The organism is Paraburkholderia sp. GAS206C, from assembly GCF_050435645.1.
In the GTDB taxonomy this organism is placed as follows: Bacteria; Pseudomonadota; Gammaproteobacteria; order Burkholderiales; family Burkholderiaceae; genus Paraburkholderia; species Paraburkholderia phenazinium_B.
Window position 1 is genome coordinate 228951 of the sequence record NZ_JBNDKR010000012.1, and the last position, 57671, is coordinate 286621.

General features: G+C 63.9%; 49 protein-coding genes (2 of these 49 cut by a window edge). 31 read left to right on the forward strand and 18 right to left on the reverse strand.

The features are described 5' to 3' along the window. On the reverse strand, nucleotides 1–603 hold the 5' end (the start) of the coding sequence (locus P3T20_RS31070) for a methyl-accepting chemotaxis protein (protein ID WP_074268385.1). It extends 981 nt beyond the left edge of the window; only the first 603 of its 1584 coding nucleotides appear in the window; the start codon lies at nucleotides 601–603; its stop codon lies off the left edge, out of view. 207 nt (nucleotides 604–810) lie between these two features. Here P3T20_RS31070 and P3T20_RS31075 point away from each other — a divergent pair, with 207 nt between their 5' ends. Beyond that, on the forward strand, nucleotides 811–1671 hold the full coding sequence (locus P3T20_RS31075) for an MBL fold metallo-hydrolase (protein ID WP_429288803.1): 861 nt from the start codon (nucleotides 811–813) through the stop codon (nucleotides 1669–1671). Between the two features lie 43 nt (nucleotides 1672–1714). Here P3T20_RS31075 and P3T20_RS31080 read toward each other — a convergent pair whose 3' ends face one another. Further along, complete coding sequence (locus tag P3T20_RS31080) at nucleotides 1715–3454, reverse strand: cobaltochelatase CobT-related protein (RefSeq protein ID WP_429288804.1); 1740 nt, start codon at nucleotides 3452–3454, stop codon at nucleotides 1715–1717. 5 nt (nucleotides 3455–3459) lie between these two features. Continuing rightward, complete coding sequence (locus P3T20_RS31085; RefSeq protein ID WP_429288805.1) at nucleotides 3460–4719, reverse strand: AAA family ATPase; 1260 nt, start codon at nucleotides 4717–4719, stop codon at nucleotides 3460–3462. Between the two features lie 358 nt (nucleotides 4720–5077). Between P3T20_RS31085 and P3T20_RS31090 the strand changes: the two genes are divergently transcribed. The 11 genes from P3T20_RS31090 (at nucleotide 5078) to P3T20_RS31140 (ending at nucleotide 16605) form a co-directional block, all read left to right on the forward strand. After that, entirely contained in the window at nucleotides 5078–6163 is a 1086-nt protein-coding gene (locus P3T20_RS31090; RefSeq protein WP_429288839.1) for a porin, read from the forward strand. Nucleotides 6164–6308: 145 nt separating this feature from the next. Beyond that, nucleotides 6309–7430 carry an NAD(P)/FAD-dependent oxidoreductase gene (locus tag P3T20_RS31095; RefSeq protein ID WP_429288806.1) on the forward strand — a complete coding sequence of 374 codons (1122 nt, stop codon included), beginning with the start codon at nucleotides 6309–6311 and terminating at the stop codon, nucleotides 7428–7430. 361 nt (nucleotides 7431–7791) lie between these two features. Beyond that, complete coding sequence (locus P3T20_RS31100; protein ID WP_074268390.1) at nucleotides 7792–8889, forward strand: BMP family ABC transporter substrate-binding protein; 1098 nt, start codon at nucleotides 7792–7794, stop codon at nucleotides 8887–8889. A 36-nt stretch (nucleotides 8890–8925) separates the two neighbouring features. Next, complete coding sequence (locus P3T20_RS31105) at nucleotides 8926–10041, forward strand: ABC transporter permease (protein ID WP_429288807.1); 1116 nt, start codon at nucleotides 8926–8928, stop codon at nucleotides 10039–10041. Beyond that, complete coding sequence (locus P3T20_RS31110) at nucleotides 10034–10960, forward strand: ABC transporter permease (protein WP_429288808.1); 927 nt, start codon at nucleotides 10034–10036, stop codon at nucleotides 10958–10960. Before P3T20_RS31105 ends, P3T20_RS31110 begins: the two co-directional genes overlap by 8 nt. Nucleotides 10961–11033: 73 nt before the next feature. After that, nucleotides 11034–11726, forward strand: coding sequence for a biuret amidohydrolase (gene biuH, locus P3T20_RS31115; protein ID WP_074268393.1), 693 nt, complete (start codon nucleotides 11034–11036; stop codon nucleotides 11724–11726). A 6-nt stretch (nucleotides 11727–11732) separates the two neighbouring features. Continuing rightward, a complete protein-coding gene (locus P3T20_RS31120) occupies nucleotides 11733–13355 on the forward strand; it encodes an ABC transporter ATP-binding protein (RefSeq protein WP_429288809.1) in 1623 nt (540 codons plus the stop codon). A 159-nt stretch (nucleotides 13356–13514) separates the two neighbouring features. Then, the gene (locus P3T20_RS31125) at nucleotides 13515–14177 is read left to right on the forward strand and encodes a cysteine hydrolase family protein (RefSeq protein WP_429288810.1); all 663 of its coding nucleotides are present in this window, start codon (nucleotides 13515–13517) and stop codon (nucleotides 14175–14177) included. A 2-nt stretch (nucleotides 14178–14179) separates the two neighbouring features. Then, entirely contained in the window at nucleotides 14180–14578 is a 399-nt protein-coding gene (gene hpxZ / locus P3T20_RS31130) for an oxalurate catabolism protein HpxZ (protein ID WP_429288811.1), read from the forward strand. A 1-nt stretch (nucleotide 14579) separates the two neighbouring features. Next, complete coding sequence (locus P3T20_RS31135) at nucleotides 14580–15341, forward strand: GntR family transcriptional regulator (RefSeq protein WP_429288812.1); 762 nt, start codon at nucleotides 14580–14582, stop codon at nucleotides 15339–15341. A 301-nt stretch (nucleotides 15342–15642) separates the two neighbouring features. After that, nucleotides 15643–16605, forward strand: coding sequence for a carboxypeptidase-like regulatory domain-containing protein (locus P3T20_RS31140; protein ID WP_429288813.1), 963 nt, complete (start codon nucleotides 15643–15645; stop codon nucleotides 16603–16605). 63 nt (nucleotides 16606–16668) lie between these two features. On the opposite strand, the gene P3T20_RS31145 is transcribed toward P3T20_RS31140, so the two are convergent. Continuing rightward, a complete protein-coding gene (locus P3T20_RS31145; protein WP_429288814.1) occupies nucleotides 16669–16956 on the reverse strand; it encodes a DUF4148 domain-containing protein in 288 nt (95 codons plus the stop codon). 399 nt (nucleotides 16957–17355) lie between these two features. Here P3T20_RS31145 and P3T20_RS31150 point away from each other — a divergent pair, with 399 nt between their 5' ends. Continuing rightward, nucleotides 17356–17571: a hypothetical protein gene (locus tag P3T20_RS31150; protein WP_429288815.1), complete on the forward strand. Its 216-nt coding sequence runs from the start codon at nucleotides 17356–17358 to the stop codon at nucleotides 17569–17571. Between the two features lie 60 nt (nucleotides 17572–17631). Beyond that, nucleotides 17632–17928: a hypothetical protein gene (locus P3T20_RS31155; protein WP_429288816.1), complete on the forward strand. Its 297-nt coding sequence runs from the start codon at nucleotides 17632–17634 to the stop codon at nucleotides 17926–17928. 54 nt (nucleotides 17929–17982) lie between these two features. Here P3T20_RS31155 and glgA read toward each other — a convergent pair whose 3' ends face one another. Next, nucleotides 17983–19569, reverse strand: coding sequence for a glycogen synthase GlgA (gene glgA / locus P3T20_RS31160; RefSeq protein ID WP_429288817.1), 1587 nt, complete (start codon nucleotides 19567–19569; stop codon nucleotides 17983–17985). A gap of 505 nt (nucleotides 19570–20074) precedes the next feature. On the opposite strand from glgA, the gene P3T20_RS31165 reads away from it, so the two are divergent. Both P3T20_RS31165 and P3T20_RS31170 read left to right on the forward strand, forming a co-directional pair. After that, entirely contained in the window at nucleotides 20075–20368 is a 294-nt protein-coding gene (locus tag P3T20_RS31165; RefSeq protein ID WP_429288818.1) for a hypothetical protein, read from the forward strand. A gap of 57 nt (nucleotides 20369–20425) precedes the next feature. Next, the gene (locus P3T20_RS31170; RefSeq protein ID WP_429288819.1) at nucleotides 20426–21460 is read left to right on the forward strand and encodes an alpha/beta hydrolase; all 1035 of its coding nucleotides are present in this window, start codon (nucleotides 20426–20428) and stop codon (nucleotides 21458–21460) included. A 63-nt stretch (nucleotides 21461–21523) separates the two neighbouring features. Here the strand turns inward: P3T20_RS31170 and P3T20_RS31175 are convergent, their stop codons facing one another. Together P3T20_RS31175 and P3T20_RS31180 are read right to left on the reverse strand one after the other, a co-directional pair. Further along, complete coding sequence (locus tag P3T20_RS31175) at nucleotides 21524–23467, reverse strand: putative bifunctional diguanylate cyclase/phosphodiesterase (RefSeq protein ID WP_429288820.1); 1944 nt, start codon at nucleotides 23465–23467, stop codon at nucleotides 21524–21526. 195 nt (nucleotides 23468–23662) lie between these two features. After that, on the reverse strand, nucleotides 23663–25495 hold the full coding sequence (locus tag P3T20_RS31180; protein ID WP_429288821.1) for an ABC transporter ATP-binding protein: 1833 nt from the start codon (nucleotides 25493–25495) through the stop codon (nucleotides 23663–23665). Nucleotides 25496–25724: 229 nt separating this feature from the next. Here P3T20_RS31180 and P3T20_RS31185 point away from each other — a divergent pair, with 229 nt between their 5' ends. Beyond that, on the forward strand, nucleotides 25725–26690 hold the full coding sequence (locus P3T20_RS31185; RefSeq protein WP_429288822.1) for a J domain-containing protein: 966 nt from the start codon (nucleotides 25725–25727) through the stop codon (nucleotides 26688–26690). Nucleotides 26691–26730: 40 nt separating this feature from the next. Here P3T20_RS31185 and P3T20_RS31190 read toward each other — a convergent pair whose 3' ends face one another. From P3T20_RS31190 to P3T20_RS31200, 3 genes are read right to left on the reverse strand one after another with little or no spacing between them, the layout of a single operon-like run. After that, entirely contained in the window at nucleotides 26731–27873 is a 1143-nt protein-coding gene (locus tag P3T20_RS31190) for a lipocalin-like domain-containing protein (RefSeq protein WP_429288823.1), read from the reverse strand. Beyond that, complete coding sequence (locus P3T20_RS31195; RefSeq protein ID WP_074268407.1) at nucleotides 27873–30440, reverse strand: FtsX-like permease family protein; 2568 nt, start codon at nucleotides 30438–30440, stop codon at nucleotides 27873–27875. The genes P3T20_RS31190 and P3T20_RS31195 overlap by 1 nt, the downstream gene beginning before the upstream one ends. Next, nucleotides 30433–31149, reverse strand: a complete 717-nt coding sequence (locus P3T20_RS31200) for an ABC transporter ATP-binding protein (protein WP_074268408.1) — start codon at nucleotides 31147–31149, stop codon at nucleotides 30433–30435. The genes P3T20_RS31195 and P3T20_RS31200 overlap by 8 nt, the downstream gene beginning before the upstream one ends. A gap of 214 nt (nucleotides 31150–31363) precedes the next feature. Here P3T20_RS31200 and P3T20_RS31205 point away from each other — a divergent pair, with 214 nt between their 5' ends. Beyond that, nucleotides 31364–31798, forward strand: coding sequence for a PRC-barrel domain-containing protein (locus tag P3T20_RS31205; protein ID WP_074268409.1), 435 nt, complete (start codon nucleotides 31364–31366; stop codon nucleotides 31796–31798). A gap of 33 nt (nucleotides 31799–31831) precedes the next feature. Here P3T20_RS31205 and P3T20_RS31210 read toward each other — a convergent pair whose 3' ends face one another. Then, the gene (locus P3T20_RS31210; RefSeq protein WP_074268410.1) at nucleotides 31832–32596 is read right to left on the reverse strand and encodes a flagellar brake protein; all 765 of its coding nucleotides are present in this window, start codon (nucleotides 32594–32596) and stop codon (nucleotides 31832–31834) included. Nucleotides 32597–33060: 464 nt separating this feature from the next. Here P3T20_RS31210 and poxB point away from each other — a divergent pair, with 464 nt between their 5' ends. The 10 genes from poxB (at nucleotide 33061) to P3T20_RS31260 (ending at nucleotide 48211) form a co-directional block, all read left to right on the forward strand. Beyond that, nucleotides 33061–34782, forward strand: a complete 1722-nt coding sequence (gene poxB / locus P3T20_RS31215) for a ubiquinone-dependent pyruvate dehydrogenase (protein WP_074268411.1) — start codon at nucleotides 33061–33063, stop codon at nucleotides 34780–34782. Next, entirely contained in the window at nucleotides 34782–35162 is a 381-nt protein-coding gene (locus P3T20_RS31220) for a YtcA family lipoprotein (protein ID WP_083611703.1), read from the forward strand. Before poxB ends, P3T20_RS31220 begins: the two co-directional genes overlap by 1 nt. 15 nt (nucleotides 35163–35177) lie before the next feature. Further along, nucleotides 35178–36293, forward strand: a complete 1116-nt coding sequence (mdtN, locus tag P3T20_RS31225) for a multidrug transporter subunit MdtN (RefSeq protein ID WP_074268413.1) — start codon at nucleotides 35178–35180, stop codon at nucleotides 36291–36293. Then, nucleotides 36290–38440: an FUSC family protein gene (locus P3T20_RS31230; RefSeq protein ID WP_429288824.1), complete on the forward strand. Its 2151-nt coding sequence runs from the start codon at nucleotides 36290–36292 to the stop codon at nucleotides 38438–38440. Before mdtN ends, P3T20_RS31230 begins: the two co-directional genes overlap by 4 nt. A gap of 4 nt (nucleotides 38441–38444) precedes the next feature. Next, entirely contained in the window at nucleotides 38445–39995 is a 1551-nt protein-coding gene (locus P3T20_RS31235; protein WP_254369023.1) for an MdtP family multidrug efflux transporter outer membrane subunit, read from the forward strand. Next, on the forward strand, nucleotides 39996–41471 hold the full coding sequence (locus tag P3T20_RS31240) for a mechanosensitive ion channel domain-containing protein (protein ID WP_429288825.1): 1476 nt from the start codon (nucleotides 39996–39998) through the stop codon (nucleotides 41469–41471). A gap of 171 nt (nucleotides 41472–41642) precedes the next feature. Continuing rightward, nucleotides 41643–42056, forward strand: coding sequence for a MucR family transcriptional regulator (locus tag P3T20_RS31245; protein ID WP_074268415.1), 414 nt, complete (start codon nucleotides 41643–41645; stop codon nucleotides 42054–42056). A gap of 104 nt (nucleotides 42057–42160) precedes the next feature. Further along, complete coding sequence (locus P3T20_RS31250) at nucleotides 42161–43204, forward strand: helix-turn-helix domain-containing protein (RefSeq protein WP_429288826.1); 1044 nt, start codon at nucleotides 42161–42163, stop codon at nucleotides 43202–43204. Between the two features lie 208 nt (nucleotides 43205–43412). Next, nucleotides 43413–45119: a helix-turn-helix transcriptional regulator gene (locus P3T20_RS31255; RefSeq protein WP_074268416.1), complete on the forward strand. Its 1707-nt coding sequence runs from the start codon at nucleotides 43413–43415 to the stop codon at nucleotides 45117–45119. Then, on the forward strand, nucleotides 45116–48211 hold the full coding sequence (locus P3T20_RS31260; protein ID WP_074268417.1) for an ATP-binding protein: 3096 nt from the start codon (nucleotides 45116–45118) through the stop codon (nucleotides 48209–48211). The genes P3T20_RS31255 and P3T20_RS31260 overlap by 4 nt, the downstream gene beginning before the upstream one ends. Here P3T20_RS31260 and P3T20_RS31265 read toward each other — a convergent pair. Next, the gene (locus P3T20_RS31265) at nucleotides 48208–51258 is read right to left on the reverse strand and encodes an AAA family ATPase (RefSeq protein ID WP_429288827.1); all 3051 of its coding nucleotides are present in this window, start codon (nucleotides 51256–51258) and stop codon (nucleotides 48208–48210) included. The genes P3T20_RS31260 and P3T20_RS31265 overlap by 4 nt on opposite strands. Nucleotides 51259–51606: 348 nt before the next feature. Between P3T20_RS31265 and P3T20_RS31270 the strand changes: the two genes are divergently transcribed. Together P3T20_RS31270 and P3T20_RS31275 are read left to right on the forward strand one after the other, a co-directional pair. Then, nucleotides 51607–52407 (forward strand): acetoacetate decarboxylase family protein, encoded by an 801-nt coding sequence (locus tag P3T20_RS31270; RefSeq protein ID WP_074268419.1) that lies wholly within the window; start codon nucleotides 51607–51609, stop codon nucleotides 52405–52407. 33 nt (nucleotides 52408–52440) lie between these two features. Then, on the forward strand, nucleotides 52441–52815 hold the full coding sequence (locus P3T20_RS31275) for a tautomerase family protein (RefSeq protein ID WP_074268420.1): 375 nt from the start codon (nucleotides 52441–52443) through the stop codon (nucleotides 52813–52815). 35 nt (nucleotides 52816–52850) lie between these two features. Here P3T20_RS31275 and P3T20_RS31280 read toward each other — a convergent pair whose 3' ends face one another. Further along, nucleotides 52851–53159, reverse strand: coding sequence for a hypothetical protein (locus P3T20_RS31280; RefSeq protein ID WP_074268421.1), 309 nt, complete (start codon nucleotides 53157–53159; stop codon nucleotides 52851–52853). A gap of 300 nt (nucleotides 53160–53459) precedes the next feature. Between P3T20_RS31280 and flhD the strand changes: the two genes are divergently transcribed. Continuing rightward, a complete protein-coding gene (gene flhD / locus P3T20_RS31285) occupies nucleotides 53460–53783 on the forward strand; it encodes a flagellar transcriptional regulator FlhD (RefSeq protein WP_074268422.1) in 324 nt (107 codons plus the stop codon). Here the strand turns inward: flhD and P3T20_RS31290 are convergent. The 5 genes in view from P3T20_RS31290 to P3T20_RS31310 are tightly spaced (at most 42 nt apart) and all read right to left on the reverse strand, a layout consistent with a single transcriptional unit that may run on beyond the window. Beyond that, on the reverse strand, nucleotides 53774–54481 hold the full coding sequence (locus P3T20_RS31290; RefSeq protein ID WP_254369025.1) for an ABC transporter ATP-binding protein: 708 nt from the start codon (nucleotides 54479–54481) through the stop codon (nucleotides 53774–53776). The two genes, flhD and P3T20_RS31290, sit on opposite strands and share 10 nt — an antisense overlap. A gap of 10 nt (nucleotides 54482–54491) precedes the next feature. After that, nucleotides 54492–55208 carry an ATP-binding cassette domain-containing protein gene (locus P3T20_RS31295; RefSeq protein ID WP_074268423.1) on the reverse strand — a complete coding sequence of 239 codons (717 nt, stop codon included), beginning with the start codon at nucleotides 55206–55208 and terminating at the stop codon, nucleotides 54492–54494. Continuing rightward, nucleotides 55205–56368, reverse strand: a complete 1164-nt coding sequence (locus P3T20_RS31300; protein WP_074268424.1) for a branched-chain amino acid ABC transporter permease — start codon at nucleotides 56366–56368, stop codon at nucleotides 55205–55207. The genes P3T20_RS31295 and P3T20_RS31300 overlap by 4 nt, the downstream gene beginning before the upstream one ends. Further along, complete coding sequence (locus P3T20_RS31305) at nucleotides 56365–57231, reverse strand: branched-chain amino acid ABC transporter permease (RefSeq protein ID WP_074268425.1); 867 nt, start codon at nucleotides 57229–57231, stop codon at nucleotides 56365–56367. Before P3T20_RS31305 ends, P3T20_RS31300 begins: the two co-directional genes overlap by 4 nt. Nucleotides 57232–57273: 42 nt before the next feature. Next, a protein-coding gene (locus P3T20_RS31310) for an urea ABC transporter substrate-binding protein (protein ID WP_074268426.1) crosses the window boundary here: on the reverse strand, nucleotides 57274–57671 show its end. It continues 829 nt past the right edge of the window; only the last 398 of its 1227 coding nucleotides appear in the window; the start codon falls outside the window, past its right edge — the gene reads right to left on this strand; its stop codon occupies nucleotides 57274–57276.

Here is a 57671-nt window from a genome sequence, read left to right on the forward strand (position 1 = left end):
CACGGCAAGCACGAGGAACACGCCGCCCGCTGCATACAGGGAATTATGGAACGCAGCGGCGATATCGTCTGTGTAAGCGCCGGTGGCGATAATCCAGTCCCAGGGCGCATAACGTACGACGTAGCCGAGCTTGTCGACCGCCGTGGCCGGCGTGATATGCGGCCGGGGAAACACGTAGTCGACGAAGCCGCCTTGCGGGGCCTGCGCGGTCGAGGCGAAAGCGACATAGTGGTGGCGGCCGTCGGCGTCGGCGACGCCGCTCAGATCCTTGCCGTTCATCGCCGGCTTCATCGGATGCATCACCATCTGCGGCCGCGAATTGATGACGAGGAAGTAACCATCCTCGCCGTAGCGGATGTCGCGCAGCCGGGCGAGCGCCTGCTGGCGAGCCTGATCCTCGGTGAGGGTGCCGGCCTGCGCAAGTGCTGCGTACTCCTCGACAATCGACAGACCTATATGCGCGACGTTGACCAGATCGTGTTTGCGCTCGTCGATTCGCGTCTGATAGGACAGCCAGGCAGCGGAGATCGACACCAGCAGCAGGGCGGTCAGGCTGACGAGAAGCGGTAGCCAGAGTTTCTGCTTGAATCCGAGCTTGCGCATGCACACTCCGTGAGGTGCTTGTTGTCCAGGGCGGGCCGCGGCAGCCAGGTCCGCCGGCCCTGAACGGATTATCGGCATGCGCTGCCCGCAATTGTCTAGAGTCAAACCCTCGGTGGCGCTACGCGGAGCGCATAGGTGGGCCTGAGCGCCGTTGCCGGCGCGCAATAGCGAATAATATGGCTTTGAACCGCTCGCCGGAAATCGACCATGCCGCTCCTCATTGAAGCTTTTTTCGATCACGCCACCTCGACCGTGACCTATGTGGTCCATGCGGGCGACGGCTCGGCCTGCGCGGTGATTGACCCGGTGCTCGATTACGACCCGAAAGCCGGGCGCACGTCGACCGCATCGGCGGAGCGGGTGGTCGCGTTCGTACGCGAGCACAGTTTGCAGGTGGCGTGGCTGCTCGAGACGCACGCGCACGCCGATCACCTGTCGGCGGCGCCGTACCTGAAGGAAGCGCTGGGTGGCCGCATCGCGATCGGCGAAAACATCCGCACGGTGCAAGGGGTCTTCAAGGGCGTCTTCCATCTCGGTGCGGAGCTTCACGCTGACGGCAGGCAGTTCGATCATCTGTTCGCGCCGGACGAAACCTTCAGCATCGGCGCGTTGCAGGCGCGGGCGCTGCATGTGCCGGGCCATACGCCAGCGGACATGGCGTACCAGATCGGCGATGCGGTGTTCGTCGGCGACACGCTGTTCATGCCGGACGTAGGGTCGGCGCGTTGCGATTTTCCAGGCGGCGACGCGCGGATGCTGTACCGCTCCGTGCAGAAACTGCTCGCACTGCCGGCGCAAACGCGGCTCTTCATGTGCCACGATTACCCGCCCTCGACGCGCGAGCCGCAATGGCAAACCACGGTGGCCGAGCAGCGGCGCAGCAACATCCACTTGCACGACGGCGTCACTGAAGACGAGTTCGTTGCGATGCGCACGGCGCGCGACCGCACGCTCGAGATGCCGACGCTGATTCTGCCCGCCATTCAGGTGAACATCCGCGCCGGGGCGTTGCCGGAGGCGGAGGCAAATGGCGTGCGCTATCTGAAGATTCCGTTGAATACGCTTTGATTCTGCGCGTCTGAATCTGCCTTGAATCCGCCTCGAATTGTCTCTACCGCTTCAGCAACATCGCGCTCAACACGGAAAACACCGTCGACGGCAGTTCTGCCAGCCGGCTCACGACCACGTTGTGCGGATAAAACGCCTCCACCGCGTCGGCCAGCACGCCGATCCCCACCAGCTCGATACCGGTCTTCTGGATCGCCGTCACGCGTTGCCGCAGATCGCTGCGCAACACCAGCGGATCGCCGTCGCCGGTGGCGGGATAGCCGTCGGAGAACACCATCAGGATACGGCGCTCGGCGGCATGATCGGCGAGCCGCGTCGCTGCCCAGGCGAGTGCTTCGCCGTCCGGATTTTCGTGACCGCAGTCGATGCCGGTGAGGCCGCTCAGATCCGCCGTGCCAAAGCGTTTATAGATCTGTAGATCGAGCCGTTCGATGAGCCGGTTGTAGCGGTGCAAATCTGCGCCGGCGGCCTTTTGCCGGGCGTAGAGCAGTTTCATCTGCGGAGATTCGATCGAACTGTAGCCGAGCACTTCGCAATCGAAGCCCAACTGGGTCAGCGCATCGCCTAGCGCGGCGGCGCACAACTGGGCCAGTTCGATCTTGCGGCCCGCCATCGAACCGCTGCGATCGATCAGCAGCGTGACGGCCACGTCGCGTCCTTTGGTGGCGCGTTTCACCTTGAACGGGGTTCGATAGCCGGGCGACGTGGCGAGCTTCGCCAGCGACGGCCGGTCGATCTCGCCGCGCTCCTGCTCGCGCCGCCAGCGCGTGCGCTCGTCGGCGCTGAGTGCGCGCTCGAGCTTTTCCTTGAGTTGCGCGGTTTCGGCTCGCGCCCGCGTGCGCAGTTCGCGCCAGGCGGCGAGGTCGCCGCGGCCCGTCTGGTCGTTGACCACGTCGAATTCGGTGGCAAGCGGGATCGACATCACCATCCGGGCAGACGCGCGCAGGGGTTGTACCGTGCTGTCCGCACGCGCGGCGGACGGTTGCGCATCGGCGAGCGCGTGCCCCATGCCGGCGCCGTTCAAGGCCTCGGCGCCACCGCCCGGATCCAGCGGCGCGGCTGCTGCGTTCTCTTCGCTGGCGCGCGTGCCGTCGCTTTCGAACGGCTCGAAGGAGGAGCGCAGCGGATCGGTATCGATGTCCTCCGCGGTGCTGCCCGTGAACATCATGTTATTGACGTCGCCCGCGGATAGCGCCCGGACCCGCGCCAGAATCTCCCGCGCGGCGGCGATGCTGTCGGCGGTCGACCGGCTGCGGCTCGCCCGCTCGAGCAGATCCTGCGCGGCCACCATCGCAGCGGAAAGCGACTGGCTGTTTTCCGCGCCGCTGGTGGTCTCGTCCCACAGCCTGCGCTCGACGCGCCAGATAAAGCGCTCGCGCCAGCGCAGACGATTCCAGCCTTGCTGCGTGCGGCCCGCAGCATGTGCACGCAGCTTGCCGATAAACCAGCGCGCACCGGGATACTCGTCGAGCAACTGGCCGCACACGCGCCGGTCTTCGATCACCTGTGCGAGGTTCGCCTCGACACCGCGAGGCAGCGCTTCGAGTTGCGCGAGGTCCGAATGTTTTGCGCGCGCCACTAGCAGGTCGAGATAGCCGACCAGGACATCGGTCGAGAGGGCGCCGCCCACCTCGTAATCGGGAATGACGATCCGTCCGCGCTCGACCCGCGGTCCATCCGGACTGAACACGACGCTCACGCCATACTGCCCCGTGAGGACGCGCGCAATCTTGCTGAGCGCGGACTCGAACTCGAATCCTTTGGCGTCGCGCGCCGCGTGCATCGCGCTCACTCCGCCGGAGCGATGTGATGACGAATGATGCCGCGGATCAGCGTGGCGTCTTCCGGGCTCACCTTGGCGTAGATGGCAGGGCCGGCCGCGCGCTCGGGGTCGCCGGTGCGCAGCATCAGTTCGGCCCAGTCGAGGAGCCGCCGGGTCGAGAAGGCGCTCGCGAGGTCTTCGCGTGCAAACGCCGCACGGCAATCGGCTGCGATCGCCGCGAGCGTGGCGGCGACAGTAGGCGTCATATGCGGGGCGAGCGTGCGCACCAGCACGTCGGTTTCTTCGGCCGGCGAGAGATAGTCGAGCAGATAGACGCGCCACCGGTCGAGAAACGCCTCATTCATGAGATTCGCGCCCTGATACAGATGGCGGAACTGGCTCATGGCGCCGACCGCATTGGCCGTGCCGAACAGGCGAAACGCCGGATGAGGCGCCACGACCTCGTTGCCTTTTTCCTTCAGCGTGAGGCGGCCATGCGGTTCGAGCACGGCGGTCAGCGCGGCGAGAATCGACGGCTCGGCAAAGTCGATCTCGTCGACGATCAGCCAGAGTCCTTCGCGCATGGCGGTGGGCAGGACGCCGTCGACCCAGAGCGTCTCGCCGCCCTTGACGGTCCAGAAGCCGACGAAATCGCCCACCGTCGTCTGGCCGTTCATGTTCGAGCGCACCACGCCATGACCGGCACGCGCCGCCACCTGTTCGATCAGACTGGTCTTGCCCGCACCGGTGTGGCCGATCAGCATGACGCGTTTGTTTTCGACGATATCTTCGACGATGTCGTTAAAGCGCTCGGAGAACAGATAGGCAGGGTTGACACGCGGCACGAGCGCGCCGCCGGCGCCGCAGGGCACGTCGACTTCGCCGATGCGAACCGTAGCGGCACGGGCCTCACCGGAGTTTGAGTTGGAGCCGAGGCCGAGGCCAGCGCCAGGGGCGGCGGCACCCGCGCGCCGCTGCGCCGCCGCTCGCTGCAGCTCCGGCATAAACGCTGCCCGATGCAGTGCATCCGCCTCTGGCACCGCACCTCGCGCCTCGAAGACGAAACCTTCCCGATGCCACTTCTTCAGCTTGGCGCGCAGGTTTTCGGCGTCGACCACCAGATCGATATCGACGGCGCCATTGCCTTGCGCGTGCTGCACGCCGTGTTCGAGGCGATAGGTTTGCGGCCGGTCCGCTACGGTGACGCGCCACCACTCGTCGCCGGTGTCGGTGGCGCGCAGGTAGAGGCCAAGGTGTTCAGCTTCAGTCAATTCAGGAGCGTTCATCGGAGCGTGTCGATCGGGTTCAGCCATGCCGGCCAGGAGCAAACGTCTATCTTATCCCGGACCTGCGAGCGGGCGCAGGCCGGTTCCATCTGCGAATGGCGATTCGCCTCGCGTCCGGTCGCCGCTTCAGGCTGTTTCAGATCGACCGTCACCGGCCCATTCAATTAAGTAATTCGCACAATCGGGCCTCGGTCGAATGCCCCGACGCTGTTTTGCGCAGCCGGCTTTTTTCACCTAGAGTCAACTTATCCAGCGTCGCGAAGGCCCGCTCGCATAGGGTCTGGAGATGGCCCGTTTTGGGCGAAACCAATAAATAGATGGTGTTCGGCAGAATAAAATGAAACTACGCGAACCATTGATGGCCACCTTGCTGGTGGCAAGCCCTTTTGCGCAAGCGCAATCGAGTGTCGTGCTCTATGGGCGGCTCGACGCGGGTTTGCAATATATCAATCATGTGCCGACCGGCAACGGCAGCACCGCGAATAGCTGGAGCGCCGAAGGCGGCGACTGGGGCACCAGCATGCTGGGGTTCAAAGGCACGGAAGATCTGGGTGGCGGGTTGCACGCCATCTTCACCCTGGAAACGGGTTTGCAGGTACAGAACGGCACCACGAGCGGCGGTTTGCTGTTTTCGCGGCGTGCATTCGCGGGCCTGAAGAGCGACGAGTGGGGCACGCTGCAGGCCGGCCGCAACCTGTTCATCGATAGCGACGGGGTGTGGGAATTCGACCCAATGGTGCAGCAGGCGTTTTCATCGGCCTCGCTGGTGCGCGGCCGCAACTGGCAGCAGACCAGCAACAACGTCGAATATCACAGCCCCGTGTTTGGCGGTTTCGACGTACAAGGCCAGTACGCCCTCGGTAATCAGCCGGGCGCCTTCAACAACGGTGCGGTTGGCCAGTTCGGCCGCTCCGACGGCATCATGCTGACATATCACTCGACGTTGTTCGACGTGCGCGGCATCTACGACGAGCTACGCGACAGCAACGGCCAGTTCGCCAATATCTTCACCAGTTCGCGCGAGTTTTTCGCGGGCGCGAACGTGCACTTCGACTCGGTCAAAATCCAGGGCGCCTATACGCATTACTCCGCACCGGATACGCCAGCCGGTCTCGCGGACAGTGCGAATTACTACTGGCTGGGCGCGACCTACACGTTCAATCCAACGTGGGCTGTGACGGCGGCGGGCTTCTACGTGATTGTCGGCGATGGCGGCGGCGATGCACTGCACGATCCATCCGGTCACGCCTCGATGTATACGCTCAGCACAACGTACAACTTTACCAAGCGGACTTTCCTTTACGGCACGATCGCTTACGTGGACAACAGCAGGCAAGCCGACTTCTCGCTGCTCGCCAATCCTCGTGAAGGCACGGGCAGCACAAGCCCGCTGCAAGGCGAGTCGCAGACGGGGGCGTACGTCGGGATCATGCATCAATTCTAAAGGCGATCACGGCGACGACGGTACTGTCCACACAGTTCGTGGTGGCATCGTTGCCGGGATGCGGCCGAGTCTGTATGGTGGGTGAGCCATGCGCGCCTGGTTGTGACCAGAGACGACCCCGCGTGCTCAACCCCAAGGACGCCGAATGACTGCAGAAGTAACCCCGCCGACAGATCCATCACAGGCAGCGCCTACCCCGCAACAAGCTGGCGGCCTCGACGCGTCGCAAGGGACATGTGATGTACCGCTACGCACCGACGTACTGATCGTCGGCGCCGGACCCGTTGGACTCTTTGCCGCGTTCGAAGCAGGGGTAATCGGCCTGTCGTGCCACATTGTCGACGCACTCGACCGCGTCGGCGGCCAATGTACGGAGCTGTATCCCGACAAGCCGATCTACGATATCCCGGCCATACCGTCGTGCACCGCGCGCGAACTGGTCGAACGTTTGCTGGAGCAGTGCAGACCGTTCGACGTACCGATTCATCTGGGTCAACGGGTCGACACCGTCGAGCAACGCGACGACGGCCGCTGGACCGTCAAGACCGGCCAGGGGCTCGTGTTCGATGCCGCCGCCATTCTGCTTGCAGCAGGCAACGGCGCGTTTGCACCGCAGCGGCTGGCATTGGACGAGGCCGTGCCGCTCGAAGGGCGTCACGTACATTACAGCGTGCCGAGGCTCGCGGATTTCGCCGGCAAGAACGTGGTTGTGGCGGGCGGCGGCGACTCGGCGCTCGATTGGGCGCTCGCACTGCGTTCGGTGGCGCGCAAGCTGACGTTGGTGCATCGGCGCAATGGTTTCAGTGCTGTGGATTCGAGCGTCGAGCAGATGCGGCGTGCAGTCGACGCCGGGGAAATGACGTTCATGGTCGGCGCCGTTGGTGGCTTGAGCGCGCCCGACGGCAAGCTCGAATCGATTGAGATTCGCCAGATTGGCGGCTCCACCCAGATCGAAGCGGATCATCTTGTGGTGCTTTATGGACTGGTGGCGAATCTTGGCCCCATCGCCGACTGGGGGCTAAGCCTTCATGCCGGCCGGATCGACGTCGATACGTCGAATTACGAAAGCTCGCGGCCTGGTATCTTCGCGGTAGGCGACGTCGCCAACTATCCGAACAAGCAAAAGCTGATTCTGTCCGGCTTCCATGAGGCATCGCTGGCCTTGCGCAAGGCTTACACCTACGCCTACCCGGAACAGAAACGGGTGCATGTGCATTCGAGTTACGACGCCAAACTCGCGGCTCGCGTTGCGGCGAGCACAGAGTAGGGTGGTTTAGGCCGACCCCGCAGTCCGTCCCTTCCGCTTCCCCCGTCGAGTAAATCGCGCACGATCCTGCGCGGTTCACGATCGCCCCGTTGTGGGGAATGACGCACAAACATAGGCCGTCCTCCGGCCGTCCCGGACTGTCCCGGTTCCCCAGCGAAGCTCCTCGCGGCGCCCCGCAGACCCTTGCTGCGTAAGCCTCTGCGCCATGCCATAGGCTACGCACCCGTCAATTGGCATAACTCCTGCTCTATGAGTTCAAACTTGTATCCAAGATTGAACTCATGAACCTCACGCGCTTCGACGCACCGTTTTCTACCGCTATCGCTGCAATCAACCTCAACCACACGAGACCGGATCCGCTATGAGCAATCGTCGCCACTTTCTAAAGAATGCCAGCCTGCTGACGCTCGGCGCGGTGCTGCCGTTCGAATCCGTTTTTGCCGCCAGCAAACTGACCGTTGGCGTGATCTATGTCGGCGCGCGCGGAGACTACGGCTACAACCAGGCGCAAGCCGCCGCTGCCAACGTGATCAAGGCGTTGCCCAACGTCAAGGTGGTCGAAGAAGAGAACGTGCCGGAGACCATCGCCGTGCAGAAGTCGATGGAAGCCATGATCGAACAGGACGGCGCGACGCTTGTCTTCGCCACCTCGTTTGGCTACTTCGATCCGCACGTGCTGAAGATGGCCGCCAAATATCCGAACGTGCGCTTCGCGCATTGCGGCGGTTTGTGGAAGCAGGGCAACCCGTCGAATATCACCAGCTACTTTGGCTATATCGACGAATGCCAGTACCTGAACGGCGTTGTTGCCGGCCATATGAGCAAGAGCAAGAAGCTCGGTTTCGTGGCGGCCAAGCCGATTCCGCAGGTGCTGCGCAATATCAATGCGTTCACGCTCGGCGCACAGTCGGTTGATCCTTCGATCACCACACATGTGATTTTCACAGGCGACTGGTCGATGCCGGTCAAGGAAGCCGAATCGGCCAACAGCCTCGTCGATCAGGGCTGCGATGTGCTGACCTGTCACGTCGACGGTCCGAAGGTCGTGATCGAAACCGCCGAAAAGCGGGGCGTCATGAGCTGCGGCTATCACGCGAGCCAGGCGGCGCTCGCGCCGAAGGGCTACCTGACCGGTGCCGAGTGGGACTGGGCTACGCCGTACAAGGAACTGGTGGCAGGCGCGCAAACCGGCAAGCCGCAACCGAACGTCTTGCGCGGCGGCCTCAAGGAAGGCTTCGTGAAGATGTCGGCATATGGTCCGAAAGTCACGCCCGACGCACGCCAGAACGCTGACGGCGTGAAATCGAAAATGATGTCCGGCGAGTTCGTGATCTTCAAAGGCCCGATCAAGGACAACAAGGGCGGCGTGGTAGTCGCCGACGGCACGAGCCATATCCAGACCGACTACACCTTGGAAAGCATGAACTATCTGGTCTCGGGTGTCGTGGGCCAGATCTGATTCTTTCGCAATCCGAACGTCTTTCAAGGAGCGGCTATGCGCCCTAATGCGAGTTCTGCCCGGCTGATGCTTGGGGTGCTGCCTGCGTTGCCGACCCTGTGCGCGCTGGTGGGCACGCTTTTGCTGTTCTGGCTGTTTCTGCTGGTGCAGGGCGCGCCGGCGCTAGATGCGATCGGGCTGATTTTCCAGGGCGCATTCGGTTCGTCGTTCGCATGGCAAAGCACCTTGCTGCGCGCGTCGCCGCTGATGTTGACCGCGCTGTGCGTCGCTTTGCCGGCACAGGTCGGGTTGATCGTGATCGGCGGCGAGGGAGCGCTTGCGCTCGGCGGTCTCGCCGCCGCGGTGGTGCCGCAGTGTTTGCCTGCCGGTACACCGTGGCTCATCGCGACGCCTTTGATGGCCGTGGCAGGAATGCTCGCGGGCGGCATCTGGATCGGAGCGGTCGGGGCGTTGCGGCAATGGCGCGGCGTCAACGAGACAATCAGCAGCCTGTTGATGTCGTACATCGCGATTGCGCTATTCAAGCACCTCGTCGAAGGACCGTTGCGCGATCCCGCGAGTCTGAATAAGCCCTCGACGCTGCCCGTGCCCGACCCAATGACGATCGGCTCGCTGCCGGGACTTGAAGTGCACTGGGGTTTGCTGTGGGGCGTGGTGGCTTGTATTGCCGCGTGGGTGTTCGTCAAGCACAGCACCAAGGGCTTTGCGATGCGCGTGGTGGGCGGCAGCAACCGCGCGGCCCGTCTGGTCGGTTTGCCGGTCGGCATGCTGGCGCTGGCGGCCTGTTCGATGGGTGGCGCCGCAGCGGGTCTTGCCGGCATGTTCGAAGTGGCCGCCGTGCAGGGCAGCGCGAACGCATCGCTGTTGGCGGGTTACGGCTACAGCGGCATTCTCGTCGCTTTCGCCGCGCGTCAGAACCCGCTGGCCATCGTGTTGTGCGCGGTGCTGATCGGTGGGATCGAAGCGAGCGGCAGTCTGCTGCAACGTCGCCTCGATCTGCCCGATGCGACCACGCTCGTTCTGCAGGGGTTACTGTTTGCCAACCTGCTGGCATGGGAAGCGTTAGGCGGCCGTATCGTCGCATGGCGCGTGAAACTGCAGGCGCTCGCGGTGACCGAAGTGCCGGTGCAACTGGAGAAGACTCATGCCTGATATGCACTCGCCTGTGGTGATTCTGCTGCTCTCGTTGCTGGCCGGTGCGATTCGCGTGAGCACGCCGTATCTGTTCGTGAGTCTCGGCGAATGCCTCACGGAGAAGGGCGGCCGGGTGAATCTCGGCCTCGAAGGCATTCTCGTCTCCGGCGCGATGAGCGGCTACGCCGCTTCCTATTTGACCGGCTCGCCTTGGCTCGGTGTGTTGGCCGCAGGCGTCGTAGGGCTGCTATTCGGATGTCTGCACGGTCTCGTGTGCTCGTTGCCGCGCGTCTCCGATATCGCCTTCGGCATTGCTCTGATGCTGCTCGGTACCGGCCTCGCGTTCTATCTCGGCAAGCCCTTTATCCAGCCGCAGGCGCCGATGCTGCCGTCGATCGATCTCGGCAGTTGGGCCGTCTCGCCGCAACTGCATAACGCACTGCATATCAACCCGCTGTTCGTGATCGGCATCGTGCTGGCGTTTCTGCTGCAGTGGGGTCTGCGCAGCACGCGCTGGGGCATGACGCTGCGCCTCGTCGGCGATCACGCCGAGACGGCACGCGCGATGGGTTATCCGCTCACGCGCATCCGGATTGCAGCCACCGCAATCGGCGGCTTTTTCGCGGGCGTCGGCGGGGCTTACCTCTCGCTCGTCTATCCAGGCAGCTGGAACGAGGGGCTTTCGAGCGGGCAGGGGTTGATGGCCGTCGCACTGGTGATCTTCGCGCGCTGGCAGCCGTTGCGATGCCTCGTCGCAGCGCTCCTGTTCGGTGCGGCGGGTGCGCTCGGGCCCGCGTTGCAGGGCATTGGCGTGACCAGCGGCTACTACCTCTATAACGCCGCACCGTATGTACTGACGCTCGTGATCATGATCATCAATTGCCGTCCCGATCGAACACTGGCCGGCGCACCTGGCGAACTGAGCCTGACGCGCTGATGTTCTGACGCATGCACGCATGCACGCGTTCACGCATAGCGCCTGTCGATGCCAACCTGAAGAGACCACCACCATGACCCGATTCATCGATGCGAAGCCTTACCCCTGGCCCTACGACGGCGACCTGCGTCCCGAGAATACGGCGCTGGTGATCATCGACATGCAGACGGATTTCTGCGGCCACGGCGGCTACGTCGACAAGATGGGGTACGACCTCTCGCTCACGCGTGCCCCGATCGAGCCGATCAGCAGGGTGCTCGCACTGATGCGCGAGCAGGGCTTCACGATCATTCACACGCGTGAAGGTCACCGCCCGGACCTGTCCGATCTGCCGGCCAACAAGCGTTGGCGCAGCCGCCGCGCGGGCACGGACGGCGTGGGTATCGGCGACGACGGTCCGTGCGGCCGCATTCTGGTGCGCGGCGAACCGGGCTGGGAAATCATCGACGAACTCGCGCCGTATCCCGGCGAGATCATCATCGACAAGCCCGGCAAGGGCTCGTTCTGCGCGACCGATCTCGAACTGATCCTGCGTACGCGCGGCATTGCCAATCTGGTGCTGACCGGCATCACCACCGATGTCTGCGTCCACACGACGATGCGCGAAGCGAACGATCGCGGCTTCGAATGTACGGTGCTGGCAGACTGCTGCGGCGCGACCGACAAGGGCAATCACGACGCCGCGCTGCATATGATCACGATGCAGGGCGGTGTGTTCGGCACGGTGTCCGATTCGCACGCGCTGCTTGCCACACTCGGACGCTGACCGATCATGTCGACTCCCGCTCCCTACAACCAGCCGCAAGACGCCGCCACGCACGCCCTGGGCGTCGAGGTGCTCGGCGCTTCAAAAACGTTCGGCACGTTTCGCGCGCTCGACAAGGTTTCCATCAAGGTTGCACCCGGCACGATCCACGCGTTGCTAGGCGAAAACGGCGCAGGCAAGAGCACGCTGGTGAAGGGACTCGTCGGCTATGGGCTGCTCGACGAAGGACAGATCACCGCCGACGGCCGCGAAGCGAAAATCGCTTCGCCACGTGACGCACAGGCGCTCGGTATCGGCATGGTGTACCAGCATTTCACGCTGGCAACCGGCCTCTCGGTGGAAGAGAACCTGTTGCTGGCGCGTGGGCATCTGTCCTGGCGGATCGACTGGAAGAGCGAACGCGCGGCCTTGACGGAATTCATGAAGCGCATGCCATTCAGTTTGCCGCTCGAAGCGCCCGTCGCCGGACTCGCGGCCGGCGAGAAGCAGAAACTGGAAATTCTCAAACAACTGTATCTAAAGCAACGTTTCCTGATTCTCGACGAACCGACTTCGGTGCTCACGCCTCAGGAAGCAGACGAAGTGCTTGGCCTGATGCGTGATCTCACTTCACGCGGCGAACTGACGGTGTTGATGATCACGCATAAATTCCGCGAGGTAATGGCCTACGCCGACGACGTCACCGTGTTACGCAAAGGTCGGCAGGTCGGCACGACGGCCGTCGCGCATACCGATCGCGACCAGCTTGCGAGCTGGATGATGGGCACAAGCTCGGCACTGCAGACCGATTCTGCGGCGAAGGATTCACCGGTACTGGCGGAGATCCGTACCGAACGCCCAGCGCGCAAGCCGGTCGATCCTCACGCAGCGATCCGGCTGGAACTGCGCGATCTTTCGGTGCAGGACGATCGCGGCCATACCGCCGTGCGGCACGCCACGCTGGCAGTGCGAGCCGGCGAGATTCTCGGCCTCGCAGGGGTGTCGGGCAATGGCCAGAAGGAACTGGTCGAGGCACTCGTCGGGCAGCGCCGTCCGGTAGAAGGCGAGATGCAGATTGCCGGTGCGCCGTATCAAGCCACTCGCGAACAGATGACTACACGACGTGTGTTTGCGATTCCCGAAGAGCCGCTCAGGAACGCCTGCGTCGCTGGAATGAGCGTGGCGGAAAACCTCGCCTTGCGCGACTTCGACCGCGCGCCCGTGTGCCGCAGCGGCTGGCGCCTCGATCGTCGGGCGATGCGCGAGCGGGCCACACAACTGATCCGCGATTTCAACGTAAAGCCTCCTGTGCCTGAGCGGATGATCGGCACGCTATCGGGCGGCAATGTGCAGCGCGCTGTGCTGGCACGCGAGCTGGGACAACCGGTAGATGTGCTGATTGTCGCGAACCCGGTGTTTGGCCTCGACTTCGCGTCGGTGGCCGATATCCACGCGAGACTGATCGCCGCACGCGATGCCGGTGCGGCCGTGCTGCTGGTCAGCGAAGACCTCGATGAACTGCTGGAACTGGCTGACCGCATCGTCGTGATGGCGGAGGGCCGGCTGGTCTACGAAACGCCGGCAGCGAGCGCTGAGCGCGCAGTGCTTGGGCAGCACATGGCGGGACATACAGAGGAAGCAGTGCTTTAGGACACGTGCAGGGATGAGCGTTCCAGGACCGTATAAAAACGGGGGCAGTGGCAGGTGACTGCGTGCCACTGGCAAGCAGGGCAGCGATAGAGGACCGGTGACGGCGGGCGGCGCAAGCCGCCCGCACGTTATAACAAGGCTTAAACCAAGGTTTAAACCATGAGCAGCGAAGTTCAGGCTTTACCCTCGCCGTTTGTTTTCGAGCCGCACCACACCGCGCTCGTGATCATCGACATGCAGCGCGATTTCATCGAGCCAGGTGGCTTTGGCGAATCGCTTGGCAACGACGTCTCGTTGCTCGCCGAGATCGTTCCTACGGTCGCGGAACTGCTAGCGCTCGCGCGCAAGGCCGGCTTACTGGTGGTGCACACCCGCGAGTCGCATGCGCCGGATCTCTCCGATTGCCCGCCCGCGAAGCGCTTGCGCGGTGCGCCGCAGATGCGCATCGGCGACCCCGGGCCGATGGGGAGAATTCTGGTGCGCGGCGAACCCGGCAATGCAATTGTCGACGCGCTCGCGCCGCTCGCAGGCGAACTCGTCATCGACAAGCCCGGCAAGGGCGCATTTTATGCAACGCCGTTGAGCGGCGAGCTGAATGCGCGCAGTATTACGCATTTGCTGTTCGCCGGCGTCACGACCGAAGTCTGCGTACAAACTTCGATGCGCGAAGCGAACGATCGTGGCTACGAATGTCTGTTGATCGAAGACGCGACCGCGAGCTACTTTCCCGCATTCAAGCAGGCGAGCCTCGAAATGATCCGCTCGCAGGGAGGCATCGTGGGCTGGACCGCGCCGCTCGCGGCATTGAAAGAGGGACTGTGAGGATGGAAGTCAACAAGCCGGAGATCGTCGCCGAAGTGACAGCGGCCTTTGTCGAATACGAACGGGCACTGGTCGACAACGACGTCGAAGCGATGAACGCGCTGTTCTGGCACACGCCTGAAACCGTGCGATACGGAATCGCCGAAGTCCAGCACGGCGGCGAAGCGATTCGTGCGTGGCGCGCGTCGTGCGCGCCCGTGCCACGTTCGCGGCGCCTGCATCGAACGGTGGTGACCACGTTCGGCAACGATTACGCCACCGTCAGCACCGAGTTCACCAGCGACGCGACCCCGTTGCTCGGCCGCCAGATGCAGACCTGGGCACGCCTCGAGTCTGGGGCGCAGATGCACCAGGGTTGGAAAATCGTCGCAGCCCATGTCAGTCTGATCGCAATGCCTTGATATGAGCGAAAACGCAGCTGCAAACGTAATCGGAAGCGGTACAACGGGTGGCACCGCAAGCCCCTCGCCAAATGCACCGAACGCTCCGAACGCGCTGGCCGAGCAGGTGTATCAGCAACTGAAGAGCGACATCTTCAGCTTCCGGCTTTTCCCCGGCGACCGCTTCTCCGAGAGCGACATCGCGCAACACTACGGCGTCTCGCGCACGCCGATGCGCGATGGCCTGTTTCGCCTGCAGCGCGAGGGGTATCTGGAGGTGGGGTTCCGGCGCGGCTGGAAAGTCTCGGAGATCAACTTCGAGCAACTGGACCAGCTCTACGATCTGCGCATCGTGCTCGAACTGGCTTCGCTCGAGCGTCTTACCTCGGGCAATGCACCGCATGAGTCGATCGATCCGCTCAAGGCCGTCTGGTGCGTCGAAACCGAGGCGCGCGAGAGCGATCCCGTCACCATGTTCGGCATGGATGAAAACTTCCACCGGCAGCTCGTCGCCGCGACCGGCAATCGGGAAATGCTTCGCGTCCACAACGAGGTGACCGAGCGCATCCGAATCGTGCGGCGGCTCGATTTTCTGAAGCCGCATCGCACCAGTGCGACCTACGACGAGCACTCGACGATGCTGCACCTGATCGAACGCAACCGCCTGCCCGAAGCCAGCATTCTGCTGCGTGCGCACATCACGCAAAGCAAACTCGAAGTGCGCAAGATTACGTTGTCGATGCTTGCCGCCGCGCGCGACCAGAAGCTGCCGTTTGTGTCCTAGTCCAAGCAACGACCTCACCGCGTAGCATGACGCGCGGCGCGAACTTGCACCCGCAATGTGCGAATTCAGGTCGATCATGCTGGAACATGGCGGACATCGACTAATTCGCGCGGCCTTTGGAGCGCAGCGAAAGCAAATGGGTTTGCTACACTGCGATTGGGTTTTGCAGTACCCGCGACGCAACTTATCCCCGCAAGACTACGCGTGCCGCTGTGTTTCCAAAGATGTTAAGCGAAGCGCTCATTGACGCTCCCTGAATCGACCCGACGCAATACTCCCGAGAATGTCCCGGAGGTGATTCATGTCCACTACGTTTTCCGGTTTGTCGAAGACTCTCCGGTGGACGCTGATGTGCGGCGCTGCGGTGCTAGCTTTCGGCACGCACGCGCAGCGTCTGCTGGCCCAACCCTCGGCCGTTCCATCCGAGCTGCTCAGCGACGATGAACGGGTCGCTTTCTGCACACAAATGCGACGCGCCTCCACACCGCAGGAACGCAGCGCGGTGACTGCGAGCATGCGCGATACGTTGACGCCGCGCGCCAAGGGGCAAGGGGTTGCATTGCCGTCGTGGCTGATCGAAGGACGGCCTGCCAGCGAAGGCGGCAGCATACCGGGGCTCAGTTGCGAACCCGGCACGCCACGGCCGCGCGTACAGGCTGCTGCACCGGCTCCTGCTCCCGCCCCGGCTCCTGCGACCGCGCGGGAAGTGCCGGAACACAAAGCGCCGCTGCCGCGCGAACTGGCGACGCGTGAGCCTGTGCCACATGTACCTGCCCCCGCAACGCAGGAACCGGCCACACGTCCGATGCCGGTTCGCGAGCAGACCGTGGCGAACGTGCCGGGCGTCCCAGCAAGACCCACGCTACCGGACGACGATGCGCCGGTGCGCAACGCCGTGCCGAGCGACATCCCCGTGGCGCACGACGACCACGGTGTCGCATACGTAACAGGCGGAGTGGGGCAAGATGAGGTTGCAGCGTTTCGCGGACTGGCCTCCGGCTACAACATGCGCGCGACCTTTACGACCGGGTCGGGCGAGTATCTGTCGGGCGTCGCGGTGCAGGTGGCGAGATCCGATGGCACCGTCGTATTCAACGCCACATCGGATGGCCCTTATCTTTATGCGCGGCTCCCGCAGGGCCACTATCGGCTGGTTGCCAGCCTCGACGGCGCGCAGCGCAGTCGCGATCTCTACGTGCCCGCCCGAGGGGGCGTGAAACTGAACCTCGTCTGGCCGCTGCTTCACTCGAACTCAGTGAACTGATGAGGCCCGTACCGCTCGCGGAACACGCCGGTCGTTCAAACCCGGCGTGTCGCGCCCGCGAGCTTAATTGCCCCTGTAGACGGTGCGGTTGAGGGTCTTCATCTGACCGTCGGTTTCCGCCTGATACAAGTCCTGCTTCACCTCGGCACGGGTGAGGCCGGCGGGCGCGCCAGAGGCCACTTGTCCATTGGTATCCATGCCGACGCCGCTATTCTGGTTGCTGTTGGCGTTGTCATTTCCCATGTTCGAAGTTGTGGCCGGTTGAGGCGCGTTCGGGGTGTCCTGCGCGAATACGGGCGCGGCGCAAGTCATGACGGATACGGCTGCTGCAATATAAGCGATTCGGATCATATTCGACTCCTTGGTGAAAGGACGTTTGGGTGGTCGGCTTGGTTTTCTGATGCGACGCCGATTCCGGTCTCCACAACGCCAGTTCAGTCTACGGCCGCAGCCGGGGCGCAACGCTGACGCGTCCATGACAAAACAGCCAGCAAACGATTGCGGCCCAAGACGCTCCGGACGAGCGCCGGTCAAGACAATGCGCGTCGCATAACATGCCAGTCTTTCGCCGCAGTGACATCAAGTTGACCCCATGTTCCAGCAAAACTGACACTCACGGTCAAGCCTCGCGTCAATCTGCAGGCACACTGGCGATCAAGCAGCATCATGAGAGCAATCAAGGCAATGCAAGGCCATACACGCACGCGTCGACGGGCGAAGACCTTATTGATGGGAGTGCCCGGGGAAGCAATGAATCACCACCAGCTCGAAAAAGATATCGAACATCTTGAACACCTGCTGCCGCGTATCGCCGCGCGGGACGGCGCCTTGCCGCTAAGCTACTGGCGTAGCCGGCTCGCCAGTGTGACGGTCGCGGCGCGCGTGCCGTCGCAGGTCAGCCGGGTCAAGAGACTGAACGACGCGCTGCTGGCGCTCGAAGCCCGCGAGAAGGATCCGGCACCGTAATATTGGCTACGCAGGCATCGTTTATGCTGCGATCCCGGTATTTACGGGAAAGAAATCGCCATGACTCGCGAAGAGTTCGACAACCGGTTAGCCATGATCTTGCAGGACGCTGCCTTCGGCACGACCGCCGACCTTACGGATCGCGCCGTCGCTTACTGGAATGGCCAGCGTATCGTGTACGCGACGCTGCGAGACGACGACAGCGGCCTCATCGACAAGGAATTCAGTCTGGAGGGGCACTGGAGCGAATGGCGCGAGTGGCTCGAGGAATGGATGGTCCAGCCGAGCTTCAGCGTGCGGCCGGAACTACAGGATGAGATCAGGGTCCCGCCTTCTTCCGGCACGCCCACGCCGTGACCTCGCTTTGACCTTCCGCTTTAAGCTTCCGTTAACTGCTAGCCGCCAGGACCGCTACTGAACGGCCGCCGCCTGCGAATTGTCGGCGGGTACCGGCCTCGCCGCGGTACGGCGGCGGCGCGCGGCGATAGCCGGAACTGTCGTCGGCTCTTCGCGCGGTGCCACGGGGCGCGCATCCGTCAATTCGCAGTACACGTCGACGTAGCGTTTGACTGCCGTGCCCCAGCCTGAATCGCGCGTCATCGCATTACGCTGCAGTGCGCGCCACAGCGATGGATTCTTGAACGCCTCGACAGCACGCGCCACGCCGCCAGCGACATCCTCGAGCGACTCTCCTTCGAACAGGAAGCCGGTCGCCGCGCCCGATTTGCCCAGCCCTAACGCATAGTCGGAAATCGTGTCGGCAAGACCGCCCACGCGCGAGGCCACCGGAATCGTACCGAAGCGCATCGCGTACAGTTGCGTGAGCCCGCACGGTTCGAAGCGGCTGGCGTGCAAGAGCATATCCGCGCCGGCATGCAGCATGTGCGCGAGTGTCTCGTCATAACCAATGCAGGTGCCTACACGTCCTGGCCAACGCGCAGCCAGCTCGCGCATGCGCGCTTCGATCGGCGCGTCGCCCTGGCCCAGAATGGCGAACTGCAGCCGCTCGTGCCGCGCCATCATGGCGGGAATCGCCTCGGCCACCACCTCTGCCATCTTTTGTTCAGTGAGCCGGCTACCGATCGCCACCAGCGGCACGAACGGTTCGCGGGCAAGTCCGAATGCCTGTTGCAACGCGCGCTTGCACGCGTATTTGCCCGCTACGTTGTCAGCCGAATAATTGCTCGTGATCAGCGCGTCGGTGGCGGGGTTCCACATCTGCATGTCGATGCCGTTGGTGATGCCGGAGAGCTTGTGCGCCTCCGCATTCAGCACGCCTTCCATCCGATGGCCGAAGCGCGGTGTGAGAATTTCCGTCGCATAACGCTCGCTCACAGTCGTGACGCGGTCGGCGTGGACGATCCCGGCCTTCATCAAACTAAGCGAACCGTAGAACTCGATGCTGCGCTCGTCGGTGAGTGCCGGCGCGAGCAGTTCAGGCGGCACGCCCATCCACGGACCGGCGGCGAGCGGATAGTTACCCTGAAACGCGAGATTGTGGATCGTGAAGACGCTGCGGGCCTGCACGCCGCCGAGTTTCATGTAGAGCGGCGTGAGTCCCGCGTGCCAGTCGTGAGCGTGCACGACGTCCGGCCGCTTGATGCCGCGCACACCGCGCGCAATCCGCGCCGCGGCGGCGGCGAGCGATGCGAACCGCACGAGGTTGTCCACGTAGTCGCGGCCGTAGCGGTCGCGGTAGATGCCTTCGCGTGTGAACAGATGATCCATCTGCAGCAGCAGCACCGGCACGCCCGTGTCGGGCATCTGCGCCCGGATGATCACGCCGTCGCCGCCCGGCAGACCCGCGAGTCTGGCCACGCGGGTCGCGCCGAGCACGCGCTCGAGTGCGCCGGGATAGGCCGGCATCAGGATCGACGCAGCGACACCGGCTTCGCATAACGCGGCGCCGTATGCGCTGACCATGTCGGCGAGGCCGCCCGTTTTTGCAAGAGGGGCTGCTTCGGATGCAACCAGTAAAACGTTGAGCGGCGTCGGCATAGTCGGATAAAAATTTGGCGGTGGGGCGTAAGCGGATAGACGTACGGCAGAAATCAAACCGATAGTTTTCAGCAAGCACTGTGCCCGTGGCCCTTGAACGAAGCGAGAACTGCGAGTTCAGCCGCGGCGAGTGCGTGTCCTCGCTCGTCGATGTGCGCTCGCCCAACCTGCGCGCAGCGCTCTTTGCCGCGCTGCACAAGGATCTGCGGCTTGCGGCCCAAAACGAAGCCACGCGTCGATTCAGGTTTGCATCGCGTAGCGCATCACACATTTGCGATTTTCGTACGTAGCTCGTGACGCATTCGTGGCAGCACGCGTCTGGCAAGACGGTCAATGCGGGGCAGTTTTTACGCACGACGGCTACACAACAGTGCAGCGATGCACGCTCTTCGCTCCCAGCGCTTTTACAACGGCACGTCGCTTGCTGAATCTTTGGCAGGTCTGCGTGCATTGGCAACGCAGCCGCTCAAATCTGAATCTCTCTGATCTCACCAAGGAGCAAGTCATGAAAATGCAAAAAGCGGTCTTGATTTCGGCGTTGTTGTTGGGCTCTGGCGTTGCGTTGGCTGCGGGTGGTGGCGGTGCCGGTACCGGCGGAGCGGGCGGCAATGGGAATGGCAACGGAGGCGGGGGCGCCCCTGGCGATTCGGCGATGACCGCCGCCAGCGGCAGCGGCCCGACGACGATGTCGAAGAGCAAGACGAAGAAGAAACACACCCATACGACAGCGTCCAAGCCGGCTAACGATACGACCAACATGCCCGGCGCCGACGCGAGCAGCGATACCAAGGGGCATTGAGCCGGGGGCTCGACGACAACCCATTCCCGATTTCCCGGTCTCACCTGGAGCCGCGCCATGACACTCGCCGATACCCTCAAGGGCATGATCGGACTTGATCCGACCGCCCACGCAGACGCCGATATGAAGGCGGTGCTCGCCGCGCTCAAGGAACTGAACCCAAAGCCGATCGAAGAATGCAGCGTCGCCGAGGCCCGCGAGCAGCCGACGCCCACCGACGCCGTCCAAAAACTGATGGCGCAGGCGGGCCACGCAGCCCGGCTACCGCTGGAAGTGGAGGCGGTGCAGAGCGAGGACACGGTGATTCCGGGCGCTGCCGGCAGCAATCCGGCGCGTATCTACCGTCCGGCCGGCGATGGCCCGTTTCCGCTGATCCTGTATTTTCACGGCGGCGGCTGGGTGATTGCCGATCTGGACGTCTACGATGCGACGCCGCGCTCGATTGCGGCACAAAGCAACGCGATCGTGGTGTCGGCCCATTACCGGCAGGCGCCTGAGCACAGGTTGCCCGCCGCACACGAGGATGCGTTCGCCGCGTGGCGCTGGATCGTCGAAAGCGCGGCGAGCCTCGGCGGCGACCCAAGCCGGATAGCGGTGATGGGCGAGAGCGCCGGGGCGAATCTTGCCATCAACGTGTCCATCCATGCGCGCGATTCAGGCTTACGCGCACCGTTGCATCAGGCGCTGATCTATCCCGTGGCGAGCAACAACATCGTTTCGATCTCCTACGAGGAGAATCGCAATGCGAAGCCATTGAACAAGAAGATGATGTTGTGGTTCGTCCAGAACGTGATCAACGACGAGGGTGATCTGAAAAGCCCGCTGATCGATGTGGTCAGCGCGAATCTGTCGAACCTGCCGCCTACGGTGGTGGTCACCGCGGGCATCGACCCGTTGCGCTCCGATGGCGAGAAACTCGCGGAAAAACTGCGTGATGCCGGTGTTGCCGTCGAGCACCGCAACTATCAGGGGGCGACACATGAATTCTTCGGCATGGCGCCAGTGGTTCAGGCGGCGCGCGATGCCCAGACTTTCGTTTCGCTCGCGCAGCGCCAGGCATTCGGCGGCGTGCCGCTCGAAGAGGCGCCTTGATCCGGGCGCGCGGCCGCAACATGTACCGGTGAGAGTCAGGCGCTCCGGTAATTCACGCCTTCTTTAAACGACATTGGCCTGGAAAAACTGCAGCGCCTCGGCCGGCATCGGCTTACCGAACAGATAGCCCTGCATCACGCGGCAGCCGAGTGCGGTCAGCATTTCGCACTGCGATTCGGTTTCGACGCCTTCCACCACGCATTCGAGCCCGAGGTTGCGGCACAGGTCCATCACCGATTTGATGATCTTGCCGCATGCCACGTCCGTATCGACCTCGGCTACGAAACTGCGATCGATCTTGATCGTATCGAAGGGCAGGCGATGGACGTAGCTCAGGCTGGAATAGCCGGTGCCGAAATCGTCGAGCGACACCTGGCAGCCCACTTGCTTGATCAGCGACAAGGACGCACGCGCCTGTCTGAAGTCGCGGGTCACCGCGGTCTCGGTGATTTCGAAATGCACCCGTTCGGCCAGCGTCGCGCTCGCCTGCACGATATCGAGCAACCGCCTTGCGCGCGGCACCGACGAGATGTCGAGCGCCGAGAGGTTGAACGACAGGTAAATATGCGGCGGCCAGTTGGCGGCTTCGTTCAGCGCCTTGTGCAACAGCACCTCGGTCACCACACGAATCAGATCGGTCCGCTCGGCGATGCGGATAAATTCATCCGGCCTCACCTGACCGAGCTTCGGACTGCGCCACCGGCCAAGCGCCTCGAAGCCGACCGCGGTACGGGCGGCGACGTCGTAGATGGGCTGAAACTCCAGGTAGAGTTCGGCGTCGAGGTTCGCCGCCTTCAACTCCTGGGCGACGAGGCTCGCGCGCCGCACGCGGTTTTCGTGCTCGGCGGAAAACACCACGGCCGTGCCGCGCCGGCTTTCCTTGCCGACGTAGAGCGCGGCATCCGCGCGCTCGAACACCTCGGCCACGCTGACACTCGCAGGCGGCAAACCGGCCCAGCCGATCGTGCCTGACAACTCAGCGGTGTTCTCGCCGACCGTATAGGGCCGGCTGAGCCGCTCGCATAGCGTTTGTCCGAGGCGGTCGAGTTCGTCCTCGCCAAGACGCCGTTGAATGATGATGCCGAATTCGTCGCCACCCAGCCGCGCGAAGAACATCGTCGGATCGGCGAGCGCCAGAAGCCGGTTGCCGACTTCCTTGAGCACGAGGTCGCCGCTCGAATGACCGTAGATGTCGTTGACCTGCTTGAAACCGTCGAGGTCGATCAGCCCCATGTGGAAGTTGGCGACGCCGCCTGTGCTTTGCTCGGCCAGCGCATTGAGCGACGAAAAGAAACTGCGCCGGTTGGGCAGGCCGGTCAGGCTATCGATGTTGGCGAGGCGGAAGTTGTCGTCGCTGAGTTTCTGCGTGACCGACTGGCTCACGAGCAGTTCGCGCTTCGAAGAGACAAGGCTCGCGAAGTTCCGGTAGTAGAGATGGACGATAAAAGCGAGGGTCACGCCGACGAACAGCATATCCGCCGCCATCGCCACGAACACGGGGCGCCCCGCGGCCAGCAGAAAGATGGTGAAAGAACCGATCACGATGGTCAGCAGCGTGAGCGCCGCGGTCCGCAGATGCATCAGGCAGAACACGCATCCGACCACCGTGGTGGCCATGTAGAACGCCACCTGACATTGCTCGTAGGCGGGTCCATAGGGGAATAGAAGCAGCGACCAGGTAGTGAAGCCGACGCCGAACCCGCACGCGAACCAGAAGGTCTTGCGCAGTTCGGGCACGGCTTTCTCATGCGTGAGCGTGCGGTGGCGGACGAACCACCACCGTACGCAGCGGAACACGCAGACCGTGCAAAGGGCCGCCGGAATATGGATGGCGAGCCAGGCCGGCGCGTAGGCAAGGTGGGTGATCGCCACCGCCATCGTGTTGACCACCAGCATGAAGTAGAGGAGCGGGATTTGCCGGCCGAACGCCTGCATTTGCGAGCGCACGAGTTCCGGGTCGGTGCTGTCGACCGTGAACGCCCCCCTTATTCGAGCTACCGATCCCATCAGTGCTCCTCGTGTGAATTGAGCCTTAACCCTCGTATATCGGCAGGTTTCTTAACATTCTTCAGTTTTTATGAGCAGTCCGAGGGAAATTGCCGGTGTGCGCGGGCCGCGAGCGGGTTGCGCAAACGTTGTCGTGGCAATGGGAGGAGTGGGCGGCGAGTGGGACCCCAGCGCCCCCGGGGTCCGGTCAACCGGTCACGCCAGTTCTGGCGGCGGAGTGCTGCGCTTGCGTTGGCGCGTCAGCGTATCGCGGTAGATGCCGGGGACGGTCGCCAGTTCAGAGGGCGAGCCGTCCTGGACGACGCGGCCGCGATTGACCACGACGATCCGGTCGAAGCTCTGCAGCGTAGACAGGCGGTGGGCGATGGCGACCACCGTGCGGTTTTGCATCAGGCGTTCGAGCGCCAGCTGGATCGCGGCTTCCGAGGCCGAGTCGAGCGACGACGTGGCTTCGTCGAGCAGAAGGATCGGCGAGTCGCGCAGAATGGCGCGCGCAATGGCGATCCGCTGCCGTTGACCGCCGGAAAGCTTGGTGCCGCGATCTCCGACTACGGTGTCGAGCCCGTCGGGCAACGCGCTGAGGATGTCCATGCAGTTGGCATCCTCGCAGGCGCGCTTGACATCCGCCTCGTTCGCTTTCGGCACCCCATAGCGGATATTTTCGAGCAAGGTCCGGTGGAACAGCGAGACATCCTGCGGCACGATCGAAATCGCGGCCTGGAGACTGTCCTGGCCGACCTTCGAGATGTCCTGTCCCGAGATGCTGACGGTGCCGGACGCCGGTTCGTAGAAGTGCTGGATCAGGGCAAGGATCGTCGATTTGCCGGCGCCCGACGGACCGACCAGCCCCACGCGCTCGCCCGCGCGGATCTGCAGGTTCAGGCCGTTCAACACCGGCCGGCGCCCCGGATAGGCAAACGTGACGTTGTTGAAATCGATGGTTGCGGTGGTGACGTGCAACGGCGGCGCGTCGTGGTGCTCAGGCATCGCGTGGGGCGCGAGCAGGATGGCCGAGGCTTCGCCAAGGCGCGCCACGTACTGCGTCAGATCCACGAATGCGACCGCCAGATCGCGTGTGCCGTGCAGAATCGCGAAGCCGAGTGAGCTGATCAGCACGACGTCGCCCGTCGTCGCGCGGTCCATGCTCCATAGCCAGAGGGTCCAGCCGAGCATGCCAGCGGAAAGGATCGCCGTGGCGATTGCATGCAGCAGACGCAGCTTTTCGAGGTAAAGCAGGCTGCCGGTACGCGCTTTGGTCTCAACGCCCAGTTGCTCGTCGAGGCGTCGACGTTCCCTCCCGATGGCTGAGAACGCACGCACGAGCCCCATGTTGCCGATGATGTCCACCAGTTCGCCATCCACCGCTGCTGCCCGCGCAGCGAAGGCATGGTGCCGCGAAGTGCCGCGGCTCGCCAGGACGTAAACGCCGAAAGCGAGAATGCCGGAGACCGCCACCAGCGCGGCGCTCATCGGCACACTGACGGCGCCAACCATTATGATGGCGCCGATTACCGTAAGGCACGGCGGTATCGCCGTCCACGAAGCGGTGTTTTCGAGTATGTACGCCGCGTTCGCCGTGGCGGAAATGCGGCTCGAGAGGACGCCCGGCTGCTTGTCGGCGAAGAACGCGGGTGGGTGAGCGGTCAGATAGGCGAACATCTCGCGCCGGATATCGCCGGTCACCGTGACGAAAGTCCGCGCGGCGATCCAGCCGCCGACGCGCCAGAACAGGTTGTCCGCGAGAATCAGTCCGACGAGGATCACGAAGGCCCGCATTACGACAGCTGGATGGGTGCGGCCAGAAGGTAACGCATCGACGAGATTCTTGATGCCCCATTGCGAGGCCAGCGCGCACCCGACCGCGGCAAGCACACTCACCAGCACGATCAGATGGGAAACCTTGCGCCGGGCGATGTAGCGCCATAGCAGAGCCATCGGCTTGCCGGCATAACGGGACATCTCGCTCGAGCGCGCGCGCCGGCGCGCATGGCGAATATGGCGCCGGCGGGTCGGTTCGGGAATTTCCATTGCCTGTTGCTCCGTCGTTTTTACGGGGCCGGCAGGGCTGCGCACCGATACAATCGGGCGGTTGCTGCAAGCGGAAAGGCTTGGTGAAACGGCACACCACGGAAGGCGTCAGCAACCGGCGTGCCCGTCGCGCGCAAAGCGGTAAGGGCTCGCATGGCCGCGCCATTCAAGCAATCTGTTTTTGAGCCGATATGCTGTCGATGCGGGGAAGAATCGCCACGGAAAGCACATGCATACCCATTACGACAATCTCAAGGTCACGCGCGGCGCGCCGGCCGAGGTGATCCGGGCCGCCTATAAGGCCCTCAGCCAGCGTTACCATCCCGACAAAAATACCAGTCCGGATGCACAGCGCGTCATGCGCATTATCAACGAGGCTTACGCGGTGTTGGGCGACCCGGAGCGCAGAAAGGCGTACGACCGCGAACTTTCGGCGCACGAACAGCAAGCGCCGAAAGTGCAGGGGCCGCCGCCCGATGCGGCGCCGGCGTACCCTTCGCCGCGCGAGCGCAACGGCAGGGCGGAACCGTCCTTCGCGGCGTCCGCCAGGGCTTCGACGTTCAACCAGAGGCGGCACACAGCACCCGAAGCGGCCACTTCCCAGCAGGGCAAGACGAAGGAGTCGGCTCGGGCGCGCGCCTTCAGGATTGTTGTTTGCGTTGCCATCGTATTGGCCGCGGCGTGGACGGGTTGGCACGCGAACCATCGCCTGCCGGTTCATCGGACCATTGCGAGCGCGGCACCGCACGCCAATGTCGCCGCCAGATGGACTAATCCTGTCACCGGTGCGAGTGTGCAGATCGATGGCGTCTGGACGCTCTCGGTAACCAGAACCGAAAACGGCGAGCCGATCTATACCTTCACCGACCCGACCGGCCGCGCCGCGGTCGTCTTCGCGCGCGAGGTTCTGCCGGACGTGGGGTTCAGCCGATACATTCCCGCGTACCTGCGCAACAATGCGTCGACGATGCCGCTCGGCGTGCCAGGGACGCGCGATACGGTCGACGGTCATGAAAGCTGGATTGCCGAGGGCCGCCTAAAGTCAGACCCCACGATGAAAACGCATGTGGAGCTGCGCCATATCGACGCGTCGTTCTGGCGCATCGTGACCGTGCAGGGGCAACCCTACGAGAACACGGACGAAGCGACGGGCAAGCTCAAACAGCAGTTGTGGGGCACGCTGGCAGGGCTTTGATCAGCCGACGGCCGCATCAGGACAACGGCAAGGAGCAGCACTACCGCGCAGCCTTCGTCGGGTTCTGAAGTTCAAACGGCTTCTGATAGCCGGTTAGCTCCAGATAGCCCCGGCCCACGTTTGCGCCGCCGCGCTTCAAGGTCACCGCGCCTTCCCAGTAAGCAGAGCCGGTCGAGTCGCGGGCGTCCATTTCCTGATCGTCGAGCAAGGGTTCGAGCTGCCACGTGAGCGTACCGGTCTTGACGGTTTCGGCCACCGGATAAAGCGTATTCGTGCGCGGCGAGCGCCACGTTCTCTGCGGGACGAAATCGACCTGGGCCGGGTCGAACGTGGTGAGCTTGCCGCTTGCGTCGCGCAGCACCGCGTGCGCCCAGACGGACCCGCCATTGCGGCCGCGCACCTTGAACGCCATCAATGCAGAGCCATCGGCGAGGTTCGCACCGAGCCAGTCCCACCCAGCCGCATCGGGGCTCAGGATCGTGCTGGACCATTCGTGATCGAGCCATGCCACGCCGCTTACTGACGTGGGGGTGCCTGAGCGTCCCGTCGGGTGCGAGGGCCGCGAGACGCTGCCGCTGACGCGCAGCTGCGGCTCGCTGTAGTAGTAACTGGCTTCGCTCTGAAGCGGGCCTTTTTGCGAGTAGCCGTGGTCCCCCTGCAGCAGCAGGGGCTGCGTCGGCGTGAACGACAGGTTCAGCGCAAACTCGCGGGTTTCGGCATGCACCAGGTAGCGGCCATCGGTCGCGCGCACCATGCTCCATGTGTCGAGCTTGACGTCGGTATTGCCGGTTTTGGCATAGGCGAGGCCGAAACCCTGCCGGGCGATTTTCTGGTCGTGTACGAGTGTGCCGAAAGCCGGATCGCTCAGCGCGGCGTGCGCGATGATCAGCTGTGAAGGCGCGAACGCGCTCGGATCCGCTGTGTCGTCACCGGTGGCCGAGCGGAAAAAAGTAATCTGGAAACCTAACGGTTTGCCGTCCGGTGTGTCGAGCCAGCCGGTGGCGTACCACCATTCGGTCTGAAACGAGGGATGCGCGCCGGTATCCGCTGGAAACGCCAGCGCCTGACCGGGCGTGACCGCGGCGAACCCGGGTGACGCGGCTATCGTGGGCATGGCAATCGTTATGCCGAGAAAGAACATGAACAACGCAATACTCGACACGGTTCGGACTCTGTGCCGCATCACCAATCCTCCTTTACGGCGCGGACCGCATCGACGGAGACTGCCCGGCGTCCCGCCACCACGGCGGTTGCGCACGAAGCGACCAGCATCACCGCAGCCACCATGCTCAAGACGAACCACGGCATGTGCAACGACATGCTCCAGTGAAACGACTGCGGGTTGACCACGAACACGAGAATCAGGCTGATGGCAAAGCCGAGGACAAAGCCCATCGCGATGCCAAGCGCCGTCAGCATGCCGCCCTCCTTGGCGAGGATGGCGATGATCTGCGCGCGCGTCACGCCGACGTGGCGCAGCATGCCGAACTCGCGCGCGCGGGCGAGCGTTTGCGCGGAGAACGTCGCCGCAACACCGAACAGCCCGATGACGATGGCGACCGCTTCGAGCAGATACGTGACGGCAAAGCTGCGGTCGAAGACGGTCAGCGAGCGGGCGCGAATCTCGCCGGGTTGCGCGAACTGCAGCGCGTCGCCGAACGGCAGTGCGCGCAGCGCGGCGATGACCCGATCGATGTCGGCGCCCGGCGCGACGGTGATCGCCACATCGGTGGCGCCCGTGTCGTGAGTCAGGCGCCGATAGTCGGCCAGCCGCAATTCGATCGCGCCGGTCTGACGCACATAGTCGCGCCACACGCCGGCCACGACGAACGCCTCGTTGTCCTGCCCGACCGGCAGTTCGACATGCTCGCCGAGCCGGTAGCCATACAGATCGACCATGGCCTCGGACACCCACACCGGCGTCTCGCCATGCAGTGCGGATGGAAGCAGCACGGGCCCGGACATTTGCAGACTGGCGCCGGGGTCGGCTGCGTCGATTTCGCGGGCGAGAAGAACGATTGCGGGACGTGCGGGATCGAGCGTGAGTTGTGACGCACGCGTAAATGCCGCGGTCTTCACGCCGGCTGTTGCCGCGATGCTTGCCTGATCGGCGAGGTTCAGCACACCGGTGTCGCCGTTCGGCGCAACTCGCACATACAGGTTGGCGGACAGCAGATGTTCGAGCCATTCGTCGACGGAAACGCGGAAGCTCGCCACCATGATCGCCATTGCGACGATCAGCGCGAAGCTCGAGAGCACGCCGCTCATCGCCACCGACGCTTGTCCGGGCGCATTGGCAAGCCGTGCCAGCGACAGCGCGCTGGTGGTTTTCGCCTGACGTCCCACGCGCGAACGACCGAGGGCCGTGAACAACACGGCCGTGCAGCGCGGCATCAACGCAATGCCACCTACGAGCAGAAGCGCGACCGCGAGGTAGCCAAGAACCGGCGCCTCGAAAACGGGCGGCATCTGCGTGAACACCCCCGCCAGCGCGAGGCAGCCGAGCGCAGGCCACGGCGTGGCGAGCCGCGCCAACGCGCCTTCTTCACTGCCGGCCTTGAGGGCGGCAGCCGGTCGGGCACGTGCTGCCTCGAGCGCAGGCGCGAGACTGCCAAGCACGGAGACTCCAATTCCCAAGGCGAGAAAAATCGCTGTCGCGATCGGTTCGAAACTGACACCAGGCCGAACGCCTGGGAAATAGCCGCCACCCAGGTCGCTGCCGAAAAAGCGCAACGCGACGCTTGCCAACGCGTAACCGAGCGCAAGGCCCGCAATTGATCCAAGCACGCCGAGCACGGCGCCTTCCATCAGGATCTGCCGCAGCAACTGACCGCGCGTGAAGCCGAGCACCCGCAGCATGGCCAGTTGCGATCGGCGCCGCACGACACTCAACGCCTGGGTCGAGAACACCAGAAATGCCCCGGTGAACAGCGCCACTAGCGCCAGCACATTCATGTTGATACGGTAAGCGCGTGACAGACGGTCGGTCCGGCTTTCGACGTCATGCGGTTCGGACACAACCAGTTGATTGCCCAACCGCGCCTGCAGTTCGCGTCTGAAGCGTTCGCGGTCGACGCCGCGCTCGAGTTCAAGGTCGACCCGCGACAACTTGCCGAGCCTGCCGAAACGCCACTGCGCGGCGGCGATATCCATCACGGCAATGCGCTGACCCGGCCTGGCTCTGACGAGGCCGCCTGCGACGCGCAACGGCACACTGGCTGTGCCGTTCAACAGGGAGATGTGCTGGCCGGTCGCGGTGTTTAGCCATTGCTGGGCCGCTGGCGAAAGAAAGAGGGTGTCGTCGGCGAGGGTATCCATGGGACGCTGCGACGCAGGCACCCCGACCAGGTCCGGCGCGATCTGGCTGGCTTTGAAAACGTCGATGCCCAGCACCTTGAGCGGTGCATTCTGGCCAGGCACGGTCGCGTCCAGTTCGAGGACGGGGCTGGCAAGCGCGACGCCGGGTTCATCGGCAAGCCGCGGGTACCACGACTCATCGAAAGTAGGCTGCGCGCCGCGCACCTGCAGGTCGGCCTGGCCGGACAGGCTCCGGGCCGCTGCCGAGAATTCGTTGAACGCCGCGCTGTTGATCAGCTGCACGGCGTACCCGAGCGCCACACCCAGCGCAATCGTCATGACGGCGACAATCGCGCGCCCGCGCTGACTGCGCCACTCCGCCTCGAGCAGCCAACGGGCGAGCCGTCGACTGCCGCTCACGGGCGCAGACTCCGGCCGCAAGGCGTCACTCATGAGACGAACGAACCTGCTGCACGTCGGCATGCCCAGCGGGATGCAGGCCACCCTCACTGAGGATCAGCACGCGGTCCGCGACGGCCGCGGCCGCGACGGAGTGCGTCACCATCATGGTCGCCGCGCCGTTCGCCTTGGCTTCGGCGCGAAACAGGGCGAGCACTTCGTGAGCCGTATCCGGGTCGAGATTGCCAGTGGGCTCATCCGCCAGAATCAGCCGCGGACGATGCACCAGCGCGCGGGCGATCGCCACCCGCTGCAGCTCGCCGCCGGACAACTGCCGCGGGAAATCGTCGCCGCGTCCAGCGAGGCCGACTGCAGCCAGCATTTCAACAGCATGGGCCGGCGGCAAATTGTTGAGCAGCAGCGGCAAGGCGACGTTTTGCGCGAGCGTCAGATGCGGCAGCACATGAAACGCCTGGAAAACGAAGCCGAGCTTTTGCCGGCGCAGGCGGGTCGCTGCATCGTCGTCGAGACCCGAGACCAGCGTGCCATCGATGAGGACCTCGCCGCTATCGGGCGCGTCGAGCCCTGCGATCAGGTTGAGCAGCGTCGATTTGCCGACCCCCGAGTCGCCCATGATCGCTACGAATTCGCCAGGGTCGAGCATAAAGTCGAGCTGTGCGAGGACCACGCGGGCGGTCCCGTAGGCTTTGCTCAATCGTCGGCATTCAAGCGCCGGAGCAGGGCATTCATCGCGAACGCGCATCGGTATCGGTGGTGTTCAGTTCAGGGGAAGGGAAGCGGGCGGCGCCATCGCGCTTGTCTTTGCGTTTGTCATCGCGTTTGCCATCTTACCCGGCGCGGCCGATCGGCGTGCGCGGCGCCGGCAACGGCCGCCGCATGAGGCGTGGGCATGGCGTGTGCTACCCGGTACTTCGCCTGTTGGCGAAACGCCTTTGACCCAGATTAAGGATATGAAGATGAAAGCAAAGACACTCGTATGCGCCGGCGCGCTCGTATTCACCTGTTGCGCAGTGCCACTCGCGCAGGCGCAGATTGCCGGCGTTCAACCGCTCGGCGGCTCGGTGGAGGAAACCAATGGTCTGCTGCACGGTTGGAGCGTACGCAAGGCGCTGGTCGACGAACCGGTCTACAACGATGCCAATGACAATATCGGCAAGATCTATGACCTGATCATTGCGCCCGATCGCAAGGCGACTTACGCGGTGCTATCGGTGGGCGGCTTCCTCGGCATGGGTATCCATTACGTGGCCATTCCGATCGACCGCTTCGACATCCGCAACGGCAATCTCTATCTGGCGGGCGCCACCAAAGAAGCCTTGAAAAACCTGCCTGAATTCCAGTACAACAAGCTCGAGAAGGCGACCAAGCCGCACAAGGTTAGCCCGCAATAATCCTTGCCACAATACCGTCGAATGGTGCCGCGTTCACTCGCGCGGCACCAGCGCCTGGCGCCGCGTTTCAAGCTGCGTAATGACGCGCTGAAGCATCCGTTCGGCAGGCCCGGGTAGCGCGGTAAACCTGCAGCCCATCACGAAGCGCCGCTCGCCACCCGTACTCGTAAAGTGCCTGGGCGCGACAATTTCCAGATCGAGCCTGAGCGTACCGAAGTCGCCAAGCTGCAATGTGACATCCGTCAAGACACAGCCTGCGTCGAGCGTGCCGAAGCGCGCATTCGCGGTTCGCAGCGCAACCCCGCCCAACGAAAGATCCTGCATCTCCACCTTGAACGAATCGCCGTCCGCGTAACGTCCGCTGACGACATACGGATCGAGTGCGGGCGTTTGCACGCGGAAATATTCACGACGCTGGACGTAGTAGAGGAGTGCAGGGAACGGCGCTTCGAAAGCAAGCCGTCCTTCGAAGACGATTGCCTCGGCCGCGTCCGTGGCGAACTCGACCCGAATGCCGCCGGGCACGCTGCGGAACATCAGCTTCTTCGCACCCGGCAAGCTGCGGTTGTCGGCGGTGACGCTACCGGCATCGAAAATAAAACGGCCGTTGCGCGAGTCGACCTCGAGCACCTGCGTGACGATCTGCCGTCCATCGAATTCCGCCGTGACGAAGTCCCCGCCTGATACGAGCTTGCGAAGGCACACCGCAATCTGCAATGGGTGGCGTTGCGCGAAGTCCGGATGAATATCGCTCGCCGGTTCGGCAAGGTCGGAATCGAGCAAAAGGTCGTCAATCATCGTGGTCCCCGTGGACGTTGCGGCCCTGGTACGGCCTCGTTTCTAGTCGATGAACGCGGGAGAAAACCACGCCGGCGTCCGTCTCTACAGGCTGTACTGCAGGGATCGTGCCATGTGAATGAAGGGTGATCTTCGATGGCGGGGAGCAGGGCGAAAAGCCTTGTGGGACGGGACTTGCGAGGCAATGCAACAGCGGCGGCGCAACGGGCATCAAAGGCTGCCGCTACGTAACGGCCAGAGGATTGTTACGGGCCACGTGGGCGATGGACGGACAACGCGGCGAACCTACGGCCGATACACGCCAGAGCCCGGATCCCACACCGTGCTAAATCGCAAGCAGCCCGTGCGATTTGAACAGCGTCAGCAGGCGCGGCACGGCACTATCACCAGACGCACGCGGCATGCCGGCCTCAGTTCCGGGTCTACCGCTCACTCGCACTCACCTGTCCGCACGGAGGTACCGCATGACTACCGCAGCTGACTACCTGGTCGCCACGCTTGAGCATGCTGGCGTCAAGCGTATTTTTGGCGTCGTTGGCGATTCATTGAACGGCATCTCCGACTCGCTGCGGCGGCGTGGCAAGATCGACTGGATTCACGTCCGGCACGAGGAAGGCGCGGCGTTTGCCGCCGGTGCCGAGGCGCATCTGACCGGGCAGCTCGCGGTATGCGCGGGCAGCTGCGGACCGGGCAATCTGCATCTGATCAACGGGCTGTTCGACTGCCAGCGCAGTGGTGTACCCGTGCTGGCGATCGCCGCACATATCCCGAGCAGCGAGATCGGCATCGACTACTTCCAGGCGACGCACCCGGAGAGCCTTTTCAAGGAGTGCAGCCACTACGTCGAACTGGTGTCGAACGCCGAGCAACTGCCGCAGATCCTGACCCGCGCGATGCGGGTCGCGGTGGCACGCCGCGGCGTGGCCGTCGTCGTGATTCCGGGCAACGTCGCGCTGTCGCCTTCGATCGCTGAAGTGCCGGCCTGGGTCGTGCCCACCTCGGCGCCGGTGCTGCGCCCGAACGACGACGACATCGCCTGCCTCGCGGGCATGTTGCACTCGGCATCGAAGATCACGCTGATGTGCGGCGCCGGCTGCGCGGGTGCGCACGACGAAGTCGTGGAACTGGCGAGGCGCCTCAAGGCGCCGATCGTGCATTCGCTGCGCGGCAAGGAGTACATCGAGCACGACAATCCGTACGACGTCGGCATGACCGGCATGGTCGGCTTCGCCTCGGGCTATGCTGCGATGAAGGCGTGCGACATGCTCCTGCTGCTGGGCACGGACTTTCCGTACCGGCAGTTCTATCCGGACAACGCCAGGATCGCCCAGATCGACGTGCGCCCCGAAGCGCTCGGCAACCGCTGCTCGCTCGATCTCGGACTGCTCGGCACGGTGAAGGACACGCTCGCCGCGTTGCTGCCGGTGCTCAACGAAAAGACCGATACCTCGCATCTCGAGAGCGCGCTCGAGCACTACGCCACCGCACGCAGGGATCTGGATTCGCTCGCCGAAAGCAATCCGTCGAGCACGACGATTCATCCTCAATACGTCACGCGTCTGGTCAGCCAGCTCGCGGCGGATGATGCGATTTTCACCTGCGACGTCGGCACACCGATCGCATGGACCGCGCGCTATCTGAAGCTGAACGGCAAGCGCAGGCTGATCGGCTCGTTCAACCATGGCTCGATGGCCAACGCGCTGCTGCATGCGATCGGCGCCCAGGCAGCATGTCCGGGCCGCCAGGTCGTGTCGATGTCCGGTGACGGCGGCTTCGCGATGATGATGGGCGAATTCCTCACGTTGGTTCAGGCCGGCTTGCCCGTGAAGGTCGTGGTCCTGAACAACGGCACGCTCGGCTTCGTCGAAATCGAAATGCGCGCGTCAGGCTTCATCGACACCGGCACCGAGCTGATCAACCCCAACTTCGCGAAGATGGCCGAAGCGATCGGCGTGAAGGGCATTCGCGTCGAGAAGCCGCAGGACCTCGAAGCGGGACTCGCTGCAGCGTTCGCGCACGATGGTCCGGCGCTGGTCGATGTGGTCAGCGCGCGCGAGGAACTCATCATGCCGCCCAAGACGACGATCGACGAAGCGTGGCATTTCGGGCTCTTCATGATGAAGTCAGTGCTGGACGGCCGCGGCAAGTCGCTGATCGATCTGGCGAAAGTGAATCTGACACGCTGATGCTGGCTACCCGTACCGGTTCACGCGTGCGCTGCGCTGCACCCGGGCCGCACATGCCGAAGCCGCCCTCCAGCACCGCTACAGCGGAAGACGCACGCCTGCAGAAGGGGCCGGCACGCCGCCGGTGCGAGGCAGCCTTGAGCCTCCTGATGTGCGTGCTGCTGACGGCGTGCTCGGGCTCGCCGTCGGTGGGGATTCTCGGCGCGTATTTTCCGGACTGGCTGTTCTGCGTAATCGGAGGCACGGTGCTGACGGCCGTCGTGCATGTGTTGTCGTACCGCAATGGCTACGGTAGCTGGCTTACGCCCCCGGCGATCGTCTATCCCGCGCTGACGGTGCTCTTTTCGATTGTGCTCTGGGCCATTGGCTTCAATCTGTGACACACGGTGCGAAATATGAGTTCTAATCCGACCGCGCCAAACGGCCCCGGTACAACGAAACCTCGACCCCGCACCTGGCCGGCGATCCTGCTGATCGTGCTGGTGGTGGCTGCCGCCATCGCGGCGATCTGGCGCGTCGACACGGTGCCGCGCACCGACGACGCCTATGCCTATGCGGACACCATCGGCGTGTCGCCGGAAGTGAGCGGCAAGATCGTCAACCTGGCCGTGCGCGACAACCAGCAGGTCAAGCAGGGCGATCTGCTGTTCCAGATCGACCCGCGTCCGTATCAATACACGTTGGCGCGGGCACAGGCCTCGCTTGCGCAACTCGATGCGCAGATTCCGTTGACCCAGCGCAGCGTGAACGCGCAGACCTTCGCTGCTGCCGCGGCGAAGTCGGCGGTCGTGCGTGCCCAGGCCGCGGCGAACCAGGCAAGCGACACGCTCGCCAGAATGGCGCCGCTGATCGGCAAGGGCTACATTTCCGCCGACGACCTCGATCGCGCACGCACCGCACAGCGTTCCGCGCTCGCGGAACTGGCGGCGGCCGAATCGCAGGAACGCGAAGCGCAGGCCGCCGTCAGCAGCGTCGACGCGCTGGTGGCGCAACGCTCGGTGTTGCAGGCCGAAATTGCGTCGGCGCAGCTCAATCTCGAGTACGCCACGGTACGGGCGCCATTCGACGGCCGCGTCGTGCAGTTGACCACATCGGTCGGGCAGTTCGTCTCCGCACAAAAGCCGGTCTTCACACTGATCGATACACGACACTGGTACGTGATTGCGAATTTCCGCGAGAACGAACTCGGCAATATCCATCCCGGCACACCCGCGACGGTCTACCTGATGAGCGACACCGGGATTCGCTTCAGCGGCGCGGTGGATTCGATCGGCTACGGCGTCGATCCGCAGGACGGCGGCGCCACGGCGAACGGCTTGCCGAATATCCAGCGCAGTATCAACTGGGTCCATGTCGCGCAGCGTTTTCCGGTGAAGATCGTGATCGATCATCCTGATCCGCGGCTGTTCCGTATCGGCACGTCGGCGGTAGCGGTGTTGCGTGTTCATGCGCAAGATGCAACGCACGATCCCGCGCACGACACGGCCGCCGCCAGCGGAGCACAGTCATGAGCACGGTGACCGGCTCGCGGCGCGAGCTCGCGTGGCCGCGCCCGCTGGCGCGTTTCGCGGCGTTTCTGCGACGTGAACTGGCGGCGTTTCCCGGTCGCGGCAATGTCATGATGCGTTGCGTGCTGGGTAGCGCGATTGTGATCGTCACGTCGATGACGCTGCAGGTACCCGAGCTGGCGCTGTCGCTGATCGTCGTGTTCTTCGTCACTCAGTCGAACGTGGTGTTGTCGCGCGTGATCGCGCTGAACATCGTGATTGGCTCGACCTGTGCGATCGCCAGCGCGATCGTGGTGTTCATGTTGACCTTCGATTACCCGCTGCTGCGCATCGCCGTCGCGAGCGCGGTATTTTTTTGCTGCACGTATCTGCTGCGGGCCGTCACGAAGTTCGGCCTGGTTTTCTTTGTCACCGCGTTGATCGTCATCTATGCGCAGAGCTTCGCCGATCGAACCGATAACGCTGAAGCATTGGTACGCGCCTGTCTGTGGGTATGGTCGGCAGTCAACTATCCGGTTGCCGTGGCCCTGATCCTCAATACGATCCTGCTGCCCGCCGAGCCTGAGCGGCAATTGCGGGCCGCCATGCACCGGCAACTTGGCGCAGTGCAGTCGCGTCTCGCCGCGCTGGTCGATCCCGCTGAGGTGCCAGTCGCGCTCAATACGAACGATCTGCAGCAGGGCGCGTTGTCGTTGCAGAAACTCATGCGCTTCTCCACGATGCGCAAACGCTACAGCGGACCTGCGGCCGCAGCGATGCTGGCCTGTGTGACCGCCGTGTCGCGGCTGTACGAAGCAGCGGCGGGATTGCCTGTCACGGCGCAACCGTCCACTGCGGCTGGGATTGCAGCTATCCGCCGCGTTCGGGGCGAAGTCGCGGCGCTCGATGCCGCGATTTCCGAAGGCTTGCCATTGCCGCGCGCAGCCGCTGCGGGCAGCGAGGAAGAGGGGCCGTCGATTCCCGCAGTCGCTGCGATGCAGCGAGCCATTGAAACCCTCGCCGATGCCGCCGCCAGCCAGGAATTGCACGCCAGCGCGCCGCCGCCCGCCGCCCCCGCGATGTTGCCGGCAGATGCCTTTACAAATCCGCTCTACGCCCGCTTCGCGCTTCGCACACTGATGTCGGTACTGATCTGCTATGTGTTCTACAACGCGGTGAACTGGCCCGGCATTCACACGATCATGCTGACCTGTCTCATCGTCGCGTTGCCTAGCCTCGGCGCATCGACCCGGCACGGCGTGCTGCGCATCAGCGGCGCGCTGATTGCAAGCGGTCTTGCACTGTTCGCGGTTGCGTTCGTCATCCCGCATCTGGAAAGCGTGACGGGCCTGCTGCTGATGAGTCTGCCGGTGATCGCGCTGGGCGCATGGGTGTCGGCCGGTTCCGAGAGGATCAGCTACGCCGGCCTGCAGATCATGTTCACCTTCTCGCTCGCCCTGCTGGAGCAGTTCGCGCCGCCGTCCGATCTCACCGAGATTCGCGACCGGCTGGTGGGGATTCTGCTCGGCGTGGGGGTTGCGACTTTCATGCAGATGTCGCTATGGCCGGAAGGCGAGGCCGACTCGCTGCGGCTGCAACTCGCCAAGGTTCTGCGCGCGATCGTAGGGGTTGCTCGCAATCATGCACAAGTGGTCGAAAGCGACGCTCCGGCGGCAGAATCGCAATCCGCGTCGACCGCCTGGGTCATGCTGGCCGATTGCGAAGCAATGCTCGCACGGGTTGCGCTCGAGCCCGACTGGCGCGAGGGCGAAACGGCCCGCGTCACGCTTCTCGCGCAAACGGTGCTCGCGCAGAGCCGCTCGATTCTGCTGGCGAGCGACGCGTTCCATATCGAGGCAAATTTCGACGCGCGACGCACCAATGTGTCGGGTGCGGGTTTGAGGCAAGCGTGCGGCGCATTGCAGCGAAACCTGGCAGAGTCGCTTGAGCGATATGCGCAGCAATTGTCGGGCGAGCCGCCACTCGCTGTGCCGCCGCTGCCACTCGATTTGACAAGGGTGGCCGCGGCGGCGGCAGGTGAAGAGGGAGGCGCGCCTGCCAACGCGCTGCTGGAGTGGGCCGCACGCATCGATACTGCGTTGTCGGGCCTGCCGCAATGGTCGACCGATGAACTGCCTTTAGCATTGCCGGCTGTTGCCGGACAGGGATAGCGCGATGCGCGACGATCAAAACCCGTTGATGCAGACCGCGCGTGGCACAGGTGCCCGCCATGGGTTGCCGCGCTTCGTGCAGCGTTGGCTGGTGCTGCTGCCAGTCTGTGCGGGGCTGGCAGCCTGCGCGATGATTCATCACGATAGCCCGCCGGCGACGCTCATCCCACAGGACCAGATCCGCCTCGCCGACGATATTCACCTCGCGAGCGAAGGCTGGCCCTCTGCTCGCTGGTGGGAGCACTATCACGACCCGCAACTCGAAGCGCTGATCGAGCGCGGCCTCAGTCATGCGCCGACGCTGGCCATCGCCCGTGAGCATGTGTCGCAGGCCCACGCCCAGGTAGAACTGGTTCGCGCCGGGAGCGATCTGCAGATCTCCGCGATCGCCGAGGCGGATCGCGAACACGTATCCGGCCATGGATTCCTCAGCGCCTATGCTTCGAAGGATCCTGCCATCGGCGCGTACGGCCCGTGGTACTGGACCGGGTTGGTCGGCGTAGATGCTCACTACGATATCGATGTGTGGGGCAAGCAACGCGACCTCGTGCGTGCGGCGCTCGGCGAGCAGAACGCACGGCGCGCCGAGGCAGCGCAGGCCGAGCTGGAGGTGTCGACCGGCGTCGCGCAACTTTACTACCAGATCCAGATCGTCTACGCAAGCCTTGACCTGCTGCAGCAATTGCGCAGCGTCGAGGCGCTCGAACTGGACACCCAGACCGCGCGTCACGAACGAGGGCTGGCGGCGGTTACGCAGTCGGCCGAGGCACGCTCGCAACTGCTCGCGATCGACCAGCAGATCGCTTCGGCACAGGAACAGATCGTTCAGACTCGCGAGGCCTTGCGCGCAGTACTCGGTGCGGGACCGGACGACCTCCCGCAAATCACACCGGTGGCATTGCCCGCGCCCTCGGCCGGCCTGCCGGCCACGCTGTCCTTCGAGCTGCTCGCCCGCCGGCCCGACCTGCAGGCAATGCGCTGGCTCGTCGACGCATCGTTCGACCGTATCGATTCATCCAGGGCGGCGTTTTACCCGAGCTTCGACATCACAGCGTTCTTCGGTTTCAACGCACTACGCATGCGAGATCTGTTTACGCATACGGCTGAGCAGATCAATATCATTCCCGGGTTGTATCTGCCGATCTTCGACGGCGGTCGTCTGAATGCGAGCTTGCATGGCGCACGCACGGCCAGCAACACGCTGATCGAGCAGTACAACGAAGCGGTGCTCGATGCAGTTCGCGATGTGGCGCAAACGGGCAGTCAGATCGACGATCTCGATCATCGCGCGCAACTGCAGCACGAGCGGATCGACGCGCTGCGCGTCACGAGTGACAGCACCGAGGCGCAGTACGAGCGCGGTCTTGCCGACCGCACCGCGTCGATCCAGGCGAAGGCTCCGGTGATACAAGGGCAGATCGCGCTGCTACAGCTCAACGGCGACGAGCTCGAAGCGGAAATCGTGCTGACGCGGGCGCTGGGCGGCGGCTATCGCAGCGACGACCTGCCGAGCCGGCCGCCGGTGCCACCGTTAGCGGCCAGCGGAGCGAACTAGATGCTGCCGCAGCCGCTCGCGCCCTTGTTGCTTCCGGTCGCCGCGGTCGCGCTCAATTTCATCGTATTGCTGTGCTGCGCACGCATGCGCTTTGCGATGCCGCGCACCACGTTGCGCTGCCTTGCATTTGCCGCGCTGACGATCGCGATGCTGCACGCGGGTGTGACGCCGACGCAGACGCCCGATCTCGGCGCCTCCGCCGAGTACCGCTTTGCGCGCGGGGCGGTGCAGATCGCCTGGTGGCTGCTGGCGGCATCCACGATCATGGCAGTGGTGCGGCTCTACTACACGATCAACGACCGCACGCGCCAGGAGCGCTTTACGCTCGATGTCGCCGAGGTCGTGGCGTATCTGACCGCGGCGGTCGCCATCGTTGCCGATGTGTTCGACATTCCGCTCAAGGGCGTGCTGGCCACATCGGGCGCCGTCGCGATCGTGCTGGGGCTGGCGTTGCAAAGCACATTGGCCGACCTGTTCTCCGGCTTCGTCATCAATGCGACGGCGCCGTATCGCGTCGGCGACCGGATCGTGCTCGACGACGGCTCGGAAGGCTCGGTGCGTGAAGTGACCTGGCGCGCGACACACGTGCTCAAGAGCAACCATGATCTGATCGTCGTGCCGAACTCGGCGATCGCGAAATCGAAGGTCGTCAACGCGAGTGTTCCGGCTGGGACGCACGCGACCGTGGTCCGGTTTCAGGCGGATCCCGTGCATCGTCCGTCGTCCGTGGTGTCGGCGCTGCGGCTGGCAATCGACTCGTGCATCGGCATCGACGCTGCGCTGCCGGCGAACATCGTCACGAAGACGGTCGGCTGGCAGGCGACCGACTACGAAGTGTCGTTCTTCGTCTCGAGCGATCGCAGCAGCGACGACACGCTCAACGTCTTTTTCGACGCCGCGCACCGGCATCTGGAAGCGCTGTCGCTGTTCCACACGCCAGCGGACGACGCGGACGCTTCGGGCGAGCGCTCGGTCGGGCGGCGCCTCGTCGAGAGCATCGGCATCTTCGGCCTGCTGTCGCGTGAAGAAAAGGAACAGCTCGCGAGCGTCCTGCAGGTTCGCGAACTTGCGCCTGGCGACGTGCTGCTCCAGGCCGGCGACGTGCCGTCAGCGATTACGCTCATCGGCTATGGTGTGATCAATGCATCCACCCGGCTCGACGGCGGGACCGTGGACGTCATGCGCTTTTCACCGTGCGAATACTTCGGCGAGAGCGGACCCATCGCGGGCGTGGCGGTTGGCGCGGAAATCTCGGCGAAGACCTACGCAATTGTTTATGAACTGCCGGGAGCGGCGATTGCCGCGTTGCTCAAACGGCATCCCGAACTGACGCATGTACTGGCCGCAAAACTCGCGGAGCGTGAACGCCGCGGACAGGCGTTAATGGAACCACCCAGGGACGTACCGCCAACGCCGCACGGCCTCGCCGCCTGGCTCGCACGCGGTATGCAGGCGCTCCATGGAATGCATCTCTAACCCGGCGCGCAGGTTTGCCCCCATTCGGGGGATTGACCCGTTCAGGTCGCGCCACTACTTTGATCAGGTATCCCACCTGAGAGCGAGACAAGCTTATGGTGCCGTGCGAATCCGCCTGCCGCTTTCGGGCAATCCCAGTAACGCAGGGCCTTTGAGCTCGCGAGGCCGCCCGTGACGGAGCGCCCCCATCTGATCGAACTGACCGCCGAGATCGTGGCGAGCTTCGTCTCGTGCAATCCGCTGCCCGCGGCCGATCTGCCCGCCTTCATTTCGAGTACCCATGCCGCGCTGGCCGCGTTGCGCGATCCTTGCGAGGACGCAGGTCCGCATGCCGAGGCAGCGGTCCCGATCGGCGAATCGATCCACGACGAGTATCTGATCTGCCTGGAGGACGGCCGCAAGCTGAAGTCGCTCAAACGCCATCTTCAACACCGCTACGGCATGACCCCAGACCAGTATCGGGCGAAATGGGGGCTGCCGGCCAACTATCCGATGGTGGCGCCAGCCTACTCGGCGCTGCGCTCGACCATCGCCAAGAATCATCCCGCCGGTGCCATCAAACCGCGGCGCGGCACGCGGACCTGAGAGAACACGGACACGCTCGTGCAGTGCGGTTTCACCCATTGGGGGGATACCGGAGGAGCGCCAGTCTCACGCATGATGCTCACCAATGAAAACGGAGTGACATCATGTCCAGACAGTCACAGGACGCGTCGAGCGTTCTCCGGGCGGCCTGTCCGGATGCGGCAGGCGGGTTCGGTGCAAACTTGTGGGCGAGCGAGAGTTCGGTCGTGCAGGTCGAGGAGCGTTGGCGCTGTCCGCCGTTTTCCGCAGTCGATGCCGCGGCGGCGGATCGCATCCTCGCCGGCAGCTGGAGCGAGGACGCCCCCGCGGGCGAGCCGCGCGAAGTGTCGAGCGTCGGCGATGAACGCTTCTATACGGTCGGCATTGCCCTGAGCGCCACCACGCTGAAATTCCAGCACGACGGCAAGATCATCTGCGACGGACCAGTGATGCCCGGTTCGATCCAGATCACGAAGCCCGGCGAAAGCGTCAAAGCCTTTTATGCCTCGCCGTGCCGCGTGATACATCTGTTTATTTCGCCGGACCTGTTGTCGCGGCGCTATGACGAAGCCGCAGGCCAGCTCGTGCGTCCCGATCTCGCGGACCAGGATCCGCGGATCTTTCGGGATGTCGCGGTTGAACGGCTGGCGCTCGCGCTGCAGGACGCCAATCCGCTCGCCGATACCTTCGGCCGCATGTATGCGGACAGCATTTGCGATGCAATCGTGGCCCGCCTGCTGGCGAGGCGCACCGACGTCATGGCGGCGTGGCCGGTCGCGCGGGGCGCGTCGCTGCCGAGATGGCGTCTGCGCCGCGCGATCGATTTCATCGAGGCCAATCTCGCCAACCCGATTGGCCTCGCCGAGGTGGCCGCCAGTACGGGACTCACGCGCATGCATTTCGCGGCCCAGTTTCGTTCGACGACCGGCTATTCGCCGCACACTTACCTGCTAAGACGTCGGCTCGAACATGCGCAGATGCTGCTGCGCTCGTCGGAATTCAGCGTGCTGAACGTCGCGCTCAGTTGCGGCTTCAGCTCGCATGCGCATTTCACCGCGGTCTTCAAGCGCATGATTGGCGAGCCGCCGAACGCCTGGCGGGCGCGCATGCGCGGTGCCAGGTTGCCGGACGATTCGCCCAGCCACGCCGCTCAACGGGGCGTTCCCTGATAGCGGCATTCCCGCATACGAATAGCGGCGTCACACGTTCATTTCCTGCCACGTTGTCCGTCTAACTTCCGTATAGGCCTCTTGACGACCCGGCCATTACCGAAAAATAACCGAATCATCACGCTTCGTAGCGGTGCCCGGTTTAGTCTTGGCCGCATCTTCCCTCGTTGTGCGGTTGCGACGATCTGGTGTCCCTACGGAGCCTGAAATGAACGATGTCGTTGTTGCATACGAAAGCTTTTCCACGACTGCACGAACACAGCGAAGTGGGGCGATTCCGTACGTATCGCCGGAATCGGGCGCGCAGCGTCCCAGCGCCGCCCCGGGATCTCTGCCGGTCGTTAGCGGCAGCGGGGCCGCTCTGCAGATTCCGCGCATGGGTGGCGCCCGGATCGGCGACGGCTTCGCGCACATCAGACTCGATATCGAACGGGCGTGGCAGGCCATCATGCGCTTCGATTCGCGCGAGGCGCTGGCCATCGCGGAGCTGATCGAGCAGCAGGCGAGCCGGCTGTCTGTGACGGTGACGAAAACGCTTCACGGCGAAATTGCGGCGCTGCGGGCGGTGGCCCTCGTGTTCCAGGACGATGAGGTGGCCGCGTTGCCGGCTGCGTTGTCCGCGCTTGCGCTTGGCGCAAGCGCGCCGACGGCGCAAGTCGCATTGACAGTGTGCCGCTGTGTGTACTGGCGGCGCGGCGATCTGGAGAGCTTCTACGCGGTGGAGCGCGTCGAACTGGACGCGCGGCCGGGCCCGATGCAGGCGCTCTCCGCGCTGTTCGATCTGGCCTTGGATGCCGCCGTCGCCTTCGATCAGATGCGCTTCAACGCGGCGCGCCTGCTGGCTGCCGATGCGCTCGAAACGGGGCGGCGCCTGCTCGGCAGACAGCTTCCGGCCGATGCGTTTCCCGCTTCCATCATCGCGCAAGTGCTCTACGAGCAGGGGCAGGTGGACGAAGCCGAGGCGCTGATCGCCGCACGGATAGCCAATATCCGCGAACGCAGTACGTTCGAAGGCGCACTGCGCGCGCATGTGCTGCTCGCGCGCATCGCCAGGAACCGGGGGCAAGCCGGCCGGGCGCTCGTGATTCTCAGCGAGGCCGAGGCGCTCGGTGCGCGGCGCGGCTGGCCCCGGTTGCGGGCAGCGAGCCTCGCGTACCAGGTCGAAATCGAAGCAGGGAACGGGCGCCTCGAGCAGGCCGAGCAATGTCTGGAGCGTCTCGCCGCGCTCACACGTGAAAAGCGGGCCGCGAGCACCAGCGGCAGCAGCGCGGCCCTCGAAATCGCGCGTTTTCATACCCTCGCACGGGCGCACGTCGCTTTGGCCCGCTCGCCAGGTACCGTCGATGTCGCGTCATTGCGGCAGGCTCATTTCGACACGGTACGGCGCGGCAGTCTCTATGCAGCGGTACCCGTTGCGCTCCTGCTTGTCGAGGCGTTGCTCGTGACGGGGCAACGCGGCGAAGCCGTCGAGGTGCTGGTCAATCTGCTCAAGCTCGCGCCGTCGGTCGGTCTGCATCAGACGCTCGTCGATTGCAGCGTGCGCGTCGCGGAGCTGATCGAGGCGATCGTGCAACGGCGGATCGCCTCCGTGCACGAGGCGGGTGAACTGCTGCCTTACGCGGGGCTGCTGCTGGTGCACCGGCAACGCGGCGCGCGCCAGGCGATTGAGCCATTCGCGGCGCGACGCCCGAACGCAGCCGCGGCACTCAGCGAGCGCGAGCGTCTGATCGTCGACCTGATGGGGCGAGGTCTGTCCAACAAGCAGATCGCGGTTCAGTTGTGCATCGCGCCTGAGACCGTAAAATCGCACGCGAAGCATCTCTATACGAAGCTGTCGGTCAGAAACCGGACCGAAGCGGTCACACTCGCCACCCGCCTTGGCCTGATCCAGATTCCGAGGAATTTTCCGGCTTGAACCCCGACTCGCGTATCCACACGTCGCTCCAGTTTCCCGGCTTTCAGCTCGACTTGTCCAGTCAATGTCTGTGGCGGCTGGATCCGGCGCAGGCCGCTACCCGTATCGACCTCCCGCCCAAGACCTTCGCTGTGTTGCGGCATCTGGTGGAACATGCGCAGCAGCTGATGTCGTTCTATGCGCTGCTCGAAGCCGTGTGGCCCGACGTGCATGTGCAGCCCGAAGTGCTCAAGGGACATGTCGCTGCAATCCGTCGCGCCCTGGGTGACGATGCCAGTCAGCCGCGCTATGTTGAAACGCATCGCGGGCACGGCTATCGCTTTATCGCGCCGGTCGGCAATCTCGCCGTCGGCGGCGAGTCAGGCTTCTTTGCACGCAGGGCGGAGCGCTTCGTGGGCCGCGCGCCGCAGCTCGATGCCTTGCTGGCGGCACACCGGCGTGCCGAGGCCGGCTCGCGGCAGATCGTGTTTGTCACGGGCGAGGCGGGTATCGGCAAGACGGCGCTCGTCGACGAGTTCCTCGCTGCGGCAAGCCAGGGCGACACACGGGTGATGGGAGGCGGGTGCGTCGAAGGCTATGGCGGCACCGAACCTTATTATCCGGTGCTCGAAGCGCTCGGCCGCCTCTGCCGCGGAGCAGGCGGCGAGCAGGTCAAGACGGCGCTCGTCTCGATCGCGCCCACCTGGGCCATCCTGATGCCGTCCTGCGTGCCGGCGGATATCCTCGATTCGTTGCTCGCCCGGACACTCGGCGCCGGGCGCGAGCGCATGATGCGCGAAATCTGCGACCTGCTGCAGACGCTGGCGAGAGAACGCCCGCTGTTGCTCGTGCTGGACGATCTGCACTGGGCGGACTTTTCGACCATCGACATGCTGTCCGCGCTTGCCCAGCTCGAGGGACCGCTGCGGCTCATGATCGTGGCCGTTTACCGTAGCGACGACGCATCTTCCGTCCGGCATCCGGTGATGAAGCTCAATCACACGCTACTGCTTCGCAGAGCGTGTGAGGTGATCGAGCTTGCCCCGCTCAAGCCCGACTCGGTCGGCGCCTGGCTCATGCATGGCGCGAGCCTGAACCCGCTCGACGAGGAGTTGGCGCATCTGGTCGCCGAACGCTCGGGGGGCAATCCACTGTTCATGCAGGCGATTCTCGAGCATCTGTACGAGCATGGCCTCGCGATCAGGACGGTTGACGGCTGGCATCAGACGGCGAGCGCCGCGCAGTTGCGCGAGGCGCTTCCGCGCACCATCGTGCAGGTCATCGAAATGCGTATCCGGCGGCTGGCTGCCAGGGCGCAACGCATGCTCGAGGCGGCGAGCGTGGCGGGACTGACGTTTGCGCCGGCAACAACGGCCGAAGCGGCTGCGATGAGCATCGAGGCGTTCGAGGATCTGTGCGACAGCCTTGCTCGCCAGGGCCAGTTCATTCGCCGCGCCGGCGTCCAGAGCTTGCCCGACGGCAACAGCGCGCAATCGTTCAGCTTTACGCATGCGCTGGTTCGCAGCGTCTTCTACGACCGTCAGGGACTAACGCGGCGCTCCAGGTCGCACCGGCTGATTGGCGAGCGTCTCGAGACGCTGTTTCCGGTGGGGCAACGCGGCAGTCTCTCGGCGGAGCTCTGCTGGCACTTTGCCGATGCGCAGCAATGGGACAAGGCGCTCGACTATGTACGCACCGCCTTGCAAACCGCCAAGGTTCGCTGTGCCTATCGGGAAGCGCTAGCCGCGCTCGATCAGGCCGATATGCTGCTCGCACGCCTGCCGGCCGACTTGCGCGCGTTGCGGCGCGTCGAATTCGTCGAAGCGCGCGCGGCGCTCTATGCGGCCGCCCATGACCGGCAGGCGATCGACGCATACCGCGCGCTGCACGAACAGTCGACTCGGCTCGGCAAGATCGAAGTGCAACTGCGCGCGCTGCTCGGTCTGTCGTACGTGCTGAGCTGGGACGATCAGGCTCGCTCGGTGGAATGCCTCGACGATGCGCTCAGGCTCAGTGCGTCCTATCCGGACCGGCGCGTTAGCGCGTCGACGCAGATCGCATGCAATGTGCGGCGTATCTGGACGCAAGGCTGGAACACGGACGATGCGCAGCAATTCGGCGACGCGCTCGCGACCGTGCGCGAGATAGGCGATCCGGTGTCCGTCGCGCAAGCGCAAATGGAGCACTGCATGCTGATGATGGTGTCGACGCAGTACCGCAAAGCGCTGCAGACCACGCAGGCGAGCTATCGGGTGTTGTACGACCATGCGGCGAGTCACCCGTGTTTCGATATCTCACGCCCAATGTGGATGGTGCGTCTGGGCGTGCCGTGGGCGTACCTGTCGCTTGGCGAACTGGGCCGCTCGCTCGACGAATTCGACCATGGCATCCGGCAGTATCACGACAACGGCAATTACTTCGCGGCGCGCACCCTGCAGGTCTATCGCGGCTGGCTGCTGATCCATACGATGGACTTCGAAACCGTCCTCGAACTCGACCGTCAGTTCAGGCAGGCGGCGGATCGGCCCGGGTCCGACGACGAAGCCCGCCAGCGTGCCGCATTACTGCCGCCCCAGCAGCGCGTCTGGACCATTCTCGCCGGGCTGGCTCACGCTGGGCTTGGCGAAAACGCCGCTGCCGCAGCGCGTTTTGCCGAAGCGGAACAGCAGATGGAGCGCGAACCGATCATGTTCGACTGGTACTGGCGACTCCTGCTCGAATGGGGATGCGCCGACCTCGCGATAGCGCAAGGCGACTACGACGCGGCGCAATATCGTGCCCGCCGCTTTCTCGAACGCGCGCTTGCCACCGAAGAACGGACCTGGCAGGCGCTCGCGTGGGAAACCATGGCGCGCGCATCGTTGGGGGAGGGCCATTTGCAGAACGCCAAGGTCCAGCTGGACGCCGCGTTTTCGGTGACCGAAGGTTTCGAGACGCCGCTCGCGGACTGGCGTTTGCAGCGCACCGCTGCGTCGCTGCACGAAGCGCGCGGCGACATGCAGCGTATGGCAGCGGCACAGCAGCGCTACGTCGAATTGCGTGTCCGTCTGGCCGGCTCGATCCCGCAAGACGCGGGTTTCGGCCAGCGGCTCGCGGAGCCGGTCGAGGGCTAATCCCCGGCGTCGAGCGTGGCCCGCAGACGATGCCCGGTGGGCAAACTTGCCGCGAGCGCCGCTTTTTTGGCAACTGCGAATTCGGCGTGACGCTCAGCCGTTTGCGCATCGCCGCTCACGCGATAGGCCTCGCTTGCCGTGCGATGGATGCGCCAGTCCGCGAGCGGAGTCTGGAAATGCTGCGTGGCAACGAGCGCTTTTTCCACATACCGCACAGCGTCCGCCACCGCACCAAAGCGCAGCGCGACGCGTGCCTGAATCTCCCACGACAAACCCTGCCAGGTGCGCTCTTCCGTGCCGCTCGCCGCCTTCACCAGACGCGCGGCGTGCGTCATCGCTTCGTCCAGATCGCCCTGCATCAGGGCAAGGCTCGCGAGACCCCATTCGAGCGCAAGTCGCCAGTACCAGTCGAAAATCACCGGCTCGTTATCCATGCGCTGCATCACGTCGGCCAGATGCACGCGCGCCGTGCAGGTGTCGCCGAGGCCAAGATAGGCCAGTCCCTTCAGGAGGATGGCGAGCCGTTGTTCCGCGGGAAGGGTCGAGCGGCGCACCGCGGTCCCGGCCAGCGTTTCCGCGAGAACCTGGCTGCAGGACTCGAGCATGGCGTCGAAGTCCAGCGCATGGAATTGCACCCAGCAGCGATACAGCGTCAGCGTATCGGCACCGTACTGATTGCCATTGGTGGCGTACATGGCAATCGCCCGGTCGAACTCCTGATGTGCACGCCCAAGCTCGCCCAGATACAGCAGCGTCCAGGGCACACCGAGATTGACCATCCAGGTGGCGCGAGCCATGTTGAACTCGGGCCGGTTCTCGTCGTTGTCGACGAGGAACTGGTAGTTCGCGAGAATGTTGTCCTGGGCCTGCTGATACCGCGCGGACACCATCATGACCATGCTGTATTCGCATTGCGACCAGGCGGTCGTGAACGGATCGTCGCCATTGCCCAGGGGTTCCAGCGCAGCTTCGCACTGACGGATGTCGTCGGCACGCCAGCCGCGCACCCACATTCTCCAGACGTAACAACTGATGCGGGTGCGCGCCTGCTGTTGCAGATTGGTCTGCCGTTCGCTCAGCACCAGCGCTTCGTCGATGATCCGGCTGCTGCGCAGCTGATCGCGCCAGCTATAGGCGTAGGCGAGGCTCAGTAAGGCGCGGCTCTGGATATCGATCAGACCGAGTTGCGCGGCACGCCTAGCCAGTTGTTCGCAGGTCTCGAGCGCGCGCCGGTCATGCGCTGCGGTAAAGACCGACGCACGTCCCTCGAGGAACTCGGCCTCGGCCGCTGCGCGTGCCTCGTTCGGCAAGTTGGCGGCCAGCATCATGGCGCGATCGAGGATAGCGAGTGCGTCGTTGTATGCGAGACGCTTCTTCGCGGTCTGGATCGCGATCCGCAGATACCCCAGCGCGCGCGACCATTGCTTGGCTGCCGCGAAGTGCTGGGCCAACTCCGCCGCGACGCTGCCGTGCTCTTCCGGCGCGCTGCGCGCTTCGAGCTCCTCGGCAATCCGCAGATGCGAATGAGCGGTACGCAACGCGCCCTGACGCTCGTAGAAGGTCTGCCGGTACATCGTGTGGCGGAATGCGTAGGTCCGTGCCGTGATCATGCGCTCGAGCGGCGCAGGCGCTTCGCGGCGGATGAAGCTCTCCTGGCGGCACAGCGCTTCGCACGTCTCCTCGATGCTTTCCTGGCTCAACTGGGCCGCCGGCGCGACAAGTGTGGCATCGAAGCTGAGTCCCGCCACACTGGCGGCTTCCAGCACGCGCTGTTGATTGCCCGTCAGCCGCTGGATGCGATGCTCGATAACCTGGCTCAGAGTCAGCGGCACTTCGAGCCGCACTTCCGACGGAGACAGATGCAGCTTCCACCCTTCGGGGGTGGACTGCGCGATGCCCTGTGCGACCAGATGATCGAGCGTCGCCACCATGAAGAGGGGATTCCCGCCGGAGTGCTCGCAGACGAGTTGTGCCAAGCCGTTTTCGCGAGCGTTCTGCGCCTTGCCTTCAAGGTATTCTGCAATGGCGTTTTCGGTCAGCGGCTCGAGCACGATGTCGTGGCAAAGCTTCTGCAAACCGAGGTCGTGGTTCAGGCGGCACAGTGGATGCTGAGCGAACTCCGCATCTTCGGGGCGATAGGTGACCACGACCATCAGGCGTGCGTGGGTGCGATGACGGGCGAGCGCAGAGAGCATGTCGACCGTCGAATAATCCGACCAATGAAGGTCTTCGAAGACGAGGGCGAGCGGCGTTTGCGCCGAGAGCGCGGCGAAGAACTCGCAGATCTCGCGCAGCATGCGGCCGCTGACCGCGCCGACCAGTTGCCGCTGCAACTGGGCGCGATGCCGCTCCGGCACCGAGCCGGGAAGCTGCGCGGCCCAGGTGGGCGCGATCGAGATGAGGCTGCGCATGATGGCGGCGCCCGCGTCGCCGCGCACCAGTTGAGCCAGCGCTTCGAGCACGGGGTAATACGGCTCGGTGCCGCCGTAGCCCTCGACGCAGCGCCCGAGCGAAGTCAGCACGTCGCCACGGCCGTCGAGCGATTCGAGGAACTGATTGACGAGCGTGGTCTTGCCGATGCCCGGTTCGCCGGCGACGAACACAATCCGCGATTCGCCTGCGCAAGCCTCGTCGAACAGCGTTTTGAGCTTGTTCAACTGCGGTGTGCGTCCGACGAAAGTACCGTCAGCCGGTCTCTCGACATCGTCCGTGGCGTTGACCGGCGTGCGGGCCAGCAGCGGGGCGATGAAACGGTAGCCGCGGCCGCGCAGCGTTTCGATAAAGCGGGGGTTGGCCGGATCGTCGCCGAGTGCGGCGCGTATGGACAGCATGTGCCCCTTCAGCACTTCCGGTTGCACTGTGACGTTTTGCCAAAGCGCGTCGAGAAACTCGTCGTGCGTCACGAGGCGGCCGGCGTTGTCGATCAGGTACTGCAGCATGTCATACGCACGAGGCCTGAGATTGAGCCGGGATTGGCCCCCATCCGGCGTCGCTTGCCAGACACACTGGTTGGCCCGGTCGAGCCGGAAAGGCGGGAATTCGCTCACTTTTGTCTCCGACCGCACGGCCCATTCATTCTTGCAATCCTATATGAAAGGCGATGGCCGCCTCGGTGCGCTGGGTCTGGCGCGGATTTCAGCACGGCAGGGCAATTGACCACTGAGGCGTGGCGAGCCTTGGCGTCTTCGGCAGGCATTAACGTAGTTTTAAACATTTGGCCGATTCTATACCGGCAAAATGACTGCGAAAACCTTCGACGTAACGGTATGGACCACGGCCTTGCGCAAGGCTTTCAAACGGCCTTTCGACACCCGATCGGGGGATAGGACACGTTAGCGCCTTCGAGAATAATGGGTCATCGCGACTGCGGTCGCTCCCATTGAGGATGAAACGAAATGCTTAAGGCGTTTTCAGTTCCTGTTACTCCGCAAGGGCAATCCGCACTTGCGACGATGCCGCCGTGGCACTATTCGAGCGACTGTCTGGCCATCGAATACTGGGCCGATCCGAAGGCCATCGCGGCCTTGCTTCCACGTGGCATGACCGTGGACGAGAAATCAGGCGGGCGCGCCTTCTTCTGGTTTCTGGACTGGCAGTTCACCGGGTCCAACGACGAATTGACGGACCCGGCCCGCTATCAGTACCGCGAGGCCTTCGTTCTGGTCGAGGCGGTATTCGACGGCGTGCCGGTCAACTATTGCCCATACATCTTCGTCGACAACGATGCGGCGATTGCCCGCGGATGGGCGCAGGGTTTTCCGAAGAAACTCGCGAGCGTCTATCAGACCCGCAGCTTCTCCGCGCCGAGTGCAGCGGCGGCGCCGCTTGCCAAAGGGAGCCGCTTCGGCGCCAGTGTCTCGGCGCACGGCGAACGCCTGGCGACGGCCCGTATCCAGCTCGAGGAGCCTGTCGCCGACCCGACGACCGTGTTCAACCGCCCGACGACCATGCGCCGCTACTTTCCCCAGCTCGCCGCCGGGCTTCAGGACAAGCCGCCGGTCGACGAGCTGACCATGTCGCTTACGGACAATCTGGCGATCGTCGATGTCTGGACCGGAACCGCGGAGCTGAAACTTCCCGAGGTCGCCGGTGAGGACATGCACCTGATCGCTCCGCTGCGCGTCGGCCGCGGTTATCGGCTGGGGATGTCTTACTCGGTGACGGATCTGCGGATTCTGAAGAACTACGTCGAGTGACAGGCCGGAAACGTCAGGACAGGAGTAGCCTCAATGCCGCTTTATACCTTGATGACTCAGGATGGCGTACTCAGCAGCGAGGCCAAGACCCGGCTCGCGGTCGAACTGACGGAGCTGCACTCGTCGTATTCGGGTGTGCCGAAAAACTGGGTGCATGTGGTGTTTCAGGAGTATCCGCCCGGCAACGGTTTCACGGCCGGAGAAGCGGCGGCCACCGCCGCACTGACGCTTCTGATCCGGACCGGCCGCCCACCTGAATACAAGCGCGAGCTGATCCAGCGTCTCTGGAAGCTGTTTCAGACCGCGACCGGCGCGCCCGATGACCAGATTGTCATCGGTATTCAGGAACTGCCGCCCAGCCAGGCAATGGAAATGGGGAAGATCATGCCGGAGGTCGCGAACGAATAGCTAGCTCACTAGCTCAATAGCTCACTAGCGCGCGATCATTCGAGCCAGGGCAGCGCCCGCGGCGAAACGATAAACGTCGTCAGCTTTTCATCGGGCTGGGTCCACACCAGCCCGAACTGCATCGAATCCGCATTCGGCAACGTGAAAACGTGCGGTCCTTCGAGGAACTGGCCATCCCATCCAAATGCCCGGGCGGCCTCGGTCGCGGCCTCGTATTCCGAATCGACAAGCTGAAGCGAGAACTTGCCGCCGTCCGCCTCCACCAGTTCCCTGATGCGTTCGAGCGTCGGCATCCAGTTGAAAGCACTGGCCGGCCGGGGCATTGTGTACACGCGCCATGTCATCGTGGCTATCCTCAAATCAGGTATTCGTGAGCCGGCCCGGCGTTCGCCAGGCGAGGGCGTTTCCTGGTTGACGGCAAAAAAGTCAAATTCTTGACAGTGGGTTTCACGGACAGGGACGCGGAGCGCACTCAGGAATTCCTTACGGAGAATTCCATATCGGCCTAATTCAATATCTGGGAGTCCTGACGGCGCTAGCGGCGCAGCGTGTCTAGTATCGACTTGCGGCGATCGCTTGCGTCTGTTCGAAGCGCCGTGCGCTCAAAGTAGAGCCGATCCGGCCGGTGCCGCGGGGGTGGTCGAATGAATCAGGACACGCAAGGCTTGATACGCGAGATGAATCTCGCCTATCTTCTGCTGATCCAGCGCCTGCTGGCAGAAGACAGAAGCACGGCCATGGGTACCCTTGGCGTCTCGCCCGAGGTGGCCGATGTTCTGCTGGCCCTTTCGCTCAAGGAACTCACGAAACTCGCCTCGGTGTCGCAGATTCTGTGCTCGTTTCGCTTCAATGACCATGCGGTGCTGTCGGCGCTAACACATAGCCAGGTTGAAGCGGCCGCGATGACGCGCACGTCGTCGTCCGGGACTGCCTCAAGCCGTGCCGAGGTCGGTACACATCACGCGTAACCGCCGGCGTATTGGCTCATGATGTCGAGGTTGCCCAGGTGTTCGCGGGGAATCTCGTCGCCGACCTGGCCACGCCGGATCACCAGCACCCGCTGCGACACCGCGGCGATGAAATCCAGATTCTGTTCGACCAGCACGATGGTGAGCCGGCTGCGTTCGCGCAGCAGCACTAGCGTCTCGGCGATCTCATCGATGATCGACGGCTGGATGCCCTCAGTCGGTTCGTCGAGCAGTAACAGGCTGGGATTGCCGGCCAGCGCGCGGGCGAGGGCCAGTAACTGCTGCTCGCCGCCCGACAGCGATCCGCCGGTACGGTCGAGCAAGGGCTTGAGGCGAGGGAAGTCGGCCAGCAGCCGTTCGAGCGCATCTGCCGGGCGCTGGCCGGTCTTCAGGAGTCCGAGCCGAAGATTGTCCAGCGTGCTCAACGCAGGAAAGATCTCGCGGCCCTGCGGTACGTACGCCATCCCGCGTCGCGCGCGCGTGTGGGGTGCCGCGCGTGTCACGTCGGCGCCGTCGAAACGGATCGTGCCCGAAGTCGCCGGCAACGCTCCGATCAGACTGCGCAGCAAGGTGGTCTTGCCCATGCCGTTGTGGCCGAGAATGCCGATCGATTCCCCGCTGGCGATCGACAGCGACACATCGTAGAGCACCGGGATCGAGCCATAGCCGGCGCATAGATCGACAACCTCAAGCATCATCGGACTCCGCTCATTGCGGTTTCTTGCCAAGATAGATCTGCTGGATCAGCGGGTCGCTCATGATGCGATCCGGCGTGCCTTCGCGGATGATGGCCCCCTGGTGCAGCACTGTGACCGTCCGCGCGATCTTGCGGATAAAACCCATATCATGCTCGACCACGACGAGCGCGTGCCGCTGGTTGATTTCGAGGATCAGCTCAGCGGTGCGCGTAACCTCGGCATCGCTCATGCCCGCCGCGGGTTCGTCCAGCAGGATCAACGGCGGGTCCGGCGCGATCACCACCGCCAGTTCGACCCACTGACGCTGACCGTGCGCGAGCAGGCCGACCGTCGCATCGCGGTACGCCAGCATGCCGACGCGTTCGAGCGTCGTCCGCGTAACCCGTTCTGTCTGTTGCGGCGTGTTCACCCGGCGCGCAGCGAGCCAGACGTTCTCCCACACGCTGAGCCCGTTGAAGAGGCTCGGCACCTGGGTCTTGATGCCAATGCCCAGCCGAGCCGGCTGATGCGGCTGCATGTTCGAGATGTCCTGACCACGAAACAGGATCTGCCCCGAGGTGGGTTTCACCTGGCCGGTGAGCAGCTTGAAGAAGGTGCTTTTGCCCGCACCGTTCGGCCCGATCACACAGCGCAGTTCCGCCTCCGCCAGGGTGAAATTGACGTCGCGGGTCGCGTGGACGCCGCCAAAGCGCACGTTCAGATCGCGGGTTTCGAGGAGCGGCGTCATCGCACGGTTTCTCCATGCGGATCGAGCTTTGCGGCTTGATCGATCTTTGCCGCCTGCGGCCCCGCATCCAGGTCCTCCTTCACCACGGCGTTGACGTTGGCCGTGTCGCGCCGACGGCGTAAGCGCGATACGAGCGCGGCGCCGAGCGAGCCCACGCCCGGTACGATTCCCTTGGGCACCATCAACACGAACACCACGAGAATGGCGCCGAGGACCAGGTTGGAGTTGATGGTCTGCTGCGTGCCGATCTGCGTGGTCAGCCACTGGATGGCGACACAGCCCACCACCGGGCCCACTAACGTGCCGAGGCCGCCGACGATCACCCAGATGATGATCTGCGCCGATTGCGCGAGACTGAATACCGTAGGGCTGGTAAAGGCGCCCCAGTTGGCGAACAGGCATCCGGCCAGTCCGGCAATAGCTGCGCCGAGAACGAATGTGAACAGCTTGTAGGCGCGTGCGTCGTAACCGAGCAGCAAGAGACGCTGCTCGTTTTCCTTGCTGGCGACGATAACCCGGCCCGGCTTCGTGGCGAGCAGCGCCCTAAGGAGCAGATAGACCAGCAGCAGCGCGCCGAACGACAGCTCGAACAGGCCGCGCGGCCCGATCGTGTCGTCGATATTGCCGGGCATATTCAACGGCGCGATACCCGGTATGCCGTTGAATCCGCCCAACGGCGCCGTGCCGATTTTCCACTCCGGTCCCGCGGTAGAGTTGATCAGGTTGAAGAGGATCAGTGTTACGGTCAACGTGATGACACCCATGTAGACGTCGGACAGCCGTCCATAGAAGATCAGATAGCCGAGGATCGCTGCGAATGCAGCGGGCAGCACGATGGCCAGCACGAAGGGCACGGTGCTGTCGCCGAGATTGGTCACGGCGATCGCGTAGGTATAGGCGCCTAGCCCGAAGAAGGCGGACTGTCCGAAACACAGGATGCCGCCATAGCCCCAGATGAAGGCGAGACTGATGGCGAGGATCGACATCACGACGTAGACGGTTGCCTGCACGAGGGCGAAGTCGTCCAGCACGTGGGGCAGCACGAACAGCAGCGCCAGGCCCAACGCAATGGTGAGCGCGGCGCTTGCCCACGACCTCGAGAAGCGCTGCAGCGCGTCGGGCCCTTGCGCCGGCTGGCTGGAGTGCGCAGGCCTCGTCACAGCGACCCCTTGAAGAAGCGGCCGGTAATGCCCTGCGGCAGTAGCCGCAACATGATGATCGCGCCGACCAGCAGTGCGACTTCGCCGAACACGGGCGTCGAGGCAAAGGTGGCGATCTGGTTGATGGTACCGAACAGCGTCGACGCGCTGACGAGGCCGATGACAATCGCCGGGCCACCGCCTATTACCGTGATGAACGCCTTGGCGATGAACGCGCCGCCCATCGTCGGCACGACACCGGTCAGCGGCGCCAGCAGGCCGCCCGCGAAGCCGGACAAGGCCGCACCGATTGCAAAGGTAGCCGAATACACAAGGCTTGGGTTGATGCCCAGCGCATCGGCCATCTGCGGATTCTGCATGGTGCCGCGTGCGATCAGACCAAGGGAGGTATGCAGGAGGACCCAGCGCAAGGCGAGCGCCAGCAGTGCGCCGACCGCGATGATCACGAGCGTATAGCTGCTGACCGAGTAAGCGCCGATCGTAAAGTTGCCAAGCGGGGCCGATACTCCAGCGGTCGTATTGCCGGCAATCGACGTCACCGCGCCGATCAGCAGCAGCGACAAACCCCACGTGGCGAGCATCGTGTCGATCATGCGGCCATACAGACGACGGATGAAAACCCGCTCCAGCACGATGCCGATCAGGCCCACCGTCACCGGCGCGACGACGAAGATCGCCACCCACAGATTGATGCCGAGCCGCATCGCTTCAATAGTCGCGTACGCCCCTAGCATCATGAACTCGCCATGCGCGAGATTGATCACCTTCATCATCCCGAAGATGACCGCGAGCCCCGACGAGATGACAATCAGGCTTGCGATCGCATACAGGATCTGAATCAGGACGATAGCGGCAAGATCCATCAGCGGCTCCTTGGGACGGCGCGCGGCCGCTTCACGCAAGCGTCAAAGCTTGATGACATATTGCTGGTTGTCGCGCGGGTTCTTGATGAGATTGCAGACGGCGCTGGTATCGCTCGGCGGTTGCGCCTGGAAGGTCTCGACGATATCGAGCTTCTTGTTGCGAACCTCGGCGATATTGACGTTCAGCACGCAGTGATGCGTGGCCGCATCGATCGAGACCTTGCCGCTGGGTGCGTCGATGCTGATACCCGACTCCAGCGCTTCGATCACCTTCATGCGGTCTAGCGTACCGGCTTTTTTCACGCCCTGCGCCCACAGGTTGAAGCCCTGGTAAGTGCCCATCGCCAGTTCGGTGATGTTCGGATAGTTGGCGCCGAAGCGCTTGTGAAAGCGGTCTTTGAACGCTGTATTGACGGGGTTGTCGATCGTCTCGAAGTAGT

Excerpts from the sequence above, each read along its gene's own strand:
- P3T20_RS31155 (WP_429288816.1), top strand. The coding sequence starts at position 17,632 with ATGACTCGCGAAGAGTTCGACAACCGGTTAGCCATGATCTTGCAGGAC.
- P3T20_RS31295 (WP_074268423.1), bottom strand. The coding sequence starts at position 55,208 with ATGACGCCGCTCCTCGAAACCCGCGATCTGAACGTGCGCTTTGGCGGC.
- P3T20_RS31170 (WP_429288819.1), top strand. The coding sequence starts at position 20,426 with ATGACACTCGCCGATACCCTCAAGGGCATGATCGGACTTGATCCGACC.
- P3T20_RS31140 (WP_429288813.1), top strand. The coding sequence starts at position 15,643 with ATGTCCACTACGTTTTCCGGTTTGTCGAAGACTCTCCGGTGGACGCTG.
- P3T20_RS31305 (WP_074268425.1), bottom strand. The coding sequence starts at position 57,231 with ATGGATCTTGCCGCTATCGTCCTGATTCAGATCCTGTATGCGATCGCA.
- P3T20_RS31175 (WP_429288820.1), bottom strand. The coding sequence starts at position 23,467 with ATGGGATCGGTAGCTCGAATAAGGGGGGCGTTCACGGTCGACAGCACC.
- P3T20_RS31080 (WP_429288804.1), bottom strand. The coding sequence starts at position 3,454 with ATGCACGCGGCGCGCGACGCCAAAGGATTCGAGTTCGAGTCCGCGCTC.
- P3T20_RS31255 (WP_074268416.1), top strand. The coding sequence starts at position 43,413 with ATGAACGATGTCGTTGTTGCATACGAAAGCTTTTCCACGACTGCACGA.
- P3T20_RS31120 (WP_429288809.1), top strand. The coding sequence starts at position 11,733 with ATGTCGACTCCCGCTCCCTACAACCAGCCGCAAGACGCCGCCACGCAC.
- P3T20_RS31075 (WP_429288803.1), top strand. The coding sequence starts at position 811 with ATGCCGCTCCTCATTGAAGCTTTTTTCGATCACGCCACCTCGACCGTG.
- P3T20_RS31280 (WP_074268421.1), bottom strand. The coding sequence starts at position 53,159 with ATGACATGGCGCGTGTACACAATGCCCCGGCCGGCCAGTGCTTTCAAC.
- P3T20_RS31180 (WP_429288821.1), bottom strand. The coding sequence starts at position 25,495 with ATGGAAATTCCCGAACCGACCCGCCGGCGCCATATTCGCCATGCGCGC.
- P3T20_RS31240 (WP_429288825.1), top strand. The coding sequence starts at position 39,996 with ATGCTGCCGCAGCCGCTCGCGCCCTTGTTGCTTCCGGTCGCCGCGGTC.
- flhD (WP_074268422.1), top strand. The coding sequence starts at position 53,460 with ATGAATCAGGACACGCAAGGCTTGATACGCGAGATGAATCTCGCCTAT.
- glgA (WP_429288817.1), bottom strand. The coding sequence starts at position 19,569 with ATGCCGACGCCGCTCAACGTTTTACTGGTTGCATCCGAAGCAGCCCCT.
- P3T20_RS31145 (WP_429288814.1), bottom strand. The coding sequence starts at position 16,956 with ATGATCCGAATCGCTTATATTGCAGCAGCCGTATCCGTCATGACTTGC.
- P3T20_RS31185 (WP_429288822.1), top strand. The coding sequence starts at position 25,725 with ATGCATACCCATTACGACAATCTCAAGGTCACGCGCGGCGCGCCGGCC.
- P3T20_RS31165 (WP_429288818.1), top strand. The coding sequence starts at position 20,075 with ATGAAAATGCAAAAAGCGGTCTTGATTTCGGCGTTGTTGTTGGGCTCT.
- P3T20_RS31085 (WP_429288805.1), bottom strand. The coding sequence starts at position 4,719 with ATGAACGCTCCTGAATTGACTGAAGCTGAACACCTTGGCCTCTACCTG.
- P3T20_RS31235 (WP_254369023.1), top strand. The coding sequence starts at position 38,445 with ATGCGCGACGATCAAAACCCGTTGATGCAGACCGCGCGTGGCACAGGT.
- P3T20_RS31270 (WP_074268419.1), top strand. The coding sequence starts at position 51,607 with ATGCTTAAGGCGTTTTCAGTTCCTGTTACTCCGCAAGGGCAATCCGCA.
- P3T20_RS31110 (WP_429288808.1), top strand. The coding sequence starts at position 10,034 with ATGCCTGATATGCACTCGCCTGTGGTGATTCTGCTGCTCTCGTTGCTG.
- biuH (WP_074268393.1), top strand. The coding sequence starts at position 11,034 with ATGACCCGATTCATCGATGCGAAGCCTTACCCCTGGCCCTACGACGGC.
- P3T20_RS31125 (WP_429288810.1), top strand. The coding sequence starts at position 13,515 with ATGAGCAGCGAAGTTCAGGCTTTACCCTCGCCGTTTGTTTTCGAGCCG.
- P3T20_RS31100 (WP_074268390.1), top strand. The coding sequence starts at position 7,792 with ATGAGCAATCGTCGCCACTTTCTAAAGAATGCCAGCCTGCTGACGCTC.
- P3T20_RS31150 (WP_429288815.1), top strand. The coding sequence starts at position 17,356 with ATGAATCACCACCAGCTCGAAAAAGATATCGAACATCTTGAACACCTG.
- P3T20_RS31220 (WP_083611703.1), top strand. The coding sequence starts at position 34,782 with ATGCTGGCTACCCGTACCGGTTCACGCGTGCGCTGCGCTGCACCCGGG.
- P3T20_RS31205 (WP_074268409.1), top strand. The coding sequence starts at position 31,364 with ATGAAAGCAAAGACACTCGTATGCGCCGGCGCGCTCGTATTCACCTGT.
- P3T20_RS31210 (WP_074268410.1), bottom strand. The coding sequence starts at position 32,596 with ATGATTGACGACCTTTTGCTCGATTCCGACCTTGCCGAACCGGCGAGC.
- P3T20_RS31195 (WP_074268407.1), bottom strand. The coding sequence starts at position 30,440 with ATGAGTGACGCCTTGCGGCCGGAGTCTGCGCCCGTGAGCGGCAGTCGA.
- P3T20_RS31095 (WP_429288806.1), top strand. The coding sequence starts at position 6,309 with ATGACTGCAGAAGTAACCCCGCCGACAGATCCATCACAGGCAGCGCCT.
- P3T20_RS31105 (WP_429288807.1), top strand. The coding sequence starts at position 8,926 with ATGCGCCCTAATGCGAGTTCTGCCCGGCTGATGCTTGGGGTGCTGCCT.
- P3T20_RS31135 (WP_429288812.1), top strand. The coding sequence starts at position 14,580 with ATGAGCGAAAACGCAGCTGCAAACGTAATCGGAAGCGGTACAACGGGT.
- hpxZ (WP_429288811.1), top strand. The coding sequence starts at position 14,180 with ATGGAAGTCAACAAGCCGGAGATCGTCGCCGAAGTGACAGCGGCCTTT.
- P3T20_RS31190 (WP_429288823.1), bottom strand. The coding sequence starts at position 27,873 with ATGCGGCACAGAGTCCGAACCGTGTCGAGTATTGCGTTGTTCATGTTC.
- P3T20_RS31275 (WP_074268420.1), top strand. The coding sequence starts at position 52,441 with ATGCCGCTTTATACCTTGATGACTCAGGATGGCGTACTCAGCAGCGAG.
- P3T20_RS31250 (WP_429288826.1), top strand. The coding sequence starts at position 42,161 with ATGTCCAGACAGTCACAGGACGCGTCGAGCGTTCTCCGGGCGGCCTGT.
- mdtN (WP_074268413.1), top strand. The coding sequence starts at position 35,178 with ATGAGTTCTAATCCGACCGCGCCAAACGGCCCCGGTACAACGAAACCT.
- P3T20_RS31200 (WP_074268408.1), bottom strand. The coding sequence starts at position 31,149 with ATGCGCGTTCGCGATGAATGCCCTGCTCCGGCGCTTGAATGCCGACGA.
- P3T20_RS31090 (WP_429288839.1), top strand. The coding sequence starts at position 5,078 with ATGGCCACCTTGCTGGTGGCAAGCCCTTTTGCGCAAGCGCAATCGAGT.
- P3T20_RS31290 (WP_254369025.1), bottom strand. The coding sequence starts at position 54,481 with ATGATGCTTGAGGTTGTCGATCTATGCGCCGGCTATGGCTCGATCCCG.
- P3T20_RS31230 (WP_429288824.1), top strand. The coding sequence starts at position 36,290 with ATGAGCACGGTGACCGGCTCGCGGCGCGAGCTCGCGTGGCCGCGCCCG.
- poxB (WP_074268411.1), top strand. The coding sequence starts at position 33,061 with ATGACTACCGCAGCTGACTACCTGGTCGCCACGCTTGAGCATGCTGGC.